The following is a 54624-nucleotide window of genomic DNA, read 5'->3' as shown; positions in this document are numbered from 1 at the left end:
TGGCCGGAGCGGGAGGGGGCGTGGCACGCACTAGAATCGCTGGCCCGCGCCCGCTGGCCCTGGGCCCCGGTGCTGGCCCCCCATGTCCGAAAGCCGAAAACGGCCGAACGCTGGCTGTTCAGCCGCCTGCCCGAATGGGAGGAAGGGCCGCCCCGCCCCGCGCCGCGCACCATTGCCATCGAACCGGAGGAAGCGGTCGCCCGGCTGCGCCAGCTGACCGGCGCAGGGGCGGAACAGCGCGAGGGGCAGCGCGCCTATGCCGCGGCCGCCGCCCGCGCCTTTGCCCCGCGCGACCGGCGCGATGCGCCCAACATGGTGCTGGCCGAGGCGGGGACCGGCATCGGCAAGACGCTGGGCTATCTGGCCCCGTCTGCCCTGTGGGCCGAACGGGCGGGCGGCGCGGTGTGGATTTCGACCTTTACCAAGGCGCTGCAGCGGCAATTGTCGGCAGAGGGCGAGCGGTTGTTCCCCGACCCCGCGGTGCGGCGGCAGCGGATCGTGACGCGCAAGGGGCGGGAAAATTACCTGTGCCTGCTGAACCTTGAGGACGCATTGCAGGGCGGGTTTGCCGGGCGGGCGGCGATCCTGGCGCAGCTGGTGGCGCGATGGGCCGCCTACACCGCCGATGGCGACATGGTGGGCGGCGACCTGCCCGGATGGTTGCCCACCTTGTTCCGGCGCAACGGGGCGACTGCGCTGACCGACCGGCGGGGCGAGTGCATCTATGCCGGGTGCCCGCATTACCGGAAATGCTTCATCGAGCGCGCGGCGCGCGATTCGGCCCATGCCGATCTGGTCATCGCCAATCACGCGCTGGTGATGGTCAATGCCGCGCGGGGGCGAGAGGCGACGAGCCGGCCGACCCGATATGTGTTCGACGAGGGCCATCACCTGTTCGATGCCGCCGACGCGATGTTTTCCGCCGCGCTGACGGGGCAGGAGGCGATCGAGCTGCGCCGGTGGGTGATGGGGCCGGAGGGGACGAGCCGGGGGCGGCGCCGGGGGCTGGCCGCGCGATTGTCCGATGTCGCCAGTTACGATGCGGAGGGCGCGCGGGCGATTGCCGATGCGGTGCAGGCGGCACAATCGCTGCCCGGCGATGGATGGTTGCAGCGATTGAACGAGGGCGAGCCGTTCGGCCCGGTCGAGCGGTTGCTCGCCGAGGTGCGCGGCCTGGTTTATGCCCGCGCCGAAAAGAATGTGGAGGCGGGATATGGCCTGGAAACCGACTTGGCCGAGCCGTCGCCCGCGCTGATCGAGGCGGCAGGCCCGGCGGCCGATGCGCTGGAGGCGCTGATGCGGCCGCTGATGGTGCTGGGCCGGCGGCTGGAGGCACTGATTGAGGAAGGGCCGGACTGGCTGGACGGGCCGGCACGGGCGCGGATCGAGGGGGCGGTCGCCTCGCTTGGCTGGCGCGTCGATCTGGTCCGTGCCTGGGCCGCGCTGAACGCCCGGATCGGCGGGCCGGCGGATCCACAGTTCGTCGACTGGCTGGCGGTCGACCGGATCGACGGGCGCGAGGTGGATGTCGGGCTGCACCGGCACTGGCTGGACCCGACGGTGCCGCTGGCCAGTACGGTGCTGGAACCCGCGCATGGCGTGCTGGTGACGTCCGCCACGCTGCGCGCGGGCGGCGACTGGCCGGTGGCGGAGGCGCGGAGCGGCGCGGTGCACCTGCCCCGCGCGGCCGAGCGGTTCGAAGCGGCAAGCCCGTTCGATTATGCGCGCCAGGCCGAGGTGATGATCGTCACCGACGTGCCAAAGGGCGATATGGCGGCGCTGGCCAATGCCTATGGCAAGCTGATCCTGGCATCGGGGGGCGGCGCGCTGGGCCTGTTTACCGCGATCCGGCGGCTGCGCGCGGTTCATGCGCGGATCGCCGACCGGCTGGCGCGCGAGGGGCTGCCCCTGCTGGCGCAGCATATCGACCCGATCGACACCGGCACGCTGGTCGATATTTTCCGCGACGATCCCCATGCCAGCCTGATCGGGACCGATGCCCTGCGCGACGGGGTGGACGTGGCCGGCCATTCGCTGCGGCTGGTGGTGATGGAGGGGGTGCCGTGGCCACGGCCCGGCGTGCTGCACGCCGCGCGCAGGCTGGCCGGCGGGGGCAGCGCCTATGACGACCGGATCGTGCGCGCGCGGCTGGCCCAGGCGTTCGGGCGGATGATCCGGCGGGCGGACGACCGGGGGCTGTTCGTCCTCTTGTCCGCGGCGATGCCGTCGCGCCTGCTCAGCGCCTTTCCCCACGGGACGCCGGTGCGCCGGGTCACGCTGGATGAGGCGGTGGCTGCGGCGAGGCGGCTTTCCTTTACGGAACGGCTGGGGCATGAGGCGGACGAGGCGGCGGCCGTGGATCGCCGCGAGGATGCCCGGCCGGAGCCCGAATGAAGACGCTGATCCTGCTGCGCCATGCCAAGTCCGGCTGGGACGATCCCGTCGCACGGGATTTCGACCGGCCGCTGAATGCCAAGGGGATGCGCGCGGCAGAGGCGATGGGCCGGCACGCGCGCGCCATCGGCCTGACCTTCGACCGGATCGTCGCATCGCCCGCACGGCGCGTGCAGGAAACGATGATCCATTTCGGCGAGGGTTACGGGACGGCGCTGACCCCGGAATGGGACCGGCGGGCCTATCTCGCCTCACCCGGCACGCTGCTCGACCTTGTGCGCGAACAGCCGGAAACGGCGGACCGGGTGCTGATTGCGGGACATAATCCGGGGCTGGAGGAGCTGGTGCTCGACCTGGTGCCGGAGGGGGCGGACGAGCGGCTGCGCGTGCTGGTCGAACAGAAATATCCGACCGCGGCGATCGCGGTGATGACGCTGGGCGAGACATGGGCCGAGGTGGCGAGCGGCGGCGGCCGGCTGGCGCGGTTCATCCGGCCGCGCGATGTGGACCCCAGCCTGGGGCCGGACCGGGACTGAACGTCAGCGGTGCCGCGCGCCGGGGCGGGTTAGTCCCGTTCGAGCAGCGCGGCGAGGCGGTTGCGAAGCGCGGTCAGGTCGGACAGCGTGGCCCCGGCCTGTGCGGCAGGTGGCGGGGCAGGCGCGGCGGGACGACCCTCTGTCGCCAGCAGCTGTTGCACCCCGCGGATCGTATACCCCTCCCGCTCCAGCAGGTGATGGATGCGCCGGGCGAGCGCCACATCCTCTGGCCGGTAATAGCGGCGCTGGCCGGCACGCTGGACCGGGCGAAGCTGGCTGAACCGGCTTTCCCAGAAGCGCAGGCGATGTTGCGGCACCCCCAGATCGGCCGCCAGTTCGCCGATGGTGCGAAAGGCCGTGTCCGATTTCGTCCCCATCGGCAGGGTCAGCAGGCCGGAAGCGCGACGGTCACCGCGGCCCTTATTCCGCGTCGGCCAGCGTGTCGCGCATCATCTGGCTGGGCCGGAAGGTAAGCACGCGGCGCGGGGCGATGGGCACTTCGACCCCCGTCTTGGGATTGCGGCCGATGCGTTCGCCCTTGTCCCGCAGGATGAAGCTGCCAAAGCCGGAAATCTTCACATTTTCGCCCTGCGCCAGGGCATCGCACATATGCGACAGAATCTGTTCGACCAGTTTGCCCGAATCCGCGCGGGACAGGCCGACCTCCTGATGCACCGCCTCTGCGATGTCGGCGCGCGTGAGCGTCCCCCCAGAATTCATGTCATGTTCCTTGATGACGATATGTATTGGTTACGCGACTTGGCGATGTCGTAACATATTGGGATGGGAACACAAAGCGCAGCCATGACGGGGCCGTATCGACCGTCCGGGCCTGGCGAAAATCCGTACCGGAACGGGACACCGCCACCGGATCAGTAGCGGACGACCGCCGCACCCCAGGTAAAGCCGCCGCCCATCGCCTCCAGCACAAGAAGGTCGCCGCGCTGGATGCGGCCGTCGCGCACGGCGGTGTCCAGGGCCAGCGGTACCGAGGCGGCAGAGGTGTTGGCATGGCGATCGACGGTGACGATTACCTTTTCCGGCGCCAGGTCGAGCTTGCGCGCGGTGGCATCGAGGATGCGGGCATTCGCCTGATGCGGGACGACCCAGTCGACATCGGCGGCGGTCAGACCGGCGGCGGCCAGCGCCTCGCCCATCACGGTCGCCAGGTTGACGACGGCGTGGCGAAACACCTCCCGCCCCTTCATCCGCACATGGCCGACCGTCTGCGTCGTCGACGGGCCGCCATCGACATAGAGCAGGCCGTTGTGACGGCCATCGGCGTGCAGGCGGGTGGAAAGGATGCCGTTTTCGGGTCCAGCCTGTCCTTCCAGCACGATCGCGCCCGCGCCGTCGCCAAACAGCACGCAGGTTGCGCGATCCTGCCAATCGAGGATGCGGCTGAAGGTTTCGGCCCCGATGACCAGTGCGCGGTTGGCCGCGCCCGCCCGGATCATGCTGTCGGCGACCTGCACCGCATAGAGAAAGCCGGAGCAGACGGCGGCGACATCGAACGCCACGCAGTCGGGAATGCCCAACGCGGCCTGAACCAGCGTGGCGGTGGCCGGAAACGTCTGATCCGGGGTGGCGGTGGCCAGCACGATCAGGTCAATCGCACCGGCATCGATTCCTGCGGCGGCAAGCGCGGCGCGGGCGGCATCGGTGGCCAGGGTGGACGTCGTCTCCCCCTCCCCCGCGATATGGCGGAAGCGGATGCCGGTGCGTTCGACGATCCATTCATCGCTGGTGTCGACGGTTTCGGACAATTCGGCATTGGACACGCGCCGCGCGGGAAGCGCGGAGCCGGTGCCCAGGATCACGGAACGGCGCATCTCCATCCGATCAGGCCGCGCGCGCTTCGAAATTGCCGAGATCCTCGGCAATCCGGCGAGCCAGATCGTCGCGCACCATCTTGGCCGCGACCGCGATGGCATTGGCCACGCCCGCTTCGTTCGCGCCGCCATGGCTTTTCACGACCAGGCCATTGAGGCCCAGGAAAACCGCGCCATTGTGATTATTGGGATCGAGATGATGGCGCAGCAATTCGGTTGCCGGGCGCGAGATGAGGAACCCGATCTTTGACCGGGTCGAGGAGCGGAAGGCGCGTTTCAGAAGGTCGCCGACGAACCGGGCCGTCCCCTCCGCCGTCTTGAGCGCGATATTGCCGGTAAAGCCGTCGCAGACGATCACGTCCACCTCGCCCCGCGACAGCCGGTCCCCCTCGATATAGCCGCAAAAGTCGAGCGGCAGGTGCGGCGCGGCGCGCAGCGCGGCAGCAGCATCGCGGACCACGTCGTTGCCCTTCAGCTCCTCGGTCCCGATGTTGAGCAGCGCGACTCGCGGACGGGAAAGATCAAGCGCGGTGCGGGCATAGGCCGCGCCCATTACCGCGAACTGAACCAGGTTGCGCGCATCCGATTCGGCATTGGCGCCAAGATCGAGCATCACCGTGTCGGTTTCGCCAAGGCTGGGCAGCAGCGCGGCAAGCGCGGGCCGCTCGATCCCCGGCATGGTGCGCAGCGCCAGTTTCGCCATGGCCATCAGCGCGCCGGTATTGCCCGACGAGATGGCAGCGCCCGCCCGGCCCTGTTTCACCAGATCGATGGCAATGCCCATCGAACTGGTCTTGGCACGGCGAATCGCCTGGCTCGGCTTGTCGTGCCCGCCGATCACAACGGGCGCGTGCACGATTTCGGATGCAGCCGACAGGGTGGGATGATCGGCAAGCCCGGCGCGAATCGCCGCCTCGTCCCCCACAAGGAAGAAGCGCAGGTCCTGCGCCCTGCTGCGTGCAGCGGCAACGCCGGCCAGCATGACTTCAAGGCCCTTGTCACCGCCCATCGCATCGATGGCGAGCCAGGAGCCTTGCGTCATCGTTCAGAAAACCCCGTTGACCGGACGGACGTCAGCCTTCGACCGACACCACTTCACGGCCGTTGTAATGCCCGCAGGCATTGCACAGATTGTGCGGGCGCTTCAACTCGCCACAGTTCGGGCATTCCTGGAACGCCTCGACAGTCAGAGCGTCATGCGCGCGGCGCATGCCCCGGCGGGAGGGCGAAGTCTTTCTCTTGGGAACGGCCATCTCGGCACCTTCTATTCGGAACAGCAGCTTGGATTCAGGCCGCGATACGCCCAACCCATGAACCGGGCAAGCCGCGCGCCGAACGCGCCACATGCCCGACCGGCGGACAGGCAGGTCGCGAAACGAGCGTGGGCCTATAGCGATTTTCGCCGTGGTTGCAAGCGCGCCGCCGATATGGAAGGGCCGGCCGTGACCGATAACCGGTTTTTCGGGGGACGGATCCGATGACGATTGCCCTGCCAGTGGCGCTGACCACCGTCGCCGCCTGTGCGCTGATCAATTTCTGGCTGGCGATGCGCATCGTCAAGATTCGCATGAGCCAGGGGATCGTCCATGGCGATGGCGGCGATTCGCGGATGGCGGCGCGGATGCGGGCCCATGCCAATTTCGCCGAATATACGCCCATTGTGCTGATCCTGATCGCGCTGATCGAACTGGCGATGGGCACCAGCCTGTGGCTGTGGCTGGCGGGGGGCACCTATGTCGTTGCCCGCATCCTTCACCCCATCGGCATGGACGGATGGTTGCCGGAGCGACAGGTGGGCACCATCGGCACCTTTACCGCCATGCTGCTGCTGGCCGTCGCCGGGCTGGCCGTGCCGTGGATGACCAGCGCCGAGTCGCGGACCGTGGTGATCGAACAGCCGCGCTAGCCCCGCGCCAGCACCGAATCGGCGACGATCGGGTTGGTGCGCCGTTCATGCCCGAAACTGCTGGTCGGGCCATGGCCGGGCACGAAATGCGTCTGATCCCCCAGCGGCCAGAGCCGGCCGGTGATCGACGCGATCAGATCGTCGAAATTGCCCAGCGGGAAATCCCAGCGGCCGACCGACCCCTGAAACAGCACGTCGCCGACCACCGCCAGGTCGGACGGGGCGTGGTGGAACACCACATGGCCGGGCGTGTGGCCGGGGCAGTGATAGACATCGAGCACGAGGTCGCCGACCGTCACCTGATCCCCGTTCACCAGCCAGCGATCGGGTTCGAACGATTCGCCGCGCACGCCATAGCCGGGGCCGTCATCCTTCAGCCGGGCGATCCAGAACCGGTCCGCCTCGTGCGGCCCCTCGATCGGCACGCCCAGCTGCCTGGCCAGCGTCCCCGCCTCTCCGCAATGGTCGATATGGCCATGGGTGATCAGGATCTTTTCGATGGTCACGCCCAGACGGTCGGCAATCGCCGTCAGCTTTTCGATTTCCGCACCCGGATCGGTGAACGCACCGCGCATGGTGCGGGTGCACCACAGGATCGTGGCATTCTGTTGCAACGGAGAGACGGGCACGATCTGGACGCGCATCGGGGGCTGGGTCATGGGCAAAGACGTAAGGCCTTGCGCCGCGGCGGACAACCGGGGCTTGCCCTTCGCAGCGCAGGCGGCCAAGCGGGAGCGGATGATGGTTGATCGCACCCAGCCCTTCGTCCTTGCCGACGACGCGCGACCGGGCGGCCGGACCGTGCTGTACCGGCGGCCGGTGCAGACCGTGACGGCGCGGGATGCGGACGGGATGGCCGCGGCGCTGGATGCGCTGAGCACCGCCGGCGCCAGCGGGCTGCATGCCGCCGGGTTCATCAGTTACGAGGCGGGCCATGCGCTGGAGCCGCGGCTGGCCCCGCTGATGCGCGCGCCTGCGGGCGGGCTGCCGCTGATGTGGTTCGGGCTGTTCGAGGCGGCGGAGCCGGTCGATCCCGGTGCATGGCTGCCCGATCCGGCCGGTGCGTGGATCGGCGCGGCCCGGCCGGGGATTTCGCGCGCCGCCTATCTGACCGCGTTCGACACGGTGCAGGCCGCGATCCGCGCGGGCGACATCTATCAGGCGAACCTGACCTTTCCCGCCACGGTGCCGGTCGCGGGGGATCCGATGACGATCTATGCCAAGCTGCGCGCCCGGTCGCTGGCCGGGCATGGCGCATTGGTGTGGACCGGCACCGACTGGCTGATCAGCCTGTCGCCGGAGCTGTTCTTTGCCAGCGAGGGCACGTCGATCACCGTCCGCCCGATGAAGGGCACCGCCCCGCGCGGGGCCGATGCGGATGCGGACCGGGCGGCAGCGGCGGCATTGCAGGCCGATGCCAAGCAGCGGGCCGAAAACCTGATGATCGTCGATCTGATGCGCAACGACCTGTCGCGGGTGGCGGTGGCCGGATCGGTGCAGGTCCCCGCCCTGTACACCGTCGAGCCCTATCCGACGGTGCATCAGATGGTGTCCACCGTCACCGCGACGCTGGATGCGGGGACGGATGCGGCCGGGGTGCTGCGTGCGCTGTTTCCCTGCGGATCGGTGACCGGCGCGCCCAAGATCCGGGCGATGGAGGTTATCCATGGCGTGGAGGCGGGTCCGCGCGGCGCCTATACCGGGGCGATCGGCAGCATTGCGCCGGACGGCGATGCGACGTTCAACGTGGCGATCCGCACCCTGCACCTGAAACCCGGCGAGGGGGCGGCCAGCCTGGGCCTGGGGTCGGGGATCGTCGCCGATTCGGTGGGCGGCGAGGAATGGGACGAATGCCTGACCAAGGCACGGTTCCTGACGGCGGGCGAGCGGCCGGTGGACCTGATCGAGACGATGGCGTTCCTGCCCGAACATGGCATTTTGCGGCTGGACCACCATCTGCAACGGATGCGGGAAAGCGCGCGGGCGCTGGGCCATGCGTTCGACCGGCACGAGGCGCGCAACGCGTTGCAGGCGGCGACCTTTCGCCTGGACGGGCCGGCGCGGGTGCGGCTGGTCCTGGGCGCAAGCGGGGCGATCGCCATCGAAACCGGGCCCATGCCCCCTGCCCCGGCCGAGCCGGTCGGCGTTGCCATCGTGCCGCGCAAAGTCGCGCCAGACGACTTTCGGTTGCGGCACAAGACCAGCGACCGGGCGCTGTACGACGATCCGCGCCGCGCGGCGGGCACGTTCGAGGTGCTGTTCGCCGATGCCGATGGCCAGTTGAGCGAGGGCAGTTTCACCAGCCTGTTCGTGCCGATGCCGGACGGCCGCTATGCCACGCCGCCGCTGGCCGCCGGGCTGTTGCCGGGCGTGTTGCGGACCGCGATGATCGAGGCGGGCGAGGCGGTGGAACGGCCGCTGACCGCCGCTGATCTGGCGCAAGGATTTTGCGTCGGAAACAGCCTGCGCGGCCTAATTGTTGCGCGGCTGGTTGCGGAAGCGGGCCGCGGCTGATAAGCGCGCGCCGCCCTGTTCCCTCTTGATCAACGTCAGGCCAGACCGATGAAGCCCTCTGCCGCGCTCAACCGCATCCAGCCCTCGCCCACGCTCGCCGTCACCTCGCGCGTGCTGGAGCTGAAGCGCGAAGGCGTGGACGTGATCGGCCTGGGCGCGGGCGAGCCGGATTTCGACACCCCCGACTTCATCAAGGAAGCCGGGATGGAGGCGATCCGCCAGAACAAGACCCGGTACACCAATGTCGACGGCACCGCCGAACTGAAGGACGCGATCGTCGCCAAGTTCAAGCGCGACAACGGCCTGACCTATGCGCCCAATCAGATCAGCGTGAACGTGGGCGGCAAGCATACGCTGTTCAACGCGCTGGTCGCGACGATCGATGCCGGCGACGAGGTGGTGATTCCGGCGCCCTATTGGGTCAGCTATCCCGATGTCGTGCAGTTTGCGGGCGGCACGCCGGTGTTCGTGTCCGCCGGTGCCGACCAGCAGTACAAGATGAAGCCGGAACAGCTGGACGCGGCGATCACGCAGAAGACCAAGTGGGTCATCCTGAATTCCCCGTCCAACCCGACGGGCGCGGGCTATACCGCCGATGAGCTGCGCGCGCTGGGTCAGGTGCTGGACCGGCATCCCCATGTCTGGATCCTGGCTGACGATATGTACGAGCACATCGTTTATGACGGATTCCAGTTTGCGACGATCGCTGAGGTGTGTCCGCAGCTGTATGACCGGACGCTGATCCTGAACGGGTGTTCCAAGGCCTATTCGATGACCGGATGGCGCATCGGATTTGCAGCGGGTGCGCCGTGGCTGATCAAGGCGATGGCCAAGCTGCAGTCGCAATCGACCAGCAATCCCTGTTCCATCGCCCAGGCGGCAGCGACGGCGGCGCTGACCGGGGACCAGTCGTTCCTGGCCGAACGCAATGCCGCGTTTCAGAAGCGCCGCGACCTGGTGGTCGCCATGCTGAACGACACGCCCGGCTTCACCTGTCCGGTGCCGGAAGGTGCATTCTATGTCTATCCCGACATTTCGGGCGTGATCGGCAAGTCGACGCCGGGCGGCTTGCGGATCGAGACGGACGAACAGTTCATCGCCTATCTGCTCGACGATTACCGGGTGGCGGCGGTGCAGGGCGCGGCATTCGGCCTGTCGCCGGCATTCCGCATCAGCTATGCCACGTCGGACGATGTGCTGAAGGAAGCGTGCAGCCGGATTCAGGACGCGGTGTCCAAGCTGCGCTGATCCGGCCCGCGCGAAACGCTTTGTTTCGCACCCGAAAGACGAAATTCGCGCAAATCTGACTTGTCCGTACATCCGGCAGTCACGATGTGCCGTATATCCGGTCAGTGCTGGCGCCACGGTGTGCGCAGCAGCCGAAGAAAACAGAGAATAGGTGAGTTATGCGCCGCTTGCTGGCCAGTGGGTTCACGCACAAGTTTCTTGCCGGCTTTGCGCTGGGCGCGGTGCTCGTGCTGGGCGTACAGCAGGGCATCGATCTGGACCCGTCGATCCCGCAGGCCGCGGCTGAAACCACAAGCGCGCGCTGAACGAACCTGTTGTCGACAGGATCGGGCGTTGCAATGATGCCGCCGATCCGCCGGAGACAGGCATGATGAACCGCTGGACCCTTCCCCTCGCCCTGTCCGGGGCAGCCATTGCCGCCGTGACGCTGATCCCCGTTGCCGGGCATGCCGAACGCGCCGTGCCGATCCCGGCCCCGGCGACGGACGTACCGCGCGCCGCGGGATTGCAGACGGCGGTGCTGGCCGGCGGCTGCTTTTGGGGCATGGAAGCGGTGTTCGAACAGGTGAAGGGCGTGAAGGATGTCGTCAGCGGCTATGCCGGCGGCACAAAGGCGACCGCGACCTATAACCAGGTGCTGACCGAGACGACGGGCCATGCCGAGGCGATCCGCATCACCTATGATCCGGCGGTGGTCAGTTACGGCACGTTGCTGCGCGTCTATTTTTCGGTCGCGCATGATCCGACGCAGCTGAACCGGCAGGGACCGGATGCCGGGCCAAGCTATCGCAGCGCGATCTTTCCGCAGAACGCCCAGCAGCAGCGCGTTGCCGCCGCCTATATCCAGCAACTGGGCAAGACCAATGCCTGGGGCAAGCCGATCGTGACCAAGATCGAGCGCGGGCAATTCTATCCGGCCGAGGCCTATCACCAGGATTTCGCCCGGCGGAACCCCGGTCACGGCTATATCGTGCGGTGGGACAAGCCCAAGGTGGCCGCGTTCAAGGCCGGGTTCCCGTCGCTGGCGCGGTAACGCCCGCTGACGATCAGATCAGGCCGAGGCCCGCCAGTTCGCCGACCAGCGTGGTGGGCATCGCGTCCAGCCCCGCCGCATTGCCGCCGCCCATGTCGGGCGGGGCATCCGCCCCCTCCAGATAGCGCCAGCCCTGATGCGCGCGTTTCGGCGCGGGCTGGATGCGGACCAGCGGCAGGCCGATCAGGATGTTGACGCGCCCGCCCTCTGCCTCAGCAAAGCCCAGGATCGGATTGCGGGCGACAAGCTGATGCTTGATGATCCAGAACAGCGATCCCTGGCCCGCAATCTCTTCGTGCCGTTTGGGCAGATAGCGCGTGGTGAGGCCAATGGGGCTGGCACCGCGCACGTTCAGCCGGTCGATCAGATGGTCAAGGCTGGCCGCGCCGAACGCGACCTTGGTCAGGTGAAGGGGCATGGCCGCCATCTGGGGATGCCGGGGGCGGCCGATCAAGTCCCCAGCGGCAACAGCGCGGTGGCAAGGCCAAGAAAGACGAGAAAGCCCATCGAATCGGTCGTCATCGTGACAAAGATCGACGAGGCGATGGCCGGATCGGCCCGGTACCGTTCCAGCGTCAGCGGCACGATCACGCCCGCCGCCCCGGCAATGACGATGTTGCCCAGCATCGCCATGGCGATGACGACGCCCAGCAGGCTGTTGTGGAACAGGATGGCGACGGCAAAGCCGATGATCCCGGCCACGCTGGCCCCGTTCAGCACGGCGATGGACATTTCCCGCTTTACCGCGCGCCAGGTGTTGGACGAGGTGAGCTGATTCATCGCCAGCGCGCGCACCGTCACGGCCAGCGTCTGGGTGCCCGCATTGCCGCCCAGCCCGGCGACGATGGGCATCAGCACGGCAAGTTGCCACATCCCGTCGATCGCATCGCCGAACAAATAGATGATCGTGGACGCGACGCTGGCGGTGACCAGATTGGCGAGCAGCCAGCGCACGCGGCCGCGATAGCTGTCCAGCACCGGCTGGTTGATGTCGCCCTCGCCCGCGCCGGACAGACGCAGGATATCCTCGCCCGCCTCTTCGGAAATGATGTGGACCACATCGTCGACGGTAATCATCCCGACCAGCCGGCCGCTGCCATCCACCACGGCGGCGGAGATGAGGCCATATTTCTGAAACCGGAGCGCGACCTCTTCCTGATCCATGTCCACGGGAATCAGCGTCTGTTCGCGCTTCATCACGTCAGCGATCGAGACGGATCGCGGGGCGCGCAGCACCCAGGACAGGTGACAGGTGCCGACCGGGTGATGCGCAGGATCGACAACGAACACTTCCCAGAAATCGGTGGTGAGATGCTCGTCCGCGCGCAGGAAATCCAGGACATTGCCGACCGACCAGTGTTCCGGCACCGCGATCAGTTCGCGCTGCATCAGGCGTCCGGCGGATTCCTCGGGATAGGACAGCGCCTCTTCGATGGCGGCGCGGTCATCGGGATCCAGCGCGCGCAGCACGGCGCGCTGATCCTCTTCCGTCATGTCCTCGATGATCGCGACTGCGTCGTCGGTATCGAGTTCGGCGGCCAGATCGGCGACTTGCGATGCGGTCAGCGCCTCGATCAGTTCGTCGCGGACCCAGTCGTTGAGTTCGGCCAGCACGTCGCCGTCGATCAGCCCGTGAATGGCCGAGGCCAGCGCCGCGCGCTGATCCGCAGGGGTCAGTTCAATGAGGTCGGCAATGTCGGCGGGGTGAAGCGGTTCAACCCGTTCGCGCGCGGTTTCCTCGTCCCCCGCCTCGACCGCGTCCAGCACGGCGCGGACGAATTCGGGTTTCAGCCGGTCATCCTCGTCCAGTTCCCGGCCATCGGTTTCGATGCCGTCGGGAAGTTCGGTCTCGCTCATGCCGGCCTCCCTTGCTGTCCGTGCCCTGCCGACCCCTAGCTGTTGCAGTGCACTGTGCCAATCGCGCTGATCGCCCCTGCGGTAACGCCCCTTTCCCGTATTTGCCAGCATGGCGGACGGGCGGTATGGCCACAGCCATCAGCCACCCCCCTTTCTGTAGCAGGAGTATCCCCGTTCATGTCCGAAACCTTTTCCAAGCTCGTCCTGACGCTCGACACGGGCGAAGTGACGATCCGTCTGCGCCCCGACCTGGCCCCGGCCCATGTCCAGCAGATCGGCGAGCTGGCCAATGAAGGGTTTTATGACGGGGTGGTGTTCCACCGCGTGATCGCCGATTTCATGGCGCAGGGCGGCGATCCGTCCGGCCGCGGCATCGGCGGGTCGAGCCGGCCGAACCTGAAGGCGGAATTCAACGCCGAACCGCATGTGCGCGGCACCTGTTCGATGGCGCGCACCGCCGATCCGAACAGCGCGAACAGCCAGTTCTTCATCTGCTTCACCGACCTGCCGTTCCTGGACCGGCAGTATACCGTGTGGGGCGAGGTGACCGACGGCATGGACGCGGTCGATGCGCTGCCCAAGGGCGAGCCGCCGGCCAATCCGGGCAAGATCGTCACCGCCCGCGCGAGCTAAGTGTTTTGCGGCACCGGCCCGCGCGCCCGCTCCACCCATTTCGGAATATCCTGACCATGGGTGGGGCAGCGGGCCGGTGCCGCAACCCGATCAGACCGCGCCCAGCGCCTCGATCAGCCAGTCGTGGAAAATCCGCACCGGCCGCTGATTGAGTGCGCGCGGGCGACACACGAACCAGTAGCTGTACGCACTGTCGACATCGAGATCGAACAGCTTGACCAGCCGATCATCGCGCGCATCGGCATAATGGCTTTCCAGCATGAAGGCGACGCCGATGCCCTGGGCCGCGGCCTCCAGCATCAGCGAGCCTGAATCGAAATGATCGACCGCCATCGGCACCAGTTCGTCCAGCCCCGCCGCCTGGCGCCATTCGACAAAGGTATCCGGCATGTCGCGATGGACCAGCACGGTATGCCGTGACAGCTGGCGCGGTTCGACCAGCGGGTTCGGCCCGTCGACCAGACTGCGCGCGCCGATGACGTGCACCTTGTTCCGGTCCAGCCGGCGGGCGTAAAAGGCTGGTTCCACCATCGGAGCCAGGATGATCGCCACGTCGATCCCGTCGCCCAGCCGCGCCAGGCTGTGCCCGCCGGTATCCACATCCAGATGCAGTTGCGGGTGACGGGCGCGCAGAGCGGGCATTTTCGGGATCAACCGCTGTGCGGCGAACAGGGGCAGGACGTTGAGGCGCAGGCGCATCACCTCTGTCCCGCTCATCATCGTTTCGACGGCATCGGACAATCGGTCGATGGCAGGCGCGATCTGCGCCAGCAGGCGTTCGCCGTCGTCGTTCAGCCGCAGCGCCTGATGCCGTCGTTCGAACAGTGGCCGGCCGACAAAGCGTTCCAGCGCCTGGACCCGGCGGCTGAGCGCGGGCGAGGACAGCGACAATTCCTCTGCCGCCGCCTTCAGCGAACCCAGCCGCGCGACCTGCACAAAGGCTTCGATCGCGGTCAAGGGCGGCAGGCGTCGCATTGCATCATATTGCGGTGCATCATAGCGGCTTGCAAGAGGCAGAAGCCGGGCGATCGTTACGGGATCAACCGCGCAATCCCGCGGTTCCCGGTATCAGTTGCAGAAAATGCAATAAAGCGTGATCATTTCGCACTTGCACAATCGCGTGCTGCATTGCACACAGGACAGGCCTTTCAGGCATCCTCTCCTAAACTTTTCCGGCCGATCCGCATGACGGGTCGGCCATTTTTTTTGCCCTGCCCTCCCGGTACGCCGGCGCTTTTCCTATCTGGACCGTTCTATAGGCGAACGGAGGACAATCGCGCATGGCCGATGAGGAAAAGCCGGTTCACCGGTTGCAGGTGGCGCACGCCCGTGCGGAGGATAGCGGCCGTGGCCTGGCCCACCTGCCCCGCGCACTGATGGCGACGCTGGCCCTGGCCGAAGGCGATGTGATCGAGATTGTCGGCAAGCGCGCGACCCCGGCCCGCGCCGTCTATCCCTATCCCGAGGATGAGGGGCTGGCGATCCTGCGCATCGACGGGTTGCAGCGCGCCAATGCGGGCGTCGGTTCGGGCGATTTCGTCGAGATCCGCAAGGCCGAGAGCAAGGCCGCGACTCGTGTCGTGCTGGCCCCCGCGCAGCAGAATCTGCGGCTGCAGGGGTCGAGCCAGGCGCTGAAGCGCACCTTTTTCGGGCGGCCGCTGTGCCAGGGTGACATCGTGGCGACGGTCGGCCAGCAGCGCGTGTCCGACATTCCGCCGCAGGTGGCGCAGCATCTGCGCGCGCCCGCCTATGCGCTTCAGGAAATCCGCCTGTCGGTGATCGCGACCACGCCGCGCGGCGTGGTGCATATCGATCAGGATACGGAAATCGAGCTGCGCCCCGATTATGAGGAGCCGGCGGACGCCCGCCGGGCCGACGTCACCTATGACGATATCGGCGGCATGGGACCGACCATCGACCAGCTGCGCGAGATGGTCGAGCTGCCCCTGCGATATCCGGAGCTGTTCCAGCGGCTGGGCGTCGATCCGCCCAAGGGCGTGCTGCTGCACGGGCCGCCGGGAACGGGCAAGACGCGGCTGGCCCGCGCCGTCGCCAACGAATCGGATGCGCAATTCTTTCTGATCAACGGGCCGGAGATCATGGGTTCGGCCTATGGCGAATCGGAAAGCCGGCTGCGTCAGGTGTTCGAGGAAGCGGCCAAGGCATCGCCCAGCATCGTGTTCATCGACGAGATCGATTCGATCGCGCCCAAGCGGGACCGCGTGTCGGGCGAGGCGGAAAAGCGGCTGGTCGCGCAGCTGCTGACCCTGATGGACGGGCTGGAGGCGCGGGCAAATGTCGTCGTGATCGCGGCCACCAACCGGCCCGATGCGATTGACGAGGCGCTGCGCCGGCCGGGCCGGTTCGACCGCGAGATCATCATCGGCGTGCCGGACGAGCCGGGGCGGCGGGAGATTTTCGGCATCCATACCCGCGGGATGCCGCTGGATACCAATGTCGACCTGGACGAGCTGGCGCGCACGACGTTCGGCTTTGTCGGGGCGGACATTGCCGCGCTGACACGGGAAGCGGCGATCGAGGCGGTGCGGCGGATCATGCCGCGCCTGAACCTGGCCGAACAGACCATCCCGCCCGAGGTGCTGGACAGCCTATGCGTCGAGCGGCGCGATTTCGTCGAGGCGCTGAAGCGCGTGCAGCCAAGCGCGATGCGCGAGGTGATGGTGCAGGCGCCGACCATCCGCTGGGACGATATCGGCGGGCTGGACGATGCGCAGATGCGGTTGAAGGAGGGGGTCGAGCTGCCGATGCGCGATCCCATGGCGTTCCGGCGGCTGGGCATCCGGCCGGCCAAGGGATTCCTGCTCTATGGCCCGCCCGGCACCGGCAAGACATTGCTGGCCAAGGCGGTGGCGCGGGAGGCCGAGGCGAATTTCATCGCGACCAAATCCAGCGACCTGCTGAGCAAATGGTATGGCGAGAGCGAGCAGCAGATCGCCCGGCTGTTCGCGCGGGCGCGGCAGGTGGCGCCATGCGTCATCTTTATCGACGAGCTCGATTCGCTGGTCCCCGCGCGCGGCGGCGGCATGGGCGAGCCGCAGGTGACGGAGCGGGTGGTCAACACCATCCTGGCCGAGATGGACGGGCTGGAGGAATTGCAGTCGGTCGTCCTGATCGGCGCGACGAACCGGCCCAACCTGATCGATCCCGCGCTGCTGCGGCCGGGGCGGTTCGACGAGCTGATCTATGTCGGCGTGCCGGATCAGGCGGGGCGGGCACGCATCCTGAAAATCCAGACGGAAAAGATGCCGCTGGCCGATGACGTTGACCTGGACGACATTGCCCGGCGGACGCCGCAATATACTGGCGCGGACCTGGAGGATGTGGTGCGGCGTGCGGGCCTGATCGCGCTGCGCGAGCGGCTGGATGCGGTGGCGGTGACGGCGGCGCATTTCGATGCCGCCATCGGCGAATCGCGCGCATCGGTGACGCCGGACATGGAGGAGGAATATCGCGCCATGTCCGACCGGCTGAAACAGGGGGCGATGGCGATCCAGCCGATCGGGTTCATCGCACCCGGCATGGTCGAGGGGCGCGGGCCGAAGGGATAGGCGCTAGGCCCGGCGGAACTGGATGAGCGCATAGCCGAGCAGCAGGAGCAGCGCGGCGGCCGCAACGCCATAGGGCAGCGGCCGCCATAGCTCGTACATCGCCACCCCGATCGATGGGCCAAGGACAAAGGCCGCGCCGTTGATCGACGTGACCTTGCCAGCCACTGATCCCTGTGCCGATGCGCCCACCGCCAGCGAGGCACCGGCGGTGAAGCCCGGCCGGACAAAACCGAATCCCATCGAGGCGAGGGCAAAGCCGGTGGCGATGGGATAAAGGCCATTGGCCAGCGCGATCCACGCACAGCCAATGGCGGCCAGCAGGCTGCCCCACAGCACCAGCGCGCGGGGCGACAGGTTGAGGATGGGGATGATCCCCCATTGCACCAGCAGCGCAGCCCCCGCCCCCATCATCAGGACGATGCCGGTCGGTTCCAGCGCCGCCGAGGGCGCCAGCGCCAGCCGGTCGATGATCAGGAAGCCGATGGCCTGTCCGGCCATGGCCTGGGCATGGCCGGCGACCAGGCCGATGATCGTCCAGATGCGGATGCGCGGATCGAAATAGCCGAGCTGTTCCCCCGCATCGGCCAGCGCGGCGGTGACGGCCGCGCCCGAGCTTTGTCCGCCGATGCTGGGATAGCTGTTGGCCGCGCCCTTTGCCGCGGGATCGCCCATCCCCTGAACCGGCAGCAGGCGCATGACCGTCAGCCCGACGACCGCGCCGACCAGCGCGAACATGAAGGCCGGACCGGAAAGGCCGATTTCCACGCCGCCGACGGACCCGAGGACGAGATAGGGCGCAAAGGCCGGGCCAAGGATGGTGCCAAGGCCAAAGGCGGAACCGATCAGGGCGAGCGCGCGGGTGCGATCCGCGCGGCTGGTGCGCGCGGCGACGATGGCCTGCACCGCCGGCGGGGCCGCCGCGCCGAACATCCCGTAGATCAGCCGCCCGCCGACAAAGAAGACAAAGGCAGTGACCGGCGCGATCCAGCCGTTGATCCCGGCCATCAGGAACAGGCCGCAGACGAGGATCGAGGCGGTAAAGCCCCAGATGCCGAGCAGCACCATCGCCCGGCGCCCCTGCCGGTCGGCCCGCCGCGCCCAGAACGGCGCCGCCACCACCCAGAGCAGCGCCGAGACGGAAAAGGCCGCCGCAACCGCGCTGTCCGCCACACCCAGCGAGCGGCCGAGCGCGGGCAACACCGATTGCAGCGCGGTATTGCCCGCCGCGATGACCAGCATCACGGCGAACAGCAGCGCGAAATCGCGGTCGATCTGCCCCTTTCGGCTGTGCATGACCCTGTCGATGAACCGCCGAGCGTGCGAATACAAGCGCGGCGGACGATTGACGATCCACGTGCGGCACCACACATCGCCCCTATGGAAAAACTGATCCTGTCCGATGCCGAATGGCGCGATCGCCTGTCCCCCGCCGCCTATCAGGTGCTGCGTCAGGCGGGGACCGAGCGGGCCTTTGCCGGCGCGCTGACCGACAACAAGGGCGATGGCATCTATGTCTGTGCCGGGTGCGGCCAGCCCTTGTTCGACAGCGCCGACAAATATGACAGCGGATCGGGCTGGCCCAGCTTTACCCAGCCGATCACCGAGGACGCGCTGACCAATCATCGCGACACCAGCCATGGCATGGTGCGGGTGGAATGTGTCTGTGCGCGGTGCGACGGGCATCAGGGCCATGTGTTCCCCGACGGCCCGCCGCCCACGGGCCTGCGTTATTGCATCAACTCCGTCGCACTGGAATTCCGGCCGCGCGACGCGGACTGACGTCATGGTGCCCGAAAGGGCGCTTGTTTGCCGCCCGCGCGCGGCCTATTCACCGCGTCATCCATGGTAAAGCGCAAGACATCGGCAAATCCTTCCCGCTGGCGGCGCATCTTGCTGTGGGCGGTCGGCATCGGTGCGGCCATCGGCATCGCCGCGCTGATCGCGCTGATCATCGCCGTTTATTCCGCGCGGGCATCGCTGCCGAGTTACGAGGCGCTGAAATCATCGCCCAATGGCCAGATGATCCGCGTGCGCGCGGCGGACGGATCGGTGATCCTGTCGCTTGGCCCCAGCTATGGCGAATGGATCCCGCACGACCAGATCCCGCGCCCGATGCGCGAGGCGATGATTGCGGTGGAGGATCGCCGGTTCGAAAACCATCCCGGCGTCGATCCGGTCGCACTGGCGCGCATCGCCAAATTCGCCTGGGACAATTGGGGCAATGGCCGCCGGTTGCAGGGCGCGTCCACCATCACGCAGCAGGTGGCGCGGACGATATTCCTGTCCAACAAATATGATGTCAGCCGCAAACTGCAGGAAATGGTGCTGGCGCTGGCGCTGGAGCGCAAGTTCAGCAAGGAACAGATCCTGGAGCTGTACCTGAACAAGGTCTATTTCGGCGGCGGCGCCTATGGCATCGATGCGGCGTCGCGGCGGTTCTTTGGCCATCCCGCCACCGAATTGTCGCTGGGCGAGGCGGCGGTGATCGCCGGGCTGGTCAAGGCGCCGTCCCGTTATTCCCCGTCCGCCGATGCAGAGGCGGCGGTGGGCCGGGCCGGGGTTGTCCTGGACCTGATGGTCGAAACCGGCGCGATCAGTCAGGCAGAGGCCAATGCGACCACGCCCAGCGAGGTGCGGCTGATCCCGCAGCCGCGCGAGAACAGCGTGCGTTATTTCACCGACTGGGCGTTGCCGCAGCTGGAACTGCTGATCGACGAACGCGAGGCGCCGCTGGAGGTGTGGACGACCATCGACCTGAACATGCAGCGCGCGGCGGACGAAGCGATCGACCGCAACGTGCCCCGCGGGGCGCAGGGTGCACTGGTTTCGCTCGATTCGGACGGCGCGGTGCGGGCCATGGTGGGCGGCACCGATTACGTCACCTCCATCTACAACCGCGCGACCCAGGCGCAGCGGCAATCGGGGTCGGCGTTCAAGCTGTTCGTCTATCTTGCCGCGCTGGAGGCGGGGTACAAGCCCGACGACATGGTGGTGGACGAACCCGTCACCATCAACGGATGGAGCCCGCGCAACAGCAATGGCCGGTTTGTGGGCGACGTGACGCTGCGCACCGCCTTTGCCTATTCACTGAACACCATCGCCGCCAAGCTGGGCGAGGAAGTCGGCTTTGGCACCGTCGCGGACATGGCCCGCCGGTTCGGGGTCACGTCGCCGATCAATACCCAGCCCGCCATGGTGCTGGGCACCGCCGACGTGCGCCTGATCGACATGACGCGCGCCTTTGCATCGGTGGCGCAGAACGGCGTGGCCGTCGCCCCATATGGCATCACGCGCGTGACCGCGAACGGCGTCACCATCTATTCCCAGGAAGTGGATACGTCGCGCGTGCTGGTCGCCCCGTTCGTCGCGGCGCAGATGACCGACCTGTTGCAGACCGCGGTCAACACCGGCACCGGCAAGGCAGCGCAGATCGGCCGGCCGGTGGCCGGCAAGACCGGGACGACCAGTTCCAACAAGGATGGATGGTTCCTGGGCTTTTCCAGCGGGCTGACGACCGGGGTATGGATGGGCCGCGACGATGCGCGCGCCGTCAACGGGTTGCAGGGGGGGACGGCGCCCGCCCGCGCCTTTGCCTCGTTCATGAAGCCCGCCGTTGCCAACCGGCCCGTCGTCCCCTTTGCCACCGAAGTCACGCTGCCCGAATGGCAGACCGAACCGGATGCCGAATCCTATTACGGATCGCCGGACAATGGCAGTTTCGTGGATGAGGACGGTAATCCGGTGGGCGAGGGGGCCGGGTCCGGCTATCCCGGCGACGACCGGCAGCCCGGCCCGCAGCAGGACGAGAGTTTCGACGATTTCCTGGACCGGGCGACCAAGGGGACGGGCGGGGAACAGCGGCCAGCGCGCGAACCCGCGCCGGGTCCGCAGCGCATCATCACGACCGTGCCGACACCCCAGCCGCAGCCCCGATATCGCGAGCCGCCGCCGGTCGCCCGCCCGACGCAGCGCCCGCCGACCGGCGAGGAATGACGATCAGGCCGTAATCCGGTGCAGGTGCCGCCCGTTGCGGCGCAGCCAGGCCATGGCAGGGGCGGGATCGGTGCCGTACAGCGCCTCCCACGCCCGGTGAAAGGCCGGGCCGTGGTTCATGTGCAGGCGATGCGCCACCTCGTGCGCGGCAACCGCGCGGCGCACATCGGGCGGGGCAAGGATCAGCCGCCAGCTATAGCGGATCATGCCGCTGGACGCACAGCTGCCCCAGCGGCGGCGGGGATCGCCGATGCCGACCCCGGCGACATGGACGCCCGCGCGAGCGGCATAATTGGCAGTATCCTCGCTGAGCCGAAGCAGAGCCCGATCCTGTAGCCAGCGGAGCACGCGCGCGCCCGTTCGTTCGGGCGGGCCGCCACAGCCGAGCACGCCATCGGCCAGTTCCGGGGCATGACGGCGCGGGCCGGTCCAGCGGATGGTGACCTCTGCCCCCTCAAGCGACAGGCGCGTGCCGTCGGCGATGGCCAGCGTCCCCTGTACCCGCGCCTGTTGCGCGGCGATCCAGCCCTGTTGCCCCTGTGCCCAGGCGAGCGCCGGGGCCAGGGCCGCGCGGGGCGGCAGGGTGAGGGTGACGGTGCCGTCGAGCGGATCGACCGCCAGCTTCATGCGCCGGGCACGGGGATGGCGCCGCACCTGAATGGCGGCGGTCACAGTTCGCGATCGACCAGATGATGTTCGAGATCGCCGACATCCAGTTCGGATACCGTCCAGCCGCGCGTCGATTCGCCGGCGCGGTGCACCGCTTCCCGATCGCCGCAGACCAGATAATGCCATTCGGGCAGCGGTTCGCCCGCCGCGCGCAGGCGATAGGCGCAGGTGCGGGGCAGCCATTCGATGCGATCGACATTGGCCGCGCTGAGCCGGACACATTCGGGCACATAAGCGCGGCGATTGCGATAATCGGTGCACTGTCCCTGTTTGCGGTCGAGCAATTTGCACGCGACATTGGTGGCGTAGAGGACACCGCTATCCTCGTCCTCCAGCTTGTGCAGGCAGCATTTGCCGCAACCGTCGCACAGCGCCTCCCACTGCGCGCGGTCAAGCTGGTCGAGCGGCCGGTCTTCCCAGAAGCGGTCGCCGGTCATTTCACCCATTTGCCCAGCTCGTCCGCTACGGCCTGCCCCGATTGTTCGGCGGGCAGGAGCGCGATCGGCTTGCCATCCGGGCCCATCAGATAGGCGATGTTGGTGTGGCTCATCAGATAATCCTTCGCCTTGGGATCGCCTTCCTTGGAATAGATGGCGGCATAGCTTTTGGCGACGGCGGCGATCTGTTCCGGCGTCCCTGTCAGCCCGACGACGGTGTCGCCGAAATTGGCGGCGAATTTGCCGACCACTTCGGGCGTATCGCGGGCGGGGTCGATCGAGATGAAGATCGGCACGACGCGCGATGCGGCATCCGGATCAGACTTTGCCAACAGCTTCACCCCCTGACCGATATTGGCCATGTCGACCGGGCAGACATCGGGGCAATAGGTATAGCCGAAATAGACGATGCGGTATTTGCCCGCGAAATCAGTGTCGCGCACGGTGCGGCCGTCAGCGCCGGTCAGGGCGAAGGGGCCGCCGATCCTGGCCCCTTCCAGCGGGGGGGACTGGCTGGGCTGGCTGCACGCGGCAAGGCCGAGCGCGAGGGCGAACAGGGCGGTGCGAAACGGGGCTTGATTCATGGTGCGATCAGCCATGATCTGATAGGGACGCGAACTCAAGGTCATCGGTTGAGAGTCTGAATAGATGCGTTGGATCCATTTCGCCGCCCCGGTCATGGTGGCGATCGCGGCTGCCGCCCCCGTTGCCGCACAGCAAACGTCGAAAAGCCATCAGTTTCTGGAAGCCGTTCGGGATGGCGAGCTGGGCAAGGTCCGCGAAATCCTGGGCCAGCCGGGGCAGCGCATCATCGACACGCGCGACCGGTCGACGGGTGAGGCCGGGCTGCACATCGCGGTCAAGAAGCGCAACCTGCTGTTCGTCCGGCTGTTGCTCGCGAATGGCGGCAATCCGAACGTGCAGGACGGGCAGGGCAATACGGCCGCGATGCTGGCGGTGGAGCAGAACTTTCCCGAGGCGATCGACGTGCTGGTCCGGTACAAGGCCAATTTCAATCAGGGCAATGCCCGCGGCGAAACGCCGCTGATCCGGGCGGTGCAGCTGCGCAATGTCGACATGGTTCGCACGTTGCTGGCAGCGGGGGCCGATCCGGACAAGACCGACAACATGTCGGGCAGTTCTGCGCGCGATTATGCCAAGAGCGATTCGCGCAACCCGGTGCTGTTGCGGCTGATCGAAACGGCGCCCAAGCCCAAGGCGGCGGCGGTTTCCGGCCCCACCGGCTGATCGGGCAAGGGCAGGGGCGATCACCCCAGCGTTTCGACGGCCGGGGCGTCGGGGTCGATCAGCGCGGTGACCCGCCGGGCGGCCCGGCGGGCAAAGCCGAGCGTCAGTTTCCTGCGCGTGGCAGCGGCCAGGGGGACGCTGTGCGCCTCTCTGACAATCGCCGCGCCATAGCGGTCGGCCACGATGATGCCGGTGCGTTCCGGCAGGAACGCATCGCCCATCAGCGGCGACAGATCGAAACCGGCAGGCACGGCCCAGTAGAAGCGGTCGCAACAGCAGAGGTAATCCGGCCATTTTCCGTCGCCGAGCAGATCGGCCCGGCTGACCTTGATCTCGACAATCACGATGCCGCCCCGCGAATCGACCGCCATCAGATCGGCACGCCGCCCGCCGGGCAACGAAACCTCGCCCAGCGTCGCCAGATCGTGATTGAGGAACAGCCGCGTCACACCGCGAGCAACCCCGGCCGCCAACGGGGGGTCGGCGGCCGGAGTGTCTGTCAGGGGCGACGATACGCTACGCATCGCCCATGACTAGAACAAAATTGGAACACTGACCAGAGGTCAGCAACGCCTTAGCGATAAAAGACGTGATTGCCGACCGCGCCGAGCCGCGCCAGACGCCAGCCCGGCGAGACGGTGCGGGCATGGAAATAGAGCGCGCCGGGCATCGGGTTCGCCCAATGATCGTCGGTCGCCACCTGTGCCACGGCGACGGCGGTGCGCCAGCTGCGGCTGTCAGTGTTGACGCTGGGCATCCGGCCGCCGCGCACGAACGAAAACTGGCCCGGCTGGGTCAGCACGCTGCACACATTGCGGGGGAACCGGCCCGATTCGGTGCGGTTCAGGATGACCTTGGCAACGGCAAGCTGGCCGGACAGCGGCTCGCCCTTTGCCTCGAAATAGATGCCGGTGGCGAGGCAGCGCAGCTCTTCGTCCAGATCGCGGGGCGTTTCCTGCGCCTCGACGGCTGCGGCCAGCGTGTCGAAGGACAGATCGTCGGCGCCGTCGGTGGCATCATCGGCATCCGGAGCGGGCGTTTCGGCCGGCAGCGGCTGCACGATTTCGGCAGAAGGGCCCATCATGGGCACGGCTTCGCGGGAAAGACTGCCCGTCACGGGCAGGGGTTTGTCCACGACGGCTTCAGGGGTGACGGCCCGGCCGGGGACTGAGGCACCACCCAGAATTGCGGTGCCGAGGAGGAGCGCGGACGAGATCGCCGCGCGGGCAGAAAAGGACATTCGAAACTGTCAATGTGCGGTGAGAGCGCGTGCTTCGCATTGTTCCGTTCACCGGAACCACGAAACCGGGCAACCCCCCGACTGCGTCACTGGCGGGATCGCACCCCGGCCAGCACAACGCGAATTCATTGCGCGGGCCTATCCATTTCGCACTGCGGAATGTCAACCCGACAGGATCGTTTCAGCGGCGAACCGTTCCGCCTGCGCGACATCCACCTCGACCACCCAGAGGTCAGGATCGTTTCGCCGCCGTCGCTGCCAATATTCGGCAAGCGCAGAATCGTCGGCATCGGCCGGGCCGCTGGCGATGGCAGCGGGATGGCCCGTGGCATCGAGGCCGCGTTCGAAACATTGCCAGCCCGTGCCGCGATCGCCCGCGATGATCAGCAGCGCGCCGGCCGTTTCATCCCCGCGCGCCAGCACCATCGCCGATCCGCCAGCGGCATGGACCCGGCGGACCAGCGCCTGGACGCGGAACTGGGCGGTCAGCCGGGCCATGTCAGTCGGCAAGGCGATAGCCGGGAAGGGTGGCCAGCGCGATCTGCGACCGCATGAACGTGCCGGTGCCCCGCGCCGCTTCCTCGCCATCAGCGTCAATCAGGCGGGCGTCGGCAACATAGACGCGCCGTTCGCCGCTGATCCAGCGGCCCTCGGCAATCACCGGCCCCTTTCGCAACGGCCGGGTGAAGAACAGGTTGAAGCTGGTGGTCAGCAGGAAGCGGTCGCTGACCCGGCTGTTCGCGGCATAGAAGGCGGCGTCGTCCAGCATCTTGAAATAGCTGGTGCCGTGCGCTGCGCCGGCTGCGTGGAAATAGCGTTCGTCCAGTTCGAAATGGATGCGCGCCACGCCCAGTTCCGGGATTTCCAGCCGCGACAGGAACAACCGGTTGATGGGTGCGGCGGCATAGAGCGATTCGAGCGCACGAAAATGCGCCGCCGCCCCATGTTGTCCCCCGGCGGCCGGATCAGGCGGCGTCGCGGGCATCAATCGCGTTCAGAAGGGCAAGCATCGCATCGCGCGACTGGGCGCCGCGCAGCTGTTCGCGCACCGTGCGGTCGCGAAAGGTGCGCGACACCAGCGCCAGCGCCTTCAGGTGCCGGGCACCCGATTGTTCGGGGGACAGAAGGGCACAGACCAGATCGACGCCCAGATCGTCCACCGCGCCGAAATCGATCGGCGCGGCAAGCTGAACGAACAGGCCGCGCACCCGGCCGACCTGGGGCAGGCGGGCGTGCGGCATGGCAAAGCCGCCCCCAAAGCCCGTCGAGCCCAGCTTTTCCCGGTCACCCAGAGCATCGGTCACCAGCCGGGCGTTCAGGCCGAACTGCTGTTCAGCCTGAGTGCCCAGAAACTGGAACAGCGCCTTTCGTGTCGGAATATGGACCCCGGCAAAGACGCAGCCGGGGTCGATCAGATCGGACAGGTTGTGCATGGCGTTAAACTGGTTCTTCCGTCGTTCGGTCAGGCCCGGTTCGGTTCGACCCAGCCGATGGTGCCGTCGTGGCGGCGATACACCATGTTGAACGCGCCCGTCCCCACATTCTTGAACAACAGGGCGTTGGTATTGCGCAGGTCGAGCATCATCACCGCGTCCGACACGCTGGCATCGGGCACATCGACCCGGGTTTCGGCGATGATGACCGGCGCATCGGCGGGTTCCGGCGCCTCTTCCACATCGTCGGCCGGCACGGTGAACACGGTGTAGCCGGCATTGTCATAGGCAAAGGTTTCGGCCGCTGCGATCGCATCGCTGGCATGGCGGTCGTTCAGGCGGCGCATGTATCGGCGCAGCTGCTTTTCGATCTTGTCGGCGGCACCATCGAACGACAGATGCGCCTCCATCGCCATGTTCGATGCCTTGAGGATCAGCCCCTGCATCACATGGGCGACGACATCACAGGTAAATCCGTTGTCATGCGGCCCGCGGCCGAAGGTGACCTGAGCCGATAGCGCGCGCGAGAAATATTTGTCGGCAATTCCCTGAAGCCGGGTCGCGACATGTTCCTTAAGGGCGGCGCCGGTATCGACCTGATGGCCCGAGACACGGATTTCCATGGCATTCTCCAATGATTTTGGACGCTGAACCAGGCGCGACAAGCGGCCCGGAGACAGCCTCTAGTGAACGGTTTCCTCCCCCCAGAGAGGCGAGGTGAGATCGGCGACGAAGCGCCGATGGCGCGCCAGCTCCTCCTCAGAAGGCGCGAAATGACGGGGCGGCCGGACAACCTGTTCGACCAAGGCATCAGAAACGGCGATCGCGTCGCTGCGTTCCTCGGAAAGGCCAAGGCCGATCTGTCGCCCGCCGGACAGTTCGACATAAACCTGGGCCAGAAGCTGCGCATCGAGCAGCGCGCCGTGAAAGGTCCGCCGGCTTTGATCGATGCCGTACCGGGCGCACAGCGCATCCAGGCTGTGCTTGGCCCCGGGATGGCGGACGCGGGCAATCGCCTGGGTATCCACCATCCGGTCGAGCGGGACGATGGGGCGGCCGCACAGCCCAAGTTCGCCGTTCAGAAAGCCGAAGTCGAACGAGGCGTTATGGGCGACCAGCGGCGCATCGCCGTCGATAAAGGCGAGGAGATCGTCGACAATGTCGGTGAACAGCGGCTTGTCGGCCAGAAAGGCATCGGACAGGCCGTGAACCGCCTGTGCCGCGGCGGGCATGGGGCGCTCCGGGTTCACATAGGCGTGAAAGACCCGGCCGGTTTCGACCCGGTTGATCATTTCGACGCACCCGATTTCCACCAGCCGGTCCCCGGCCGAAAAGCTGAGTCCCGTGGTTTCGGTGTCGAAGATGATTTCCCTCATCCCGCAGATTATTCACCCGTCCGGCCCGACAGGCAAGCGATCAGGGCACGCACGGCGTCGCTTGTTTCGGCCAACGTGCCGCCCGTCGGGATAAGATGATCGGCCCGCACCCTTTTTTCCGCATCCGGCATCTGACGCGACAGGATGGCATCGAATTTTTCGGGCGTCATGCCGGGCCGGGCAAGCACGCGCGCGCGCTGAACGGGGGCCGGGGCAGAGACGACGGCGACCAGATCCACCTGCGACTCGCCGCCGGTTTCGAACAGGAGCGGGATATCCAGCACGACCAGGGGCGCATGGGCATGGGCGGCCAGAAAGGCGCGGCGCTCCGCCGCTACGGCCGGATGGACGATCCCCTCCAGCCGCCGCATCGCATCGTCGTTGCCGAACACCGTTGCGCCGAGCAATGCCCGGTCGACGCCGCCCGGACCAGTGGTGCCGGGAAACGCCGCCTCGATCGCGGGCAGGATCGCGCCGCCCGGCCCCTGAAGCACATGAACGGCGGCATCGGCATCGAACACCGGCACGCCCTGGTCGCGGAACATCGCGGCCACGGTGGATTTGCCCATGCCGATCGAGCCGGTCAGGCCAAGGATCAGCGGGCCGGGGCGCCGCGATGACGTCATGCGGTCAACAGGGCGCGCAGTTCATCGTCCCGGTCGCGCGGCGGCACAGCGCCGAAAAACAGTTCGAACGCGATCGCCGCCTGGCCGATCAGCATTTCGAGGCCATCCACCGTTTCCAGGTCGCGCGCCCGCGCCGCCGCCAGCAGGCCGGTTTCAAGCGGCGCATACACCGCGTCATAGACGAGCGCATCGTCGGGCAGGGCGCCCAAATCGACGGACAGGGGCGGCTGACCGGTCATCCCCAGCGAACTGGCGTTGACCAGCAGCGCGACGGGCGGCACCGGCGCATCCAGCGGCAGCACCTGACCCCGCAGGCCGAAGACGGAAAGCAGGCCCATCGCCTTGAGCGGGGAACGGTTGAGCATCGTCACATCGCCCACGCCCGCCTGTTTGAGGGCATAGAGCACGGCCCGCGCCGCGCCGCCCGCGCCGATCACGGCAACGGGCGCGCCCTCAAGGTCGAAATCGGCGATGGGGGCATAGAATCCGGCGGCATCGGTGTTGGTGCCGATCACGCCGCCATCCGGCTGACGCAGCAGGGTGTTCATCGCGCCGATGGTGCCGCGAATGTCGCCGGGATCATCTACATGATCCATGATCGCCAGCTTGTGCGGGATGGTGACGTTGCACCCGCGCCAGTCGGGATCGGCCAGCGCGGCGGACAGATAATCGCCCAGCCGGTCCGGCGTCACATGGACGGCGCGATAATCGGCATCGAGGCCAAGGGCGTCGATCCAGAACCGGTGGATCATCGGCGATTTCGAATGCGCGATGGGATCGCCGATCACTTCGGCACGGACAGTCATGACGTCATTTCCCCGCGAGTGCGCAGATAATCCAGAATTTGCAGCATCGGCATGCCCAGGATGGTAAAATGGCTGCCCTGCACCCGGGCGAACAGTTGAACCCCCGGCCCCTCCATCCGGTAACAGCCGACACATCCCGCGATGGCGGGCCATTCGGCATCCAGATAGCCCTGAATGAACACCTCGCTGAGCGGACGCATGGTCAGGCGGGCGCGATCGACGAAGCGCCACACCGCGCGCCCCTGTTCAGCGATCACGGCGGCGGACCACAGATCATGGGTGCGGCCCGACAGCATCCGCAGATGCTCCGCCGCCTGTTCCCGGCTTTCCGGTTTGTCGAGCAACCGGCCATCGTCGAGCGCGACGACCGAATCCCCGCCCAGCACCAGGGCAGGCGGGATCATCAGGCTGACCTTCACCGCCTTCAGCTCGGCCAGCGCATCGGCGATGTCGCGGTGCGGCGCGCCGCGGGCGATCAGCGCCTGCTTGACGGGATCTTCGTCCACGCCGCTGGCCAGCGCCTCATGCGGCACGCCCGCCGCGGTCAGCATGGCGCGGCGGGACTGGCTGGTCGATGCAAGGACGAGCGTCACGACGGGTTCTGGCGATCCTGATAGAGGGTGACGATGGCGGCGGCCGTTTCCTCGATCGAACGGCGGGTGACGTCGATGACCGGCCAGCCATTGTCAGCGAACATCCGCCGGGCATAGGCGACCTCCCGGTTCACCGCATCCTGATCGACATAGGCGGTTTCCGGGGCCTGATTGAGCGACAGCAGGCGGTTGCGCCGCACCTGGATCAGCCGTTCCGCACTGGTCGTCAGGCCGACGATCAGCGGCCGGTGCAGGGTGAACAGGGCAGGGGGCGGCGGGCTTTCGATCACGATGGGAATGTTCGCCGTCTTGTACCCGCGATTGGCCAGATAGATGCTGGTCGGCGTTTTTGACGATCGGGACACGCCGGCCAGAAGGATGTCGGCATCCTCCCAATCGTCCCATCCGACGCCGTCGTCATGCGCGATGGTCCACTGGATCGCATCGACGCGCGCGAAATAGGCCGCGTCCAGCGCGTGCTGACGCCCCGGCCGCGCCTTCATTTCCTGACCCAGCAGGCTGGTCAGCGCGTCGTTGACCGCATCGAGCGGCGCGACCAGCGGCAGGCCGAGCGCCATGCAGCGGGTTTCCAGCATCCGGCGAATGTCGCGGTTCACCAGCGTGAACAGCACCAAGCCCGGTTTCTGGGCGATTTCCTGAAGAATGCGCTCAAGATGCGTTTCGGAGCGCACCATCGGCCAGAAATGGCGGATCGTCTCGACATCGTCGAACTGCGCAAGCGCGGCCTTTGCGATATTCTCCAGCGTCTCGCCGGTCGAGTCCGAGAGCAGGTGGAGATGCAGTTGCACGGGCGCTGTCGATGCTCCTGTGGATAAGCGGGCGAACAAGCGCTAGCGCAACCCCGCCCTTCCGCCAAGCCGCATCGAGGCGTGGATAAGCGGGCGATTGTCCACATCCCCGTCGACAGGGGGATGATGTTATCCACAGAATGTGGACGATGTGGACAGAGCGGGTGAATCGCCGCGTTCTCGCCGTCCGCCAACGTCAAGCTGTTGGCATTTCCGGCACGAGCGGCTAATTCCGCCCTGTCCACGGACCAACCATCACTTCAACCAGATTCTATTTCTTTTACTTTTATAGATGGGAGAGCCCGCTCTGTCCGATTCCCCGACCGACAAGTCCCTGCTGGCCGTTCTGCGCGGCGAGCGGCGTGATCCTCCCCCCGTCTGGTTCATGCGGCAGGCCGGCCGCTATCTGCCGGAATATCGGGCGTTGCGGGCGGAGAAGGGCGGCTTCCTGGCACTGGCCATGGATCCGGAGGCGGCGACGGAAATCACCATTCAGCCGATCCGCCGGTTCGGGTTCGACGGTGCGATCCTGTTTTCCGACATTCTGGTCGTGCCGATGGCCCTGGGCCAGAAGCTGTGGTTCGAAACCGGGGAAGGTCCCCGCCTGGCCCCCACCATTACCGATGGCGCGACGCTGGACACGCTGATCGAGGACGCATCGGCGCTGGACCCCGTTTATGCCACCGTGCGCGGCGTGCGGGCGGCATTGCCGGCCAGCACGACCTTTCTGGGCTTTGCGGGCAGCCCGTGGACCGTTGCGACCTATATGATCGCCGGACAGGGCAGCCGCGAACAGGCCGAGGCGCGGCGGCTGGCCCATGCCGATCCCGGATTGATGCAGGCGCTGGTCGACCGGATCGAGGCGATGACCATCGCTTATCTGGCCAAGCAGATCGAGGCGGGCGTCGATGCGGTGCAATTGTTCGACAGCTGGGCCGGATCGCTGAGCCCCGCACAGTTCGAACGATGGGTCATCGCGCCGACCGCGCGGATCGTCGCGGGGCTGAAGGCGCTGCATCCCGACGCGCCGATTATCGCCTTTCCCAAGGGGGCGGGTGGCAAGCTGGCCGCCTATGCCCGCGAAACCGGGGCCGATGCGGTCGGGCTGGACGAGACGGTCGATCCGCGCTGGGCCGCCGCTGCGTTGCCCGCCGGGATGCCGGTGCAGGGGAACCTGGATCCGCTGGCGCTGATTGCGGGCGGCGCGGTGCTGGACGATGCGATTGACGGGATTGTCGATGCGCTGGGCGACCGGCCGCATGTGTTCAACCTGGGCCATGGCATCCAGCAGGATACGCCGATCGCTCATGTCGAGCAGGCGCTGGCCAGACTGCGTGGAGGAAAGACGTCGTGACGGGATTTCTGGGCCTTGCCTATCCATGGGTGAAGGCAGCGCATCTGATCTTCGTCATTTTCTGGATGGCCGGGCTGTTCATCCTGCCGCGTTATCTGGTCCATCATCAGGAAGGGCTGGGCGATCCGGCGGAACCCGCGCGCTGGATCGAGCGCGAGGCAAAGCTGCGCAAGATGATCCTGACGCCCAGCCTGATCCTGGTGTGGGTGCTGGGGCTGGTCCTGGCGGCGCATCTGGGCCTGTTCGACGGGCAGCCGGGGCTGGGATGGCTGCATGCCAAGCTGCTGATCGTCGTCCTGCTGTCCGGATATCATGGCTGGGCGGTCGCCTATGCCAAGGGCCTGGCCAAGGGGCGGGCGTCGTTGAAACCCCGCCAGCTGCGGATGCTGAACGAGGTGCCGGCGCTGGCTGTCACGCTGATCGTCATTCTGGCCATCGTTCAGCCCTTCTGATCCGCTTGACGGGGCAGGGCGGGCCGCTTACCTGAAGGGATAGCGGGTGGCGGCCATTCACCGCCCCTGTCCCGCTTTCTTGCCCGCCCAGTGCGCGTTCGTCCTGAACTGCGCCGGCATTTCCCCCCAAGCTCCTACGGATTCATCCGATGCACCTTAAAGATTTGAAAAAGACACCGCCGGCCGAACTGGTCGGCATGGCCGAAGCGCTGGGCGTGGAAAGCGCCTCGACGCTGCGCAAGCAGGACCTGATGTTCGCCATCCTGAAGGCGCAGGCCGATAACGGCGAACAGATCATGGGCGAAGGCACCATCGAAGTGCTGCAGGACGGCTTTGGCTTTCTGCGCTCGCCCGAGGCCAATTACCTGGCCGGTCCCGACGACATCTATGTCAGCCCGAATCAGGTCCGCAAATTCGGCCTGCGCACCGGCGATACCGTGGAGGGCGAGGTTCGCGCGCCCAAGGACGGCGAACGCTATTTCGCGCTGACCAAGCTGAACAAGGTCAATTTCGACGATCCCGATGCGGTGCGCCACCGCGTCAATTTCGACAACCTGACCCCGCTTTATCCCGACCAGAAGCTGAAGCTGGACCCGTTCGACCCGACGCAGAAGGACAAGTCCGCCCGCGTCATCGATATCGTCAGCCCGCAGGGCAAGGGTCAGCGCACGCTGATCGTCGCGCCGCCGCGCGTCGGCAAGACGGTGATGCTGCAGAACATCGCCAAGGCGATCACCGACAATCACCCCGAGGTGTTCCTGCTGGTCCTGCTGATCGACGAGCGGCCCGAGGAAGTGACCGACATGCAGCGCAGCGTGAAGGGCGAGGTGGTCAGCTCCACCTTTGACGAGCCCGCCACGCGTCACGTGCAGGTCGCCGAAATGGTCATCGAAAAGGCCAAGCGCCTGGTCGAGCACAAGAAGGATGTCGTCATCCTGCTGGATTCGATCACCCGGCTTGGCCGCGCGTACAACACCGTCGTCCCGTCATCGGGCAAGGTGCTGACCGGCGGTGTCGATGCCAATGCGCTGCAGCGGCCCAAGCGGTTCTTTGGTGCCGCCCGCAACATCGAAGAGGGCGGTTCGCTGTCCATCATCGCCACCGCGCTGATCGATACCGGGTCCAAGATGGACGAAGTGATCTTTGAAGAGTTCAAGGGCACGGGCAATTCGGAAATCGTGCTGGACCGCAAGGTTGCCGACAAGCGCATTTTCCCGGCGATGGACGTCGGCAAGTCCGGCACCCGCAAGGAAGAGCTGCTGGTCGACAAGTCCAAGCTGTCCAAGATGTGGGTCCTGCGCCGCATCCTGATGCAGATGGGCACGACCGACGCCATGGACTTCCTGCTCGACAAGATGAAGGATTCCAAGTCGAACGACGATTTCTTCGATTCCATGAATCAGTGATGCGTTTTGCAGGCGGTGGCACCATCGCCTGCAACCCATAGAAGCCAGCAATGTTCAGACGATGGCGGTTCCGCTTGGCGGTGGCCGCCATCGTCATTAGGAGCGCGGAATGCTCGATCTGTTCTATCATGCTGCCGTTGCCGCCCAGGGGCTGGGGTCGCCCGCCGACATCTGGGCCAACATCGTCAAGGATTTTTCCAACCTGGGTGAGCCGGCGGCGCTGGCTGCATTCGGTTCGGTGCTGATGATCGACCTGGTGCTGGCCGGCGACAATGCGATCGTCGTCGGTGCGCTGGCCGCCGGATTGCCCGCGGATCAGCGCAAGAAGGTGATCCTGATCGGCATTGGCGCGGCGCTGGTGCTGCGCATCGCCTTTGCGCTGATCGTCAGCTGGCTGATGGGCATTGTCGGCCTGATCTTTGCCGGCGGCCTTTTGCTGTTGTGGGTCAGCTGGAAATTCTGGCGGGAAATCCGGGAGGGTGCGGGGCAGAGCGCCGGATCGCCGGAAGTTTCGGGAGACGAGGATTCCGGCCTGAAGCCCGCCAAGAGCTTTGTCGGCGCGGCATGGGCCGTGGCGGTTGCTGATGTGTCGATGAGCCTGGACAATGTGCTGGCCGTCGCCGGTGCGGCGCGCGAGCATCCGGGCATCCTGGTCGTCGGCCTGTTGCTGTCGGTGGCGCTGATGGGCCTGGCCGCCAATGCCATCGCCCAGTTGATCGACCGGTATCGCTGGATCGCCTATATCGGCCTGGCGGTGATCGTGTTCGTGGCGTTCCGCATGATCTATGAAGGATGGGTCGGCGGCGGTGAAACGCCGGGTATCCTGAGCCTGTTCGCCTGAGGCACCGGCATGGAATGGGGCGGCGGATGATCCCGCCGCCCTTCTCATTGGGTCAGCCGATATGGCTGGCGAAGAATTCGGCGGTCCGCTGATCCGCCATCTGCGCCGCGCTTTCCGAACGACGCTTGCCCATTTCGGTGGCAAAGCCGTGATCCTCGCCCGGATAGTCGTGCAGGATGACCTGCGAATGATCGCCAAGGCCCGCGTGCATTGCGGCCTGAACATCGGCGGGAACGAACCCGTCATTGCCGGCGATGTGCAGCATCAGCGGCCGTGAAATCGCCTGGCTTTCGTTCAGCAGATTGTCGATGCCGACCGCATAATAGCCGACGGTTGCATCCACGTCCGTCCGTGCCGCGGTCATATAGGCAAGCCGCCCGCCAAGACAGTAGCCGACGGCGCCGACCTTGCCGCCGCCAATCCGTTCGCGCGCCGCGTCGATCGTCGCCTTGATATCGTGAATGCCGCGATCCTGATCGAACTGACCCATCAGGTCGAGCGCGCGCTGAAATTCCGGTTCGACATCGGGATCCAGCTCGATCCCCGGTTCCAGCCGCCAGAACAGATCCGGCGCGATGGCCAGATACCCGGCCTCTGCCAGCCGATCGCATTTGCGGCGGATACCGGCATTGACGCCGAAAATCTCCTGAATCACCACGATCGCGCCGCGCGGCGTGCCCGCCGGTTCGGCAAGATAGGCATTGAAGCTGCCCGTGCCGTCCAGCGGCTGAATGGCGATCGTTCCTGTCATGAGCATACTCCGATTGGGATGCCGCTCGCCTGGGGGGCGGCGGTCGGGGGGAAGACGCCAACGACTATGGGAAGCGGCATGGAGCCAGACAATGGCGGGCGCGTCGATGGCGCCGGATTTTGCGGCGGGGCCATGCGCGGGGGCTGTGGATAAGCTGTGGACACCATAAGGACAGGTGTCGGACAGTCCTGTGTAAAGGCGGATCAAGTTATTGAGGCATAATGGTTTTGTCTTGAATAGAAACGGGATCGGGTATTGGCATTGCGGAGAGGCTCGTTTCCCGCGCATAGTCGGCGTTCATCGCCGGGTTCGTCCGGCGCAGATGCTGTTCCGAAAGGCCGCCGATGAAGATCAATGTCGAGGTCGATTGCACGCCCGAGGAAGCCCGGCGCGCCATGGGCCTTCCCGATTTCACCCCCGTCCATGATCGATACATCGCGATGATGGTCGACACGCTGGAAAAGGGGGCGAGCCCCGAACTGATGGAACAGATGATGCGCAGCTGGAGCCCGATGGGCGAGGCGGGCCTGAATTTCTGGCGCGGGATGTTCGAGGCGGGCATGGGTGGAAAGCGCGACGGCTGAATTCGCATCATCGTGCCGATCGGCTAAGGCCAGCGCATGACGGACACCATTTTCGCCCTGTCGAGCGGGATGCCGCCCGCGGCCATCGGGGTTATCCGGATCAGCGGTCCCGATGCGATGGCGTCGGTGGCTGCGCTGACCACGCGCCTGCCCGAGGCGCGCCGGGCGGCGCTGCGCCGGTTGACCGATCCGGCGGATGGATCGCCGCTGGACGATGCGCTGATCCTGCTCTTTCCCGGACCAGCGACAGCAACGGGCGAGGATCTGGCCGAGTTGCACGTTCATGGCGGGCGCGCGGTGGTGGCCCGGATCGAGGCGGTGCTGGCGGCCATGCCCGGATTGCGGCGAGCGGAGCCGGGCGAGTTTACCCGGCGGGCGCTGGCCAATGGCCGCATTGACCTGACCGAAGCGGAAGGGCTGGGCGATCTGCTCTCTGCCGAGACGGAGAGCCAGCGGCGGGCCGCGCTGGCCAGTGCCGAGGGCGCGGTGCGTCGGCGGGTGGAGGGGTGGCAGGCACGGCTGCTGACCCTGTCCGCTGGGATCGAGGCCGTACTGGATCACGGGGACGAGGGCGATGTGGATGCCGACCCGGCGGCGCTGGATGCGATCCGGACCGGTGCGGCATCGCTGGCGGACGAGATGGCAGCGGTGCTGGCCAACCCGCCGGTCGAACGATTGCGCGACGGCATCCGGGTCGTGCTGGCCGGGCCGCCCAATGCCGGCAAATCGACGCTGATCAATGCCCTGACCCAGCGGGACGCTGCCATTGTTTCCCCGATTGCCGGCACGACGCGAGACCGGATCGAGGTGCCGGTGCAGCAGGGCGGGCTGGCCTGGCTGTTCACCGATACCGCCGGACTGGCAGAGGCGACCGAGGATGCGATCGAAGCCATCGGCATCGAACGGTCGTTGAGCGCGATGGCGGCGGCGGACATCCTGTTGTGGTTGGGGGATGCGCCGTCGCCGGTTGCGGACGCGGTGCTGATCCACGCCCGGTGCGATGTGCCGGAACGGGCAGAGGTGCCGGAAGGGCGCATCCCCCTGTCCGCCGCGCGGGGCGAGGGGTTGGATACGCTATGGTCCGAGCTGGACCGACGGGCCAGGGCACTGGTGCCGAGGCTGGACGAGACGGTGCTGAACCGGCGGCAGGCGGCGTTGATCGCGGGTGCGGCCGATCATGTGCGCTCGGCAAGTAGCGCGTTCGACCCGCTGATCCTGGCGGAGGAGCTTCGCGCGGCGCGGCTCGCCTTTGACCGGGTAACGGGGCGGGCGGATACGGAGGCGATGCTGGACATGTTGTTCAGCCGGTTCTGCATCGGCAAGTGATGTTTCACGTGAAACACTCAACCCGATTTTGACCCGACCGCCAAGCTGCGATAACGGCGGTGGCATGAGCACATTCGACGTGATCGTGATCGGTGGCGGCCATGCCGGAACCGAGGCGGCGGCCATGGCCGCCCGTCGCGGTGCGCGCACGGCGCTGGTCAGTTTCGACCTGTCGAAACTGGGTGCGATGTCGTGCAACCCCGCGATCGGCGGCTTGGGCAAGGGGCATCTGGTCCGGGAAGTCGATGCGCTGGACGGCCTGATCGCCCGGGCGGCGGACCTGGCGGCGATCCATTACCGTTTGCTCAACCGCAGCAAGGGTGCCGCGGTTCAGGGGCCGCGCGTACAGGCCGACCGAGTGCGCTATGCCGCCGCCATCCAGTCCATGCTGAGGGCTCAGCGCGGGCTGACCCTGATCGAGGGGGAGGCCGAGGCGCTGATCCGGCATCCGGATGGCGCGGCGGCCGGTATCCGACTTGCCGACGGGCGCGAACTGCTGGCCCCGGCGATCGTGCTGGCCACGGGCACCTTTCTGGGCGGGCGAATCTTTCGCGGCGAGGAGCGGGGCACCGGCGGGCGCGTCGATGAACGGTCGGCCATCGAGCTGGGCCGACAGCTGCGCGAACAGGGCCTGCCGCTCGCCCGGTTAAAGACCGGAACGCCGCCGCGCCTGGACGGGCGGACGATCGACTGGGCGGTGCTGGACGAACAGCCGTCGGATGATGACCATTGGACGATGTCGCCGATGACCCGGGGCGGGCGGCCGCTGCCCCAGCTGTTCTGTGCGATGACGCGGACCACGGCGCACAGCCATGAGATCATCCGCGCGTCGCTGGATCGATCGCCCTTGTTCACGGGCGCCATCGGGGCGGCGGGTCCGCGGTACTGCCCGTCGATCGAGGACAAGATTCACCGCTTTGGCGATCGCGACGGGCATCAGGTGTTTCTGGAGCCGGAGGGGCTGGACAGCCATCTGGTCTATCCCAACGGCATTTCGACATCGCTGCCCACCGATGTTCAGCTGGCGATGGTGCGATCCATGCCCGGCCTGTCGCGGGCCGAGATCGTGACGCCGGGATATGCGGTGGAATATGACTATGTCGATCCGCGCGCGCTGGATCACCGGTTGGCGTTGCAGGCGATCCCGGGGCTGTTCTGTGCCGGGCAGATCAATGGCACGACGGGGTATGAGGAAGCGGCGGGGCAGGGGCTGATCGCGGGGGCAAATGCGGCGGCCCATGCGCTGAACATCGAACCGCTGCTGCTGGACCGGGCGACCAGTTACCTGGCTGTGATGATCGACGATCTGGTGATTCAGGGGGTGACCGAACCCTATCGGATGCTGACCGCGCGGGCCGAATACCGGTTGCGCCTGCGGGCGGATAATGCGGAGGCGCGGCTTGGCGCGATCGGTCGGGCGCTGGGGTGCCTGTCGCCGGAGCGTATCCGTCACCTGGATGCGCGCGAAGCGGCGCTGACAGATATCAGGGCGGCGTTCGATACGCGGATGACGGCGGCTCAGCTGGCCGCGCTGGGGCTGGCGGTGGCACAGGATGGTGCGCGAAAGCCGGTCAGCGAATGGCTGCGGCTGAATGACGTCACCATCGATCAATTGCTGCCGGGGTGCCGCGAGCAGCATGATCCGGCGCTATTGTCCGAAGCAGTCGAGGATGCGCGCTACGCCCCCTATCTGGAGCGGCAGGAGGCGGAGATTGCCGCGCTGAGGGCAAGCGAGAACGAGCCGCTGGCCGCGACGTTCGATTTTGCTGCAGTGCCCGGCCTGTCGCTGGAAATGATTGAGCGATTGGGCAAGGCGCGGCCGCAGACCATGGGCGAGGCATCGCGCATCCGCGGCATCACCCCCGCCGCGCTGGCGGCGATCCATCTGCACGCACGACGCAGAGCGGCGGCGTAGCGCGATGGACGAAGCACAGGCCCGGCAATGGCTGAGTGACCGATTCGGTGTTTCACGTGAAACAATGCTGAGCCGGTTCGTCGAGATGTTGCGCGACGAGGCGGGTCGTCAGAACCTGATCGCGCGGTCCACGCTGGATCAGCTGTGGCACCGCCATATTGTCGATTCGGCGCAGTTGCTGGACCATGCCAGCGGTGTCGATGGCCTGTGGATCGACATTGGCACCGGGGCAGGGCTGCCCGGAATGGTCATCGCCATCCTGCGCGACGGGCCGATCCGGATGGTCGAGCCGCGCCGCCGCCGGGTCGAGTTTCTGAACCAGGTGGTCGATTCGCTTGGCCTGAACAATGCCGAGGTGGTGCTGGGCCGGATCGAGACGGCGCCGCGGACTAGCCCCGCCGCGATCATTTCTGCGCGTGCCGTCGCCGGGTTGCCGGAACTGTTCGCCGGGGCGCAGGGCCATGCCGATCAATCCACCCTATGGGTGCTGCCAAAGGGACAAAGCGCGCAATCCGAGGTGGCGGCCGCGCGCGGCACATGGCAAGGTGTGTTCCACGTGGAACCAAGCATCACTGATCCTCAATCCGGCATCGTGATCGCCAACAAGGTCAGGCCCCGATGATCTGCATCACCATCGCCAATCAAAAGGGCGGCGTTGGCAAGACAACGACAGCGATCAATGTCGGTACCGCATTGGCGGCAACCGGATCGCGGGTGCTGCTGATCGATCTGGACCCACAGGGCAATGCCTCCACCGGCCTTGGCGTGCCCAAGGCGGAGCGCGAATATTCGACCTATGACCTGTTGATCGGAGAGGCGACGCTGGATCAGGCGGCGGTGGCGACCAAGGTGCCGCGGCTGGATATTGTCCCGGCAACGGTCGACCTGTCCGGTGCGGAAATCGAGCTGATCGATTTCGAGGCGCGCACGCATCGGCTGGATCAGGCGATTGCCCGCAGTGCCGATCGCTGGGACGTGGCATTGATCGATTGCCCGCCCTCGCTTGGCCTGTTGACGATCAACGCGATGGTCGCTGCCCATGCGTTGCTGGTGCCGTTGCAGTGCGAATTCTTTGCGCTTGAGGGGTTGAGCCAGCTGCTCAGCACGGTCGAGCGCATCCGGGCCCGGTTCAATCCGGGGCTGTCGATCCTGGGCGTCGTGCTGACCATGTACGACCGGCGCAACCGCCTGACCGAACAGGTGTCGGACGATGTGCGGCAGGTGCTGGGCAAGGTGGTGTTCGACACGGTGATCCCGCGTAACGTCCGCCTGTCCGAAGCGCCGAGCCATGGGCTGCCCGCGCTGATCTATGATTATCGCTGTGCCGGGTCAGAGGCGTATATCGCGCTGGCTCGCGAACTGATTGCCCGTCTTCCCAAACCCGCAAAGGCCGCATGACCGATCCCGACACCACGCCCGCACCGCCCCGCAAACCCCGTACCGGCCTGGGCCGTGGACTGGGTGCCCTGCTGGGTGAGGCGCCGACCCCGGAAAAGCCGGAAGTCCCCGGCAGTCCGCGGGCCGGAGGCGGTGTGCGGATGCTGCCGGTCAGCGCGCTGTCGCCGCATCCCGAACAGCCGCGCCGTCATTTCGACGAATCGGCGCTGGACGAACTGGCCCAGTCGATCGCCGCGCGCGGGATCGTTCAGCCGATCGTGGTCCGCCCGCATGGCAAGGATTATCAGATCGTCGCCGGGGAACGCCGCTGGCGTGCGGCCCAGCGGGCCAGGCTGCACGAGGTGCCGGTCATCGTCCGCGATCTGGACGATGCGGCCACGCTGGAAATCGCGCTGGTCGAGAATATTCAGCGCCAGGATCTGAACGCGATCGAAGAGGCGGATGCCTATGCCAAGCTGATCGAACAGTTCGGCCATACCCAGGATGCGCTGGCCAAGATCGTCCACAAATCGCGCAGCCATGTCGCCAATCTGCTCCGCCTGCTCGACCTGCCGGCAGAGGTGCAGCGCCATGTGATCGAGGGACGGTTGAGCATGGGCCATGCCCGTGCGCTGCTGGCGGCGGAGGATGCCGAAACGCTGGCATCTGACGTGATCGCGCGCGGCCTGTCGGTTCGCGACACCGAAAAGCTGGTCAAGGGCGGCAAGACCGGCGGCGACGGCAAAGGTGGCAGCGCGAGCGGCGGAGTGCGCGGCGAGCCGGGGGGCATGAACGCCGATCTTGCCGCGCTGGAGCAGCATCTGGGCGATGCGCTGGGCCTGAAGGTGCGGATCGTGCACGGGCAGGGTGGCGGCACGCTGACCATCGATTATGCGACGCTGGATCAGCTGGACATGGTTTGCCAGCGACTGACGGGCGATAAATTCTAATCTTTACAAGGGATTAAGCGCAGGTCAGCGCAGCTGGGTGCCGTCCGCGGCGATTCGGATCATCGCCTCTGCGCCAAGCAGATCTCCGACATTGCCGCTGCTTTTCATTGCGCGTTCCGCCGATTGAAGCCGGACGATGGCTTCGGCGATGCGGGGTGAGGTCCAGCGGCGCAGCTGGCGCGTCACCTTTTCCTGTTCCTTGAAATGGATGCGCGCTGCCTCGACCGCGTCCTTGACGCCGGCACCGCGATCCACCTGTTGCCGCATCTGGGCCAAGTCGGTCAGCCGGCGCACGGCAGCGCGCGTGACGGCGATACCGCTGATCCCCTCTGCCTCGAACCGGGTCAGATCCGCGCCAAGGACGGGCAGATTGCCGTCCAGCATCGCATCGACCAGATGCCCGACCTCATGCTCTTCAAGGTCCGCGCCGATCGCGGCAAGCGCGTCCAGCCGGGCATCGACCGGATGATCGGGGCTCGCGTCCAGATACAAGGCGAGCTTTTCAATCTCCCGCGCCATGACGGACCGGTCGCCGCCACTGGCGACCGCAAGGCGCTGTGCCGCGCGCGGATCGAGGCGAAGGCCCTCTGCCTTTGCCAGATCGGCGGCAATCCGCGTCGCCGCCGCCGCATCCGGGATGTAGCAGCCATAGGCGACCGCCTTGCCATGCGTCTGACACAGCTTGACCAGCTTGCCCGACGTTTTGACGCCAGGTGCGATCATCACTGCGGGATTCCCGGCCTTTTCGATGCTGAGCAGCTGTTCGGCAGCGGCCAGCGATTCCTCGCCCGCGCCAGTCACGCGGATCCAGCGACGGTCCCCGAACAGGGAGAGGGAGGCCGCTTCCTCTGCCAGTCGGCCGGGATTGGAGCGCAGGGTCGGCCCGTCCAGATCGACCCGTTCGGCCTGTTCACCCATTGCGCGGCGCAGCCGGTCGACCAGCGCGGCGGCCCCCGCCTCGTCCGGGCCGTGCAGCAGGAACAGCCGGACCTGATCGTCCGGCCGGTCGAGCCGGGCTGCAATCTCGGCAGGCTTGGTGAGTTTCACTCGCCCTTTGCCTGGCGCTGGGCGAACAGGGCCAGCCGCGCCACCATCTGATCCGCGACGATGCCGGACAGCCGCTCAAGCGCCGTCCGCTCCGCCGCAATGGTGGCATATTCCGATCCGACCACGTCGATGCCCGCATCCGAACCCGCTGTGGCGTCCAGCACCACCTGACCCGTCGACAGGTCGACCAGCTGATAGCGGGCGCGCAGCGTGCGGCGTTCGCGCGCCACACTGTCGTCGCCGCGCACGCCCAGACCGATGATCTGATCGTCCAGCGTCACGTCGAGTCGATAGGCGGGGGCGCCGCCCGCCTCTGTCGCGGCCATCCGGTCGCGCAGGGCATTGGCGACCAGCCAGCCGGATTGCCCCTCAATCGGGGCAACCTGGATTCCCGACAGCAGCGTGCGGGTCGGGCTGTTCATCCCGCCACCATAAAGCGGGCGAAGGCCGCACCCGCCCGTCAGGGCAAGCATCAGCAGCGGGGCGATTACGCGGATCATGCGACGATGTTGACCAGGCGATCAGGCACCACAATCACTTTTTTCGGGGTTGCCCCTTCAAGGATGCGCTGAACCTTTTCCGACGCGAGCGCCGCGGCCTCTGCAACATCCTTTGCGGTACCCTTTGGCAGGGTCAGCGTATCGCGCAGCTTGCCGTTCACTTGCACCGCGACGGTAACCTCGTCGTCGACCAGCAGGGCGGGATCGACCGTCGGCCAATCGGCATCTGCGATCAAGCCCGAATGGCCCCAGCCGGCCCAGGCTTCCTCTGCGATATGCGGGGCCATGGGCGCGACGATGCGGGCAAGGGCGCGGATGGCGGCGGTGCGCGACGCCGATGGCGCTGCCTTTTCGATGGCGCTGACCAGTTCATAGAGTTTGGCAACGGCCTTGTTGAAGGCGAGCGCTTCCACATCCTCTGCCACGCCGGCGATGGTGCGGTGCAGCTTGCGGTCGAGCGGCTTGTCCTCGCCGCCCATTTCCTCTTTTGGGGCATCCTCAAGCCCATCGAACAGGCGCCACAGCCGCTGAATGAAGCGCCAGGCACCCTCGATGCCGTTTTCCGACCATTCCAGATCGCGTTCCGGCGGCGAATCCGACAGCATGAACCAGCGGACGGCGTCCGCCCCGTACTGATCGACGATTTCGGTCGGATCGACGGTGTTCTTCTTTGATTTCGACATTTTTTCGACGCGGCCGACCGTCACCGGCTGACCAGAGGCGATTTCGACGCCGTCGCGAATATCGTCGGGCGACAGCCAGCGGCCATCCGCCGACTTGTACGTCTCGTGCGTCACCATGCCTTGCGTGAACAGGCCGGCGAACGGCTCCGCCACGTTCAGCTTGCCGATATGGTTGAGCGCGCGCGTCCAGAACCGGGCGTAGAGCAGGTGCAGGATCGCGTGTTCCACCCCGCCGATATATTGCGCGACGGGCAGCCAGCTTTCCGCCACGTCCTTGTCGAACGGCTGGTCCGATGGCTGGCTGGCGAAGCGGATGAAATACCAGCTGGAATCGACGAACGTGTCGAGCGTGTCGGTTTCCCGCCGCGCGGGCTTGCCGCAGGACGGGCAGTCGACGTGACGCCAGGTCGGGTGCCGATCCAGCGGATTGCCGGGAATGTCGAAACTGACGTCATCGGGCAGCGTGACGGGCAACTGCTCCTTTGGCACCGGTACCGCGCCGCAGGTCTCGCAATGGATGATCGGGATCGGCGTGCCCCAGTAACGCTGGCGCGAGACGCCCCAGTCGCGCAGCCGCCATACCGTGGTGCCCTTGCCCCATCCTTCCGCCTCGGCCCGGTCGATCACCGTGCGCTTGGCCGCATCGACCGACAGGCCGTCGAGGAAGCGCGAGTTCACCAGAGCGCCGGTGCCGGTATAGGCGGTGTTGCCATCGAACACTGGGTCGGTCGCATCGCCATCGCTGACCACGCGGCGGACGGGCAGGGCGTATTTGCGGGCGAAATCCAGGTCGCGCTGATCATGCGCGGGCACGCCGAACACCGCGCCGGTGCCATAATCCATCAGCACGAAATTGGCGATGTAAACCGGCAATTGCCATTCGGAATCAAAGGGATGCGTGGCACGCAGGCCCGTGTCGAGGCCCAGCTTCTCCTGCGTCTCGATCTCGGCCGCTGTCGTGCCGCCCAGCTTGCACTGGTCGATGAATGCCTGAACCGCCGGATCCTTCGCGGCCAACCGCTGGGCGATCGGGTGATCGGCAGCGATCGCGACAAAGCTGGATCCGAAGATCGTGTCCGGCCGGGTGGTGAACACCTCGACCGAGCCGCCGTCCGACAGCGCGAAGCGGAATTGCAGGCCGACCGATTTGCCGATCCAGTTTTCCTGCATCAACTTTACCTTGTCGGGCCAGTGTTCAAGCCCGTCCAGCCCGGCCAGCAAGTCCTCGGCAAAGTCGGTGATCTTGAGGAACCACTGGGAGAGCTTGCGCTTTTCAACCAGCGCGCCGGAACGCCAGCCGCGCCCGTCGATCACCTGTTCATTGGCCAGCACGGTCATGTCGACCGGATCCCAGTTGACCGCGCTTTCCTTGCGATAGACGAGGCCGGCGGCATAGAGATCGAGGAACAGCGCCTGTTCCTGCCCGTAATAGGCGGGATCGCACGTCGCCAGTTCGCGCGACCAGTCCAATGCAAAGCCCAGCCGCTTCAGCTGTGCGCGCATCGTGGCGATGTTGTCGTATGTCCAGGCGCCGGGATGCACCTTGCGCTCCATCGCGGCATTTTCGGCCGGCATCCCGAACGCGTCCCAGCCCATGGGGTGGAGCACCTCCATCCCCTGCATCCGGCGGAACCGGGCGAGCACGTCGCCCATCGTGTAGTTCCGCACATGGCCCATATGGATTTTCCCCGACGGATAGGGAAACATCTCAAGCACATAGCTTTTGGGCTTGGGGGATGTGTCGCGCGCGGCAAAGGTCTGGCGCTCGTCCCAGACCGATTGCCAGTGCGCGTCAGCTTTCAGCGCGTTGAAGCGTGACGCCATGAGGGGGTGTGCCTGACCTTTAATTGACGACGGCGGCGCGGCGCAGATCGCGCGCGCGGGTGAGGATGATGTCCTCAAGCTTCTGGACCGTGGCGGCCTGAACCGGGGCATCGACCCACTGGCCGGCGCGGTTCACCTGACGCTGGGCGGCGATGCGCAGCGCATCGGCCCGCAGATCGCGATCCAGGATCGACACCGTGACCTTGCTCCGCTCGGTCGGGGTGTTGGGGTTCACATACCAGTCGGTCACGATGACGCCGCCGTTCGAATCGGTCTGCAGCAGCGGCATAAAGCCCAGCGTGTCGAGGCTGGCCCGCCACAGATAGCTGTTGACGCCGATGGTCGTCACCTGAGACGCGGCCAGATCGGCCTTGGGACGGTCCCGACCGCCACAGGCGGCAAGCGCCAGCACGGCAGGAGCCAGGATCAACAGACGCGACAGGCGGATCATCGGCATTTCCCTTGAACAAACGGGCGGCGCCGCGAAGGCGCGCGCCATCGGCTTCTATAGATGCTGGCGCACAAGCCGCAAGCCGGGCGCCATTCATCGCCCCTATGTGGATAACGCGCAACAGGTTGGCGGGAAAGCGACTCTGGCAGTGGAACTTGCACCGTCGTTCGTGGTAGCGCTTTCAGTGGGAAGGACGAACCGATGACATTGGGTCGGATCATGGCCGGGACGGGAATAGTCGCGCTTTTGCTCGGCACCATCGTCGCGCCTGCGATCAGCGCCCGTGAAACCGCGATCGACCGTGCACCCGTCCGCTTTACCAACAGCGTTGCGACCCCGCTGGGCAGCTTTACGCCGGCGACCGCCGACCCGCGACTCGCGGCGCTGATCGCCCGCACGGGGATGAGCGCGACGGGGTTCCGCTTTACGCCCGCCAGTGATTCGGTTGATCGGCGAAAGCCGGTGACGGTTGCCGTGCGCGCCCGTTCCAGCCGGATGCCGGTTCTGTCCGACCGGACGGCCGCCGCTGCCCCGTCGGGTGTGGCGCTTGCCCCCATTGCCTATGACCTGGGCGTTTCGGTCGGCTGGAAGCGGTTTGCCGTTTCCGGTGCGATGACGCGCGTCGACCTGGCCGGTGCGCCGGGCAGCCAGGAACGCGTCGACTTGGGCCTTGGCTATCGCGGCAAGCGGGCCAGTGCGGCGGTCAATGCCGGCACCACCCGCCCGCTGACCGACGCGCCGGTCGCGATCACCGATCTGCCCAGCTATTCGGTCGACCTGACCAGTTCCTATTCGCTGACCCGCAACCTCGATGTGACGGCGGGCGTGCGGTACAAGGCAGAGCGGGATCGCCTGCCCCAGATTCAGGACAATCGCCGCGATAGCCAGGCGGTTTATGTGGGCACTGCCTTCCGCTTCTGATCGCTGAGCGCCGTTCCGCTCAGCCGCGGGCGATGCTGCCCGAAAACGCCTCGATCCCTGCCCAGCCGTGAATTCCGCGCCAGTTGAGGCCGCGCGCCCGCCGCGCATTCATACCGCCCAGCAGGACGACCGGGGCCGGTGCGCCAATCACGAGTCGCCGCAGCCGTGATCGATCCAGCGGCGGCGCGCCCGGATGCGACCGGGTGGCAAAGACCGGTGACAGAAACACCAGGTCCGCCCGCGCCCGCCGGGCCAGGCGAAGTTCCGCCGGGTCATGGACGGGCATGGTCCGGATCGCCGGGCGGCCGCGCTCGGCATGGCGGCCATGCACGCCCGCTTCCCCGGCCGCCAGCCGCAGCCGGCCGGCACGCAGTACGAGCAGGTGCCGCGATCGTGCAATCTGCAACACCCGGTTGAACAACCGCCGCCGCTCTGCCGTCGGGGTGGCGTAATGGCGCAGGACGATGCCAGTGCCGGGGGGCAGGCGTCGGACGATATCCAGCAATCGATCGCCCAGCCGCTCGTCGGTCATCAGCCATATGCGGGGCAGCAGGGAGGGGTGGCGGCGGGGCATTGCCCTGCCTATAGCGCGGGCCATGTCCGAACTCGATCCCAAGACGCGGCTGGCCGACGTGCACCAGCAGATTGATCGCGCCGCCCGGCTGGCGGGGCGAAAGGCCGATGCGGTGACTCTGATCGCCATCAGCAAGACGCATGAGGCCGATGCGATCCGCCCGCTGATCGATGCCGGGCAGCGGGTGTTTGGCGAAAACCGGGTGCAGGAGGCGCAGGGCAAGTGGCCCGCGCTGATCGAGGCGACGCCAGACCTGACGCTGCATCTGGTCGGGCAATTGCAGTCGAACAAGGCGGAGGATGCCGTCCGCCTGTTCGATGCCATTCATTCGGTCGACCGCCCGTCGCTGGTCAGCGCGCTGGCAAAGGCGATGGATCGCACCGGGCGGCGGCCGGACTGTTTCATCCAGGTGAATATCGGGGACGAGCCGCAAAAGGGCGGTTGTGCGGTGGCGGAACTGCCCGCGCTGCTGGCCGAGGCGCAATCCGCCGCTCTGCCGGTCGCCGGGCTGATGGCGGTGCCGCCGCTGGAGGTGGATCCTGCCCCCTATTTCGCGCTGCTGGCCAAGCTGGCGCGCGATCATGGGCTGACCGGCCTTAGCATGGGGATGTCGGGAGATTACCCGACCGCCGTCACGATTGGCGCAACCCATGTCCGGGTCGGCAGCGCCCTGTTCGGCGCTCGGGGATGAGCATGATCCAGCGCCTGTTCGGGCTGGTGTTGCCCAAGGCATGGATGCGCGGGCTAGAGCGCGAATCCCGGCAGTGGATCATGCGGTGTGTCGCATGCGGCCACGGTCGATCGGTGTGGGATGCAGGCGGCATCCGCTATGGCGCGACTGGAACCCCGCGCATGCGGATCCGCTGCCGTCAGTGTGGCGGCAGACTTGGACAATTGCGACGCGAGGTAGATGATGCGTTTTGACGGTATCCTGTTCGATTTCGACGGCGTGGTCATCGAAAGCGAATATGAGGGCAATGCCCATATCGCGGATTACCTGTCGCGGATCGGCCATGCGACCAGCGTCGAACACGCGATGACGCATTTCATGGGCCTGTCGGGGCGTCAGTTCATCGACGCGATCGAGGGATGGATCGGCCGCCCGCTGCCCGAGGATTTCTATGCCGAGCGCGCGGCGGAGGACGCCCGTGCGATGCGCGAGGGGGTGGGGCCGGTCAACGGCGCGATTGCGTTTATCCGGTCGCTGCCCGCCGATCTGCCGATCGCCATCGCATCGTCGTCCAGCCATGCGTGGATCCGCCGGCACCTGGACCATAATGGCCTGCTCGACCGGTTCGACGGCCGCATCTTCAGCGGGAAAGAGGATGTGCCGCCCGGCCGGGGCAAGCCTGAGCCGGACCTGTATCTGTACGCCGCCCGGTCCATCGGGCTGGACATCGGGCGCGCGGTCATTCTGGAAGATTCGCCGGTGGGCGTCACGGGCGCACTGAAAACCGGGGCGACGGTGATCGGGGTGACGGCGGCCAATCACTGCGTGAACGGTCATGCCGACCGTCTGCGCGCGCTGGGCGTCACGCATATCGCCCCGGATTATGACGCGGTGCGCGACCTGATCGGTCTGACGACCGCCTGACGGGTTTGTGGGAAAGGTGCCAGGGGTTCTGTTGCCCGGCCCCCTGGCGGCCGCTGGTGTCCACTTCTGTTGCCCGGTGTGGCCCGTACCGCGCTTTTGTCTGACTAACCTAGTCCGTGAGGACTTGGGTTAGGCCGCAATCGCGAGCGCCTCGTTATCGTTGGCACTTGTAAAATGGGCCGTCGCGGTGGTCCCATTCCGAGCGAAAGCTGCGCCTTTCAACACACGTCGATCCTAGTTCGGCCCCAATAGCTGAGCCGCTCGGTCGGCACGCTTCACACGTGTCGACCAACCGGCTCAGGTGGTGGAGCCGCCGGGTACTGCCCCCGGGTCCGCTGCGCCTACTTGATACGCCGCAGTTTATCGCCATAGCCGGGCGAACCCGGCCCGACCGATATAGGCAGCGCGCCGAATAATGCCAAGTCCGATCGGAATTCGCCATTTCCCCGCCACAATGCGGGCGTTATAGGACAGTCATGCTCACCCAGCGTTCCCGCTATGCCCTGCGCGCAATGCTGTTCCTGGCGACTCAGCCGGTCGATGGCGCGCCGACGCCGATGAACCGGATCGCGGCCAATGCCAATGTGCCGCGCAAGTTCCTTGAGCTGATCCTGGCGGACCTGCGCGAGGCGGGGTTCATCCATTCGATGCGCGGCAAGGCGGGCGGCTATCACCTGTCGCGTCCTGCGCACCTGATTTCGCTGGGCGAGGTGATCCGCGTGATCGAAGGGCCGCTGGCGCTCGTCCCCTGTGTCAGCCGCACCGCCTATCGCCCATGCAAGGATTGCGCGGACGAAGCGACCTGCGCCATCCGCATCGCCATGGCGCGCGTGCGGGACGAAACCGCCCGCATTCTGGATGGCACCAGCCTGGCCGACGCCACCGCCAAGGAACTCGCCGCGGCCTGAACCGCGCGCTAGAAGCCCAGCCGCTTCGCCGCCGCCATCAACCGCGCCTCCCGATCCGGGGCAAGCCGGTCGGCTCGTGCGCGGTAATCGGCAACCGTTTCAGCCATCGCACGATCGGGCGACCCGCTGTCAAAGGGCGGGGCGGGATCATATTCCAGCGCCAGCTGAATCAGCCGGGCATGATCCTCTCCCTGGATCGCGGCGGTCAGCGCCAGGGCAAAGTCGATGCCCGCCGTCACGCCGCCGCCCGTTGCCCGGTTGCGGTCGATCACGGTGCGCGCGCGCACCGGCTCTGCACCGAAACGGGCAAGATGGTGGTGCCACATCCAGTGCGTGGTCGCGCGATAGCCGCGCAGCAGCCCCGCGGCGCCGAGGATCAGGGCGCCGGTGCAGACACTGGTGACCCATTGCGCCTGTTCGCCGACCCGTTGCACCCAGGCCAGGCTTTCAGGATCGTCGATCACGTCCTCCACCGCCATGCCGCCGGGCACCATCAGGATATCGGCCGCGGTTACATCACTCATCCGCGCGGTGGGCAGGATGGCAAAGCCGCTGTCGGTCGGTACCGGATCCAGCGTTCGCGCGACATAGTGCACCGGTCCGGTGCCCAGCCGCGAGAGCACCTGAGCCGGGCCGGTCAGGTCAAGCTGCGTCATGCCGGGAAACAGCAGGAAAGCGATGCGGGGAGCGCCGTCCATCGTCATTCCGCCGCCATCAGATCGCTGGCCCCGCCCAGATCGACGCTGACCAGCCGGCTGACGCCGCGTTCCACCATCGTGACGCCGAACAGGCGGTGCATCCGGCTCATCGTCGCGGCGTTGTGCGTGACGATCAGGTAGCGGGTGCGGGTTTCGCGCGTCATTGCATCCAGCAGGTCGCAGAACCTGTCGATATTGGCATCGTCCAGCGGCGCATCCACTTCATCCAGCACGCAGATCGGCGCGGGGTTGGTCAGGAACAGCGCAAAGATCAGCGCAACGGCGGTCAGCGCCTGTTCGCCGCCCGACAACAGGGTCAGCGATTGCAGTTTCTTGCCCGGCGGCTGGGCCATGATTTCCAGCCCCGCCTCCAGCGGATCATCCGAATCGATCAGCTCCAGATGCGCCTGTCCGCCATCGAACAGGGTGGTGAACAGCCGCCGGAAATGCCGGTCCACCGCCTCGAACGCAGCGGTCAGCCGCTGGCGCCCCTCCCGGTTCAGCGTGCCGATGCTGCCGCGCAGCCCGGCCACCGCCTCGGCCAGTTCGGCGGCTTCTGCGGCGCTTGTCTCACGCGCGCCTTCCAGTTCGGCCAGCTCGCTTTCCGCGACCAGATTGACCGGCCCGATGCGTTCCCGGTCCAGCATCAGCCGTTCATGCGCCGCCGACTCGCTGGCCGGATCGCGCACCGCTGCGCCGTCGAAGCCCGCGCGTTCGGGCAGCAGCGGCGGCGGACATTCGAACCGCTCGCCCGACAGCCGGCCCATTTCGACCCGGCGCAGGTCCTGATTTTCGGCACGCGCGGCGGCGCCCGCCCGCGCCTCCCGCGCCTCGGCCAGCGCCTCGGCGGCGATCCGGCTGGCCTGTTCCATCGCGGCCAGCGCCTGTTCGGCGTCGCGTTCATGCTGACGGGCGTGAACGGCGGCCGATTCGATCCCGAGATAGGCGTCGGCCAGCGCGTCGATCTCTGCCGTCAGGGCATCGGGCCGGTCGGCAATCGCGGTGCGTTCGTCGGCCAGCGCCGCCGCACGTGCATCCATATCAGTGATGCGGCGCGCCGCTTCGCCTGCACGGGCGTTCCAGCCCTGTCGCTCGGCACTGGCGGCGGCAATCCGATTCCGGTCGGTGGCCATCGCCTGATCCAGCGTGGCGCGTTCCGCGCGCCGCAGGGCCACGTCGGCGCGGCGTGCCTCTGCCTCACCGGACAGCAGGGCCACCTGAGCGGCCGTGGCGCTGCCATCGGGCAGGGCGTCCAGCGCAGCGGCGGCGCGATCACGCTCGGCACGGGCATCGCCATGCTCGGCCGCCACCCGTTGTTGCCGGGCGGCAAGGTCGGCGCGCTGGGCCGCCAGCCGCTCGATCTGCGCGCTCAGCCGGTCTTCGGTCCGGGTTGCGTCGCGCAGCTCGATTTCCCCCGATTCCATGTCGCGCCGCGCCGATGCGATGGCCGTGCGACACGCAGCCAGCCGTTGATCGATCGCCACCAGCGCGGCATCGGCAGCGGCCAGCGCCGCCTCTGCCGCCGGCCGCTGCGCCTCGATCGCGCGCAGCCGGTTGACCCGGATCAGCCGCTCCGCCGCCGCAGCGCCGCCGCCGCGCGTGACATAGCCATCCCATCGCCGCACGGCCCCGGCCAGCGTGACGAGGCGTTGACCCACGGCCAGCGGCTGACCCGCATCCTCATCCACCACCAGTATCTGTGCCAGCCGCCGGGCAAGCGCAGCCGGCGCATCGACATGCCGGGCAAGCGGCGTCGCCCCGGCGGGCGGGGGCGGATCGCCGGGCAGGGGGTCGGCCCCGGCCCAGTGCCTGTCGGCCGCGGGATCCAGCCCAGCCTCAAGATCATCGCCCATCGCCGCTGCCAGCGCGCGTTCGAACCCGTCCGCAACGGTCAGCCGGTCAAGCAGCCGGTCGTTCGTGGCCGCCGCCGTCGCCTTGCGCAGCGCCGCCGCCTCTCCGTCCAGCATCGACAGGTCGGCATGGGCATGGGCGCGCACGCCCTGTGCCTGTTCCCGCGCGGCATGGACGGCGCGTTCCTCCGCCTCTGCATTGGCGAGCTGTGTCCGGGCCGCATCGATGCGGGTCGCCGCCGCCTCGCGCCGCTGCGCCGCGCTGGTCCGTTCGGCCTCAAGCGGGGCGGCATCGCTGAGGGCGGAAAGCTCCGCAGTGGCGCGGGCAACGTCGCGCTCGGCCCGTTCCAGCCGCTGTCCAGCGGCGGCCAGCGCGGCGCGGGCGACGCGGATATCCGCAGCCTCGCTTGCCTGTGCCGCCAGGATCTGGGCCAGCGCGACTTCGGCATCGCGGGCAGTCCGCTCCGCCTCGGCCAGGGTGCTGTCCATGGCGGGCAGCCGGGCCGACGCCTCGCGCACCTGCTGTTCCAGCGCCTTGACCTCACCGGTCAGCCGGGCAATCGCTTCTGCCGCATCGCTGGCCAGCGCGCCTTCGCGCGCGCGGTCGGCGGCCAGCCGTTCTTCTGCAGCCCGGATTTCGGCCAGCCGCCGTGCGGCGCTGCCCTGTTCGGAGCGGAGCGTTTCCAGCCGGTGGCGCGTTTCCGCCGCCCGGTCATGCGCGGCAAGGGCATTGGCGCGGGTCGTTGCCAGTGCATCGGTGGCCGCGCGGGCGTGGGCGGCGGCGGCATCCAGCGCGGCCATCCGTTCGGCGACCAGCGCCTCGGCGGCCTTTGCCTCGGTCCGCGCCGCATCGGCAGCGGCGGCGGCATCGCGCCACCGGGCATAGATCATCCGCGCCTCTGCCACGCGGATCTGATCGGAGAGGGTGCGATATTTCTCCGCCTGTCGCGCCTGACGACGCAGCTGTGCGATCCGCCCCTCCTGATCGGCGATCAGTTCGCCAAGCCGGGTCAGGTTCGCCTCGGTCGCGCGCAGTTTCTGTTCGGCGTCCCTGCGCCGCACGTGCAGCCCGGCGATGCCGGCCGCTTCCTCCAGCATCTGGCGACGTTCGGCCGGTTTTGCGGCGATGATCGCGCCGATGCGGTTCTGGCTGACCAGTGCGGGGGAATGCGCGCCCGTCGCCGAATCGGCAAAGAGCAGCGCGACATCCTTTGCCCGGACGTCGCGGCCATTGATCCGATAGGCGGAACCGGCACCGCGTTCGATGCGGCGCACCACCTCCATCTCCTCGCCGCCGTCCAGATCGGCGACCAGCGAGACTTCGGCAAATTCGCGGGCAGGGCGCGATGCCGTGCCCGCGAAGATCACATCCTCCATCCCCGAACCGCGCATGGACCGGGGGCTGTTTTCCCCCATGGTCCAGCGCAGCGCCTCAAGCAGATTGGATTTGCCGCACCCATTGGGGCCGACGATCCCGGTCAGCCCCGGTTCGATCCGGAGATCGGCGGGATCGACGAAGCTCTTGAAGCCGGTAAGGCGCAGCCGCTTGATCTGCACGGGTGGTTGCGGCCCTCCCGCTTCAGGCTGCGCCGCCGGTCATCAGGCGCCGGCAGCCTTTAGCGCGGCTTCGACCTGGCTCCATGCCGAAGCGTCGATGGAACGGCCGTTCAGCAGGAAGGCAGGCGTGCCGTTGACCTTGAACTCGGTCGTCGCGGCCTGGGTCTGCTTGGTCAGCCGCTCGATCGCCGCCTTGTCGGCCAGGCACGCCTTGGCCTTTGCCTCCGGCACGCCGCGCTGCTTGATGAAATCCACATAGCCCATCGTTTCGCCGATATAGGCGGCAAGGGCGTTGGGATCGTTCTGCAA

59 protein-coding genes and 1 other RNA gene (2 of these 60 only partly in view) are annotated in these 54624 nt (G+C 67.0%); 26 read left to right on the top strand and 34 right to left on the bottom strand.

What is annotated here, in order from left to right:
- Positions 1-2394, top strand: the 3' portion of a protein-coding gene (locus NYR55_RS08690; protein ID WP_260020842.1) for an ATP-dependent DNA helicase. The gene continues 351 nt to the left of window position 1, outside the view; 2394 of the gene's 2745 nt are visible here — the last part of the coding sequence; the start codon falls outside the window, past its left edge; the stop codon is at positions 2392-2394.
- Positions 2391-2930 carry a histidine phosphatase family protein gene (locus NYR55_RS08685; protein WP_260020841.1) on the top strand — a complete coding sequence of 180 codons (540 nt, stop codon included), beginning with the start codon at positions 2391-2393 and terminating at the stop codon, positions 2928-2930. Before NYR55_RS08690 ends, NYR55_RS08685 begins: the two co-directional genes overlap by 4 nt.
- Before the next feature lie 29 nt (positions 2931-2959).
- Here NYR55_RS08685 and NYR55_RS08680 read toward each other — a convergent pair whose 3' ends face one another.
- The 5 genes from NYR55_RS08680 to rpmF all read right to left on the bottom strand — a co-directional run bounded on the left by NYR55_RS08680 (position 2960) and on the right by rpmF (position 6015).
- The gene (locus NYR55_RS08680) at positions 2960-3307 is read right to left on the bottom strand and encodes a MerR family transcriptional regulator (RefSeq protein WP_260020840.1); all 348 of its coding nucleotides are present in this window, start codon (positions 3305-3307) and stop codon (positions 2960-2962) included.
- Between the two features lie 43 nt (positions 3308-3350).
- Positions 3351-3650 (bottom strand): integration host factor subunit alpha, encoded by a 300-nt coding sequence (locus tag NYR55_RS08675; protein ID WP_260020839.1) that lies wholly within the window; start codon positions 3648-3650, stop codon positions 3351-3353.
- Between the two features lie 152 nt (positions 3651-3802).
- The gene (locus NYR55_RS08670; RefSeq protein WP_260020838.1) at positions 3803-4762 is read right to left on the bottom strand and encodes a beta-ketoacyl-ACP synthase III; all 960 of its coding nucleotides are present in this window, start codon (positions 4760-4762) and stop codon (positions 3803-3805) included.
- 10 nt (positions 4763-4772) lie between these two features.
- A complete protein-coding gene (gene plsX, locus NYR55_RS08665) occupies positions 4773-5804 on the bottom strand; it encodes a phosphate acyltransferase PlsX (protein ID WP_260020837.1) in 1032 nt (343 codons plus the stop codon).
- Positions 5805-5835: 31 nt separating this feature from the next.
- Entirely contained in the window at positions 5836-6015 is a 180-nt protein-coding gene (gene rpmF, locus NYR55_RS08660) for a 50S ribosomal protein L32 (RefSeq protein ID WP_260020836.1), read from the bottom strand.
- Between the two features lie 224 nt (positions 6016-6239).
- Here rpmF and NYR55_RS08655 point away from each other — a divergent pair, with 224 nt between their 5' ends.
- On the top strand, positions 6240-6668 hold the full coding sequence (locus NYR55_RS08655; protein ID WP_260020834.1) for an MAPEG family protein: 429 nt from the start codon (positions 6240-6242) through the stop codon (positions 6666-6668).
- Here the strand turns inward: NYR55_RS08655 and NYR55_RS08650 are convergent.
- On the bottom strand, positions 6665-7327 hold the full coding sequence (locus NYR55_RS08650) for an MBL fold metallo-hydrolase (protein ID WP_260020833.1): 663 nt from the start codon (positions 7325-7327) through the stop codon (positions 6665-6667). The genes NYR55_RS08655 and NYR55_RS08650 overlap by 4 nt on opposite strands.
- Positions 7328-7406: 79 nt before the next feature.
- Here NYR55_RS08650 and pabB point away from each other — a divergent pair, with 79 nt between their 5' ends.
- From pabB to msrA, 4 genes are all read left to right on the top strand, one after another.
- On the top strand, positions 7407-9182 hold the full coding sequence (gene pabB, locus NYR55_RS08645) for an aminodeoxychorismate synthase component I (RefSeq protein ID WP_260020832.1): 1776 nt from the start codon (positions 7407-7409) through the stop codon (positions 9180-9182).
- A 48-nt stretch (positions 9183-9230) separates the two neighbouring features.
- The gene (locus tag NYR55_RS08640) at positions 9231-10430 is read left to right on the top strand and encodes a pyridoxal phosphate-dependent aminotransferase (RefSeq protein WP_260020831.1); all 1200 of its coding nucleotides are present in this window, start codon (positions 9231-9233) and stop codon (positions 10428-10430) included.
- Positions 10431-10588: 158 nt separating this feature from the next.
- On the top strand, positions 10589-10735 hold the full coding sequence (locus tag NYR55_RS08635; protein ID WP_260020830.1) for a hypothetical protein: 147 nt from the start codon (positions 10589-10591) through the stop codon (positions 10733-10735).
- 65 nt (positions 10736-10800) lie between these two features.
- Positions 10801-11463, top strand: a complete 663-nt coding sequence (msrA, locus tag NYR55_RS08630) for a peptide-methionine (S)-S-oxide reductase MsrA (RefSeq protein WP_260020829.1) — start codon at positions 10801-10803, stop codon at positions 11461-11463.
- 13 nt (positions 11464-11476) lie between these two features.
- Here the strand turns inward: msrA and NYR55_RS08625 are convergent, their stop codons facing one another.
- Positions 11477-11881 carry a DUF1489 domain-containing protein gene (locus NYR55_RS08625; protein WP_260020828.1) on the bottom strand — a complete coding sequence of 135 codons (405 nt, stop codon included), beginning with the start codon at positions 11879-11881 and terminating at the stop codon, positions 11477-11479.
- 32 nt (positions 11882-11913) lie between these two features.
- Positions 11914-13320, bottom strand: coding sequence for a magnesium transporter (gene mgtE, locus NYR55_RS08620; RefSeq protein ID WP_260020827.1), 1407 nt, complete (start codon positions 13318-13320; stop codon positions 11914-11916).
- Positions 13321-13497: 177 nt separating this feature from the next.
- Here mgtE and NYR55_RS08615 point away from each other — a divergent pair, with 177 nt between their 5' ends.
- A complete protein-coding gene (locus NYR55_RS08615) occupies positions 13498-13953 on the top strand; it encodes a peptidylprolyl isomerase (protein ID WP_260020825.1) in 456 nt (151 codons plus the stop codon).
- A 90-nt stretch (positions 13954-14043) separates the two neighbouring features.
- Here NYR55_RS08615 and NYR55_RS08610 read toward each other — a convergent pair whose 3' ends face one another.
- Positions 14044-14928 (bottom strand): LysR substrate-binding domain-containing protein, encoded by an 885-nt coding sequence (locus tag NYR55_RS08610; RefSeq protein WP_260020824.1) that lies wholly within the window; start codon positions 14926-14928, stop codon positions 14044-14046.
- Positions 14929-15233: 305 nt separating this feature from the next.
- Here NYR55_RS08610 and NYR55_RS08605 point away from each other — a divergent pair, with 305 nt between their 5' ends.
- Entirely contained in the window at positions 15234-17522 is a 2289-nt protein-coding gene (locus NYR55_RS08605) for a CDC48 family AAA ATPase (protein WP_260020823.1), read from the top strand.
- A gap of 3 nt (positions 17523-17525) precedes the next feature.
- On the opposite strand, the gene NYR55_RS08600 is transcribed toward NYR55_RS08605, so the two are convergent.
- Positions 17526-18815, bottom strand: coding sequence for an MFS transporter (locus tag NYR55_RS08600; protein WP_260020822.1), 1290 nt, complete (start codon positions 18813-18815; stop codon positions 17526-17528).
- An 84-nt stretch (positions 18816-18899) separates the two neighbouring features.
- On the opposite strand from NYR55_RS08600, the gene msrB reads away from it, so the two are divergent.
- Together msrB and NYR55_RS08590 are read left to right on the top strand one after the other, a co-directional pair.
- On the top strand, positions 18900-19301 hold the full coding sequence (gene msrB / locus NYR55_RS08595) for a peptide-methionine (R)-S-oxide reductase MsrB (protein ID WP_260020821.1): 402 nt from the start codon (positions 18900-18902) through the stop codon (positions 19299-19301).
- A gap of 63 nt (positions 19302-19364) precedes the next feature.
- Complete coding sequence (locus NYR55_RS08590) at positions 19365-21515, top strand: PBP1A family penicillin-binding protein (RefSeq protein WP_260020820.1); 2151 nt, start codon at positions 19365-19367, stop codon at positions 21513-21515.
- A gap of 3 nt (positions 21516-21518) precedes the next feature.
- On the opposite strand, the gene NYR55_RS08585 is transcribed toward NYR55_RS08590, so the two are convergent.
- The 3 genes from NYR55_RS08585 to NYR55_RS08575 are packed head-to-tail and all read right to left on the bottom strand — an operon-like array spanning position 21519 to position 23205.
- On the bottom strand, positions 21519-22187 hold the full coding sequence (locus NYR55_RS08585) for a M48 family metallopeptidase (RefSeq protein ID WP_260020819.1): 669 nt from the start codon (positions 22185-22187) through the stop codon (positions 21519-21521).
- Complete coding sequence (locus NYR55_RS08580) at positions 22184-22630, bottom strand: YcgN family cysteine cluster protein (protein ID WP_260020818.1); 447 nt, start codon at positions 22628-22630, stop codon at positions 22184-22186. Before NYR55_RS08580 ends, NYR55_RS08585 begins: the two co-directional genes overlap by 4 nt.
- A complete protein-coding gene (locus NYR55_RS08575) occupies positions 22618-23205 on the bottom strand; it encodes an SCO family protein (RefSeq protein WP_260020817.1) in 588 nt (195 codons plus the stop codon). The genes NYR55_RS08580 and NYR55_RS08575 overlap by 13 nt, the downstream gene beginning before the upstream one ends.
- Before the next feature lie 64 nt (positions 23206-23269).
- On the opposite strand from NYR55_RS08575, the gene NYR55_RS08570 reads away from it, so the two are divergent.
- A complete protein-coding gene (locus NYR55_RS08570) occupies positions 23270-23869 on the top strand; it encodes an ankyrin repeat domain-containing protein (protein ID WP_260020816.1) in 600 nt (199 codons plus the stop codon).
- 20 nt (positions 23870-23889) lie between these two features.
- On the opposite strand, the gene NYR55_RS08565 is transcribed toward NYR55_RS08570, so the two are convergent.
- From NYR55_RS08565 to NYR55_RS08515, 11 genes are all read right to left on the bottom strand, one after another.
- Positions 23890-24393 carry an MmcB family DNA repair protein gene (locus tag NYR55_RS08565; RefSeq protein ID WP_260020815.1) on the bottom strand — a complete coding sequence of 168 codons (504 nt, stop codon included), beginning with the start codon at positions 24391-24393 and terminating at the stop codon, positions 23890-23892.
- A 50-nt stretch (positions 24394-24443) separates the two neighbouring features.
- Positions 24444-25109, bottom strand: coding sequence for a cell wall hydrolase (locus tag NYR55_RS08560; RefSeq protein WP_260020814.1), 666 nt, complete (start codon positions 25107-25109; stop codon positions 24444-24446).
- A gap of 162 nt (positions 25110-25271) precedes the next feature.
- Entirely contained in the window at positions 25272-25607 is a 336-nt protein-coding gene (locus NYR55_RS08555; protein ID WP_260020813.1) for a DUF1491 family protein, read from the bottom strand.
- A 1-nt stretch (position 25608) separates the two neighbouring features.
- On the bottom strand, positions 25609-26094 hold the full coding sequence (locus NYR55_RS08550; RefSeq protein WP_260020812.1) for a PaaI family thioesterase: 486 nt from the start codon (positions 26092-26094) through the stop codon (positions 25609-25611).
- Positions 26075-26542, bottom strand: a complete 468-nt coding sequence (locus NYR55_RS08545) for a PTS sugar transporter subunit IIA (RefSeq protein WP_260020811.1) — start codon at positions 26540-26542, stop codon at positions 26075-26077. The genes NYR55_RS08550 and NYR55_RS08545 overlap by 20 nt, the downstream gene beginning before the upstream one ends.
- Before the next feature lie 29 nt (positions 26543-26571).
- Entirely contained in the window at positions 26572-27165 is a 594-nt protein-coding gene (raiA, locus tag NYR55_RS08540) for a ribosome-associated translation inhibitor RaiA (protein WP_260020809.1), read from the bottom strand.
- 60 nt (positions 27166-27225) lie between these two features.
- A complete protein-coding gene (gene dnaQ / locus NYR55_RS08535) occupies positions 27226-27918 on the bottom strand; it encodes a DNA polymerase III subunit epsilon (protein WP_260020808.1) in 693 nt (230 codons plus the stop codon).
- A gap of 8 nt (positions 27919-27926) precedes the next feature.
- Entirely contained in the window at positions 27927-28544 is a 618-nt protein-coding gene (gene coaE / locus NYR55_RS08530; protein WP_260020807.1) for a dephospho-CoA kinase, read from the bottom strand.
- Entirely contained in the window at positions 28541-29350 is an 810-nt protein-coding gene (locus NYR55_RS08525; RefSeq protein ID WP_260020806.1) for a shikimate dehydrogenase, read from the bottom strand. The genes coaE and NYR55_RS08525 overlap by 4 nt, the downstream gene beginning before the upstream one ends.
- A complete protein-coding gene (locus tag NYR55_RS08520) occupies positions 29347-29943 on the bottom strand; it encodes a nucleoside triphosphate pyrophosphatase (RefSeq protein ID WP_260020805.1) in 597 nt (198 codons plus the stop codon). The genes NYR55_RS08525 and NYR55_RS08520 overlap by 4 nt, the downstream gene beginning before the upstream one ends.
- Positions 29940-30752 (bottom strand): pyruvate, water dikinase regulatory protein, encoded by an 813-nt coding sequence (locus NYR55_RS08515; RefSeq protein ID WP_260020804.1) that lies wholly within the window; start codon positions 30750-30752, stop codon positions 29940-29942. Before NYR55_RS08515 ends, NYR55_RS08520 begins: the two co-directional genes overlap by 4 nt.
- A gap of 307 nt (positions 30753-31059) precedes the next feature.
- Between NYR55_RS08515 and hemE the strand changes: the two genes are divergently transcribed.
- From hemE to NYR55_RS08495, 4 genes are all read left to right on the top strand, one after another.
- Positions 31060-32106, top strand: coding sequence for a uroporphyrinogen decarboxylase (gene hemE, locus NYR55_RS08510; RefSeq protein ID WP_260021607.1), 1047 nt, complete (start codon positions 31060-31062; stop codon positions 32104-32106).
- Positions 32103-32558, top strand: coding sequence for a CopD family protein (locus NYR55_RS08505; protein WP_260020803.1), 456 nt, complete (start codon positions 32103-32105; stop codon positions 32556-32558). The genes hemE and NYR55_RS08505 overlap by 4 nt, the downstream gene beginning before the upstream one ends.
- Positions 32559-32707: 149 nt before the next feature.
- The gene (gene rho, locus NYR55_RS08500) at positions 32708-33964 is read left to right on the top strand and encodes a transcription termination factor Rho (protein ID WP_260020802.1); all 1257 of its coding nucleotides are present in this window, start codon (positions 32708-32710) and stop codon (positions 33962-33964) included.
- 109 nt (positions 33965-34073) lie between these two features.
- Positions 34074-34805 carry a TerC family protein gene (locus NYR55_RS08495; RefSeq protein WP_260020800.1) on the top strand — a complete coding sequence of 244 codons (732 nt, stop codon included), beginning with the start codon at positions 34074-34076 and terminating at the stop codon, positions 34803-34805.
- Positions 34806-34857: 52 nt separating this feature from the next.
- Here the strand turns inward: NYR55_RS08495 and NYR55_RS08490 are convergent, their stop codons facing one another.
- Positions 34858-35556, bottom strand: a complete 699-nt coding sequence (locus NYR55_RS08490; RefSeq protein ID WP_260020798.1) for a dienelactone hydrolase family protein — start codon at positions 35554-35556, stop codon at positions 34858-34860.
- Between the two features lie 344 nt (positions 35557-35900).
- Here NYR55_RS08490 and NYR55_RS08485 point away from each other — a divergent pair, with 344 nt between their 5' ends.
- The 6 genes from NYR55_RS08485 (at position 35901) to NYR55_RS08460 (ending at position 41708) form a co-directional block, all read left to right on the top strand.
- Positions 35901-36140: a DUF6489 family protein gene (locus NYR55_RS08485; protein ID WP_260020796.1), complete on the top strand. Its 240-nt coding sequence runs from the start codon at positions 35901-35903 to the stop codon at positions 36138-36140.
- A gap of 36 nt (positions 36141-36176) precedes the next feature.
- Positions 36177-37466, top strand: a complete 1290-nt coding sequence (gene mnmE / locus NYR55_RS08480) for a tRNA uridine-5-carboxymethylaminomethyl(34) synthesis GTPase MnmE (RefSeq protein WP_260020795.1) — start codon at positions 36177-36179, stop codon at positions 37464-37466.
- A 64-nt stretch (positions 37467-37530) separates the two neighbouring features.
- Positions 37531-39381 (top strand): tRNA uridine-5-carboxymethylaminomethyl(34) synthesis enzyme MnmG, encoded by a 1851-nt coding sequence (gene mnmG / locus NYR55_RS08475; RefSeq protein ID WP_260020794.1) that lies wholly within the window; start codon positions 37531-37533, stop codon positions 39379-39381.
- A 4-nt stretch (positions 39382-39385) separates the two neighbouring features.
- Positions 39386-40003 carry a 16S rRNA (guanine(527)-N(7))-methyltransferase RsmG gene (rsmG, locus tag NYR55_RS08470; RefSeq protein WP_260020793.1) on the top strand — a complete coding sequence of 206 codons (618 nt, stop codon included), beginning with the start codon at positions 39386-39388 and terminating at the stop codon, positions 40001-40003.
- Positions 40000-40779: a ParA family protein gene (locus NYR55_RS08465; RefSeq protein WP_260020792.1), complete on the top strand. Its 780-nt coding sequence runs from the start codon at positions 40000-40002 to the stop codon at positions 40777-40779. The genes rsmG and NYR55_RS08465 overlap by 4 nt, the downstream gene beginning before the upstream one ends.
- Complete coding sequence (locus NYR55_RS08460; RefSeq protein WP_260020791.1) at positions 40776-41708, top strand: ParB/RepB/Spo0J family partition protein; 933 nt, start codon at positions 40776-40778, stop codon at positions 41706-41708. The genes NYR55_RS08465 and NYR55_RS08460 overlap by 4 nt, the downstream gene beginning before the upstream one ends.
- Before the next feature lie 24 nt (positions 41709-41732).
- Here NYR55_RS08460 and holA read toward each other — a convergent pair whose 3' ends face one another.
- Genes holA through NYR55_RS08440 form a run of 4 tightly spaced genes read right to left on the bottom strand, consistent with a single transcriptional unit; the run spans position 41733 to position 46213 of the window.
- The gene (holA, locus tag NYR55_RS08455; RefSeq protein ID WP_260020790.1) at positions 41733-42755 is read right to left on the bottom strand and encodes a DNA polymerase III subunit delta; all 1023 of its coding nucleotides are present in this window, start codon (positions 42753-42755) and stop codon (positions 41733-41735) included.
- Positions 42752-43255: an LPS assembly lipoprotein LptE gene (gene lptE / locus NYR55_RS08450; protein ID WP_260020789.1), complete on the bottom strand. Its 504-nt coding sequence runs from the start codon at positions 43253-43255 to the stop codon at positions 42752-42754. The genes holA and lptE overlap by 4 nt, the downstream gene beginning before the upstream one ends.
- Positions 43252-45762, bottom strand: a complete 2511-nt coding sequence (leuS, locus tag NYR55_RS08445) for a leucine--tRNA ligase (protein WP_260020788.1) — start codon at positions 45760-45762, stop codon at positions 43252-43254. The genes lptE and leuS overlap by 4 nt, the downstream gene beginning before the upstream one ends.
- A gap of 19 nt (positions 45763-45781) precedes the next feature.
- Positions 45782-46213 (bottom strand): DUF3576 domain-containing protein, encoded by a 432-nt coding sequence (locus tag NYR55_RS08440; RefSeq protein WP_260020787.1) that lies wholly within the window; start codon positions 46211-46213, stop codon positions 45782-45784.
- Positions 46214-46414: 201 nt separating this feature from the next.
- On the opposite strand from NYR55_RS08440, the gene NYR55_RS08435 reads away from it, so the two are divergent.
- Complete coding sequence (locus NYR55_RS08435; protein ID WP_260020785.1) at positions 46415-47134, top strand: hypothetical protein; 720 nt, start codon at positions 46415-46417, stop codon at positions 47132-47134.
- Between the two features lie 19 nt (positions 47135-47153).
- On the opposite strand, the gene NYR55_RS08430 is transcribed toward NYR55_RS08435, so the two are convergent.
- On the bottom strand, positions 47154-47708 hold the full coding sequence (locus NYR55_RS08430; protein ID WP_260020784.1) for a thiamine phosphate synthase: 555 nt from the start codon (positions 47706-47708) through the stop codon (positions 47154-47156).
- Between the two features lie 22 nt (positions 47709-47730).
- On the opposite strand from NYR55_RS08430, the gene NYR55_RS08425 reads away from it, so the two are divergent.
- Both NYR55_RS08425 and NYR55_RS08420 read left to right on the top strand, forming a co-directional pair.
- Positions 47731-48399, top strand: coding sequence for a YggS family pyridoxal phosphate-dependent enzyme (locus NYR55_RS08425; RefSeq protein WP_260020783.1), 669 nt, complete (start codon positions 47731-47733; stop codon positions 48397-48399).
- Positions 48400-48618: 219 nt separating this feature from the next.
- A complete protein-coding gene (locus NYR55_RS08420) occupies positions 48619-49302 on the top strand; it encodes an HAD family phosphatase (RefSeq protein ID WP_347709660.1) in 684 nt (227 codons plus the stop codon).
- Positions 49303-49356: 54 nt separating this feature from the next.
- Here NYR55_RS08420 and ssrA read toward each other — a convergent pair.
- Positions 49357-49728, bottom strand: a transfer-messenger RNA (tmRNA) gene (gene ssrA, locus NYR55_RS08415).
- Positions 49729-49778: 50 nt separating this feature from the next.
- Here ssrA and NYR55_RS08410 point away from each other — a divergent pair.
- Positions 49779-50210 carry an Rrf2 family transcriptional regulator gene (locus NYR55_RS08410; RefSeq protein ID WP_260020780.1) on the top strand — a complete coding sequence of 144 codons (432 nt, stop codon included), beginning with the start codon at positions 49779-49781 and terminating at the stop codon, positions 50208-50210.
- 8 nt (positions 50211-50218) lie between these two features.
- On the opposite strand, the gene NYR55_RS08405 is transcribed toward NYR55_RS08410, so the two are convergent.
- The 3 genes in view from NYR55_RS08405 to NYR55_RS08395 are tightly spaced (at most 42 nt apart) and all read right to left on the bottom strand, a layout consistent with a single transcriptional unit that may run on beyond the window.
- Positions 50219-50914 (bottom strand): DJ-1/PfpI family protein, encoded by a 696-nt coding sequence (locus NYR55_RS08405; protein WP_260020779.1) that lies wholly within the window; start codon positions 50912-50914, stop codon positions 50219-50221.
- Positions 50911-54315 carry an AAA family ATPase gene (locus tag NYR55_RS08400; protein ID WP_260020778.1) on the bottom strand — a complete coding sequence of 1135 codons (3405 nt, stop codon included), beginning with the start codon at positions 54313-54315 and terminating at the stop codon, positions 50911-50913. Before NYR55_RS08400 ends, NYR55_RS08405 begins: the two co-directional genes overlap by 4 nt.
- Before the next feature lie 42 nt (positions 54316-54357).
- Positions 54358-54624, bottom strand: the final stretch of a protein-coding gene (locus tag NYR55_RS08395) for a DsbA family protein (protein WP_260020777.1). Its footprint extends 456 nt past the window's final position; the window shows 267 of its 723 coding nt (coding positions 457-723); the start codon falls outside the window, past its right edge — the gene reads right to left on this strand; it ends in the stop codon at positions 54358-54360.

Source organism: Sphingomonas sp. BGYR3, assembly GCF_025153455.1.
Lineage (GTDB): Bacteria > Pseudomonadota > Alphaproteobacteria > Sphingomonadales > Sphingomonadaceae > Sphingomonas.
Note: the sequence above shows the minus strand (reverse complement) of the source record. Positions and strands in the feature narration are given on the sequence as shown.

Excerpts from the sequence above, each read along its gene's own strand:
- NYR55_RS08685 (WP_260020841.1), top strand. The coding sequence starts at position 2,391 with ATGAAGACGCTGATCCTGCTGCGCCATGCCAAGTCCGGCTGGGACGAT.
- NYR55_RS08680 (WP_260020840.1), bottom strand. The coding sequence starts at position 3,307 with ATGGGGACGAAATCGGACACGGCCTTTCGCACCATCGGCGAACTGGCG.
- NYR55_RS08675 (WP_260020839.1), bottom strand. The coding sequence starts at position 3,650 with ATGAATTCTGGGGGGACGCTCACGCGCGCCGACATCGCAGAGGCGGTG.
- NYR55_RS08670 (WP_260020838.1), bottom strand. The coding sequence starts at position 4,762 with ATGCGCCGTTCCGTGATCCTGGGCACCGGCTCCGCGCTTCCCGCGCGG.
- plsX (WP_260020837.1), bottom strand. The coding sequence starts at position 5,804 with ATGACGCAAGGCTCCTGGCTCGCCATCGATGCGATGGGCGGTGACAAG.
- rpmF (WP_260020836.1), bottom strand. The coding sequence starts at position 6,015 with ATGGCCGTTCCCAAGAGAAAGACTTCGCCCTCCCGCCGGGGCATGCGC.
- NYR55_RS08655 (WP_260020834.1), top strand. The coding sequence starts at position 6,240 with ATGACGATTGCCCTGCCAGTGGCGCTGACCACCGTCGCCGCCTGTGCG.
- NYR55_RS08650 (WP_260020833.1), bottom strand. The coding sequence starts at position 7,327 with ATGACCCAGCCCCCGATGCGCGTCCAGATCGTGCCCGTCTCTCCGTTG.
- pabB (WP_260020832.1), top strand. The coding sequence starts at position 7,407 with ATGATGGTTGATCGCACCCAGCCCTTCGTCCTTGCCGACGACGCGCGA.
- NYR55_RS08640 (WP_260020831.1), top strand. The coding sequence starts at position 9,231 with ATGAAGCCCTCTGCCGCGCTCAACCGCATCCAGCCCTCGCCCACGCTC.
- NYR55_RS08635 (WP_260020830.1), top strand. The coding sequence starts at position 10,589 with ATGCGCCGCTTGCTGGCCAGTGGGTTCACGCACAAGTTTCTTGCCGGC.
- msrA (WP_260020829.1), top strand. The coding sequence starts at position 10,801 with ATGAACCGCTGGACCCTTCCCCTCGCCCTGTCCGGGGCAGCCATTGCC.
- NYR55_RS08625 (WP_260020828.1), bottom strand. The coding sequence starts at position 11,881 with ATGCCCCTTCACCTGACCAAGGTCGCGTTCGGCGCGGCCAGCCTTGAC.
- mgtE (WP_260020827.1), bottom strand. The coding sequence starts at position 13,320 with ATGAGCGAGACCGAACTTCCCGACGGCATCGAAACCGATGGCCGGGAA.
- NYR55_RS08615 (WP_260020825.1), top strand. The coding sequence starts at position 13,498 with ATGTCCGAAACCTTTTCCAAGCTCGTCCTGACGCTCGACACGGGCGAA.
- NYR55_RS08610 (WP_260020824.1), bottom strand. The coding sequence starts at position 14,928 with ATGCGACGCCTGCCGCCCTTGACCGCGATCGAAGCCTTTGTGCAGGTC.
- NYR55_RS08605 (WP_260020823.1), top strand. The coding sequence starts at position 15,234 with ATGGCCGATGAGGAAAAGCCGGTTCACCGGTTGCAGGTGGCGCACGCC.
- NYR55_RS08600 (WP_260020822.1), bottom strand. The coding sequence starts at position 18,815 with ATGCACAGCCGAAAGGGGCAGATCGACCGCGATTTCGCGCTGCTGTTC.
- msrB (WP_260020821.1), top strand. The coding sequence starts at position 18,900 with ATGGAAAAACTGATCCTGTCCGATGCCGAATGGCGCGATCGCCTGTCC.
- NYR55_RS08590 (WP_260020820.1), top strand. The coding sequence starts at position 19,365 with ATGGTAAAGCGCAAGACATCGGCAAATCCTTCCCGCTGGCGGCGCATC.
- NYR55_RS08580 (WP_260020818.1), bottom strand. The coding sequence starts at position 22,630 with ATGGGTGAAATGACCGGCGACCGCTTCTGGGAAGACCGGCCGCTCGAC.
- NYR55_RS08575 (WP_260020817.1), bottom strand. The coding sequence starts at position 23,205 with ATGAATCAAGCCCCGTTTCGCACCGCCCTGTTCGCCCTCGCGCTCGGC.
- NYR55_RS08570 (WP_260020816.1), top strand. The coding sequence starts at position 23,270 with ATGCGTTGGATCCATTTCGCCGCCCCGGTCATGGTGGCGATCGCGGCT.
- NYR55_RS08565 (WP_260020815.1), bottom strand. The coding sequence starts at position 24,393 with ATGCGTAGCGTATCGTCGCCCCTGACAGACACTCCGGCCGCCGACCCC.
- NYR55_RS08560 (WP_260020814.1), bottom strand. The coding sequence starts at position 25,109 with ATGTCCTTTTCTGCCCGCGCGGCGATCTCGTCCGCGCTCCTCCTCGGC.
- NYR55_RS08555 (WP_260020813.1), bottom strand. The coding sequence starts at position 25,607 with ATGGCCCGGCTGACCGCCCAGTTCCGCGTCCAGGCGCTGGTCCGCCGG.
- NYR55_RS08550 (WP_260020812.1), bottom strand. The coding sequence starts at position 26,094 with ATGCCCGCGACGCCGCCTGATCCGGCCGCCGGGGGACAACATGGGGCG.
- NYR55_RS08545 (WP_260020811.1), bottom strand. The coding sequence starts at position 26,542 with ATGCACAACCTGTCCGATCTGATCGACCCCGGCTGCGTCTTTGCCGGG.
- raiA (WP_260020809.1), bottom strand. The coding sequence starts at position 27,165 with ATGGAAATCCGTGTCTCGGGCCATCAGGTCGATACCGGCGCCGCCCTT.
- dnaQ (WP_260020808.1), bottom strand. The coding sequence starts at position 27,918 with ATGAGGGAAATCATCTTCGACACCGAAACCACGGGACTCAGCTTTTCG.
- coaE (WP_260020807.1), bottom strand. The coding sequence starts at position 28,544 with ATGACGTCATCGCGGCGCCCCGGCCCGCTGATCCTTGGCCTGACCGGC.
- NYR55_RS08525 (WP_260020806.1), bottom strand. The coding sequence starts at position 29,350 with ATGACTGTCCGTGCCGAAGTGATCGGCGATCCCATCGCGCATTCGAAA.
- rho (WP_260020802.1), top strand. The coding sequence starts at position 32,708 with ATGCACCTTAAAGATTTGAAAAAGACACCGCCGGCCGAACTGGTCGGC.
- NYR55_RS08495 (WP_260020800.1), top strand. The coding sequence starts at position 34,074 with ATGCTCGATCTGTTCTATCATGCTGCCGTTGCCGCCCAGGGGCTGGGG.
- NYR55_RS08490 (WP_260020798.1), bottom strand. The coding sequence starts at position 35,556 with ATGACAGGAACGATCGCCATTCAGCCGCTGGACGGCACGGGCAGCTTC.
- NYR55_RS08485 (WP_260020796.1), top strand. The coding sequence starts at position 35,901 with ATGAAGATCAATGTCGAGGTCGATTGCACGCCCGAGGAAGCCCGGCGC.
- mnmE (WP_260020795.1), top strand. The coding sequence starts at position 36,177 with ATGACGGACACCATTTTCGCCCTGTCGAGCGGGATGCCGCCCGCGGCC.
- mnmG (WP_260020794.1), top strand. The coding sequence starts at position 37,531 with ATGAGCACATTCGACGTGATCGTGATCGGTGGCGGCCATGCCGGAACC.
- rsmG (WP_260020793.1), top strand. The coding sequence starts at position 39,386 with ATGGACGAAGCACAGGCCCGGCAATGGCTGAGTGACCGATTCGGTGTT.
- NYR55_RS08465 (WP_260020792.1), top strand. The coding sequence starts at position 40,000 with ATGATCTGCATCACCATCGCCAATCAAAAGGGCGGCGTTGGCAAGACA.
- NYR55_RS08460 (WP_260020791.1), top strand. The coding sequence starts at position 40,776 with ATGACCGATCCCGACACCACGCCCGCACCGCCCCGCAAACCCCGTACC.
- lptE (WP_260020789.1), bottom strand. The coding sequence starts at position 43,255 with ATGATCCGCGTAATCGCCCCGCTGCTGATGCTTGCCCTGACGGGCGGG.
- leuS (WP_260020788.1), bottom strand. The coding sequence starts at position 45,762 with ATGGCGTCACGCTTCAACGCGCTGAAAGCTGACGCGCACTGGCAATCG.
- NYR55_RS08440 (WP_260020787.1), bottom strand. The coding sequence starts at position 46,213 with ATGATCCGCCTGTCGCGTCTGTTGATCCTGGCTCCTGCCGTGCTGGCG.
- NYR55_RS08435 (WP_260020785.1), top strand. The coding sequence starts at position 46,415 with ATGACATTGGGTCGGATCATGGCCGGGACGGGAATAGTCGCGCTTTTG.
- NYR55_RS08430 (WP_260020784.1), bottom strand. The coding sequence starts at position 47,708 with ATGCCCCGCCGCCACCCCTCCCTGCTGCCCCGCATATGGCTGATGACC.
- NYR55_RS08425 (WP_260020783.1), top strand. The coding sequence starts at position 47,731 with ATGTCCGAACTCGATCCCAAGACGCGGCTGGCCGACGTGCACCAGCAG.
- NYR55_RS08420 (WP_347709660.1), top strand. The coding sequence starts at position 48,619 with ATGATGCGTTTTGACGGTATCCTGTTCGATTTCGACGGCGTGGTCATC.
- NYR55_RS08410 (WP_260020780.1), top strand. The coding sequence starts at position 49,779 with ATGCTCACCCAGCGTTCCCGCTATGCCCTGCGCGCAATGCTGTTCCTG.
- NYR55_RS08405 (WP_260020779.1), bottom strand. The coding sequence starts at position 50,914 with ATGACGATGGACGGCGCTCCCCGCATCGCTTTCCTGCTGTTTCCCGGC.